This is a genomic window from Stenotrophomonas sp. DDT-1, assembly GCF_001580555.1.
Lineage (GTDB): Bacteria > Pseudomonadota > Gammaproteobacteria > Xanthomonadales > Xanthomonadaceae > Stenotrophomonas > Stenotrophomonas sepilia.
Window position 1 is genome coordinate 1 of sequence record NZ_LEKR01000039.1, and the last position, 44,950, is coordinate 44,950.

A 44,950-nucleotide genomic window follows, 5' to 3' on the forward strand; every position below is an offset into this window, starting at 1 on the left:
CAGAGCCCTTTCCGTTGGAAAGGGATCCGACCCCACGGCGGGGAGTTACCCCGCCTTTCGCCGCAACGGAGTGACGTTGCTCTTCTTCTTCGTGGCCTTCGCCGCCGGTGCCTCGGCATGCGCAGCGAAGAAGTCGCGCACCTTCGGGTACACCACTTCGCGCCAGCGACGGCCGCTGAAGATGCCGTAGTGGCCGGCGCCTTCGACGATGAAATGCTCGCGGCGGTCAGCAGCAATGCCGGTGCACAGCGCCTGCGCTGCTTCGGTCTGGCCGAGGCCGGCGATGTCGTCCAGTTCGCCCTCGATGCTCAGCAGCGCGGTATCGCGGATCGCCGACGGATCGACCTTCTCGCCATTGACCACCCACTCGCCACGCGGCAGCAGGAAGTCCTGGAACACCACGCGGATGGTATCCAGGTAGTACTTGGCCGGCATGTCCAGCACCGCGTTGTACTCGTCGTAGAAGCGACGGTGCGCGTCGGCGTCTTCCAGGTCGCCCTTGACCAGGTCGGTGTAGAAATCCCAGTGCGAACTGAAGTGGCGGCTGGGGTTCATCGACAGGAAGCCGGCGTGCTGCAGGAAGCCCGGATACACGCGGCGGCCGGCGCCGGGATAGCTGGCCGGCACGGTGTGGATGACGTTGTTCTCGAACCACGACAGCGGGTTCTGCGTGGCCAGGTTGTTCACTGCGGTCGGGCTGCAGCGTGCATCGATCGGGCCGCCCATCATCACCAGGGTGCGCGGTGTCGGCTCGCCACGGCTGGCCATCAGTGAAACCGCGGCCAGCACCGGTACCGTCGGCTGGCACACGCTGACCACGTGCAGGCGTTCGACGCCCAGATGGCGGATGAACTCCTGGATGTAGGCGATGTAATCGTCCAGGCCAAACTCGCCTTCGTTGGCCGGCACCATGCGCGCGTCCACCCAGTCGGTGACGTACACACGGTGGTCGCGCAGCAGCGTGCGCACGGTATCGCGCAGCAACGTGGCGTGGTGCCCGGACAGCGGTGCCACGACCAGCACGAACGGCTGGTTGAGCATGGTGTGCAGCTGTTCGGCTTCATTGCTGTGGCGCTTGAAGCGCAGCAGCTTGCAGAACGGCTTGCTCACTTCCTCGTGCACGACGATCGGCACGCGCTCGCCGTCGACCTCGATTTCGTTGATGCCCCACTCGGGCTTCTCGTAATCCTTGCCGATGCGGTGGAACAGCTCATTGACCGCCGCCAGGCGATCGGCGCCGGGCATCTGCGACCACCAGTGGCCCGGGTTGGCGAAAAATCTGGCGTTGGCCTGGGCCTGGTGCACCCAGGGGGCGAGCAGGTTGCGGGTCAGTTCGTGCAGTTGATAGAGCATGACGACCGAATATGTATGGTCATATGTTGCCGCGCAGCATATCCCATCCGGGTGTCCCGCAGGTTAAGTTGGCTGAAAATAATGAATCTGGATTCACATCCGTTCCAGCGCGGCGGCGTCGCCTGCCAGGGCGGGGCCGAGCCAGCAGTGCGACCCGACCGGCTGCAGGCCGTGCCGGGCCAGCGTCCGCCGATACCAGCGTGCCGGGCGGGCCTGGAAGCCCTCGTGGTCGCCGTCGAACGCGTCCTCGGCGGCGAAGGTCTCCAGGAAGGCCACGCCGCCGGTCAGCTCGGCCACGCCGGCCAGGCCGGCGCGCAGCTCGCGGTCGGGCACGTAGTGCATCACGTCCGAACACACCAGCAGGTCGACCGGCGCGCAGGGCCGCAGCCAGGCGAAGTCGCCGAAGCGGGCCAGGTGCAGGTTGCGGGTGCGGCCGTAGCGGCGCACAGCGTACTCGCTGCTGTCGAAGCCCAGGTATTCGACCTTCGGACGCAGCTTCAGCAGCGGCGCACGCCAGGCGCCTTCGCCGCAGCCGATGTCCAGCACACTGCGGATCGGTCGTTCCAGGTAGTACTCGGCGCTGGCCACGGCCAGGGCCACCTTGCGCGCCAGGCGGGCGCTGCCGCCGATGTCGGCGCGGCGGTACCAGCGTTGGAAGTAGGCGGCGTCGTAGGTCTTGTCCATGGGGCGGTGCGCGATCGGGGAAAACGGCGCCTATCGTACGGTGTTGCGCCCCCGGGTGTGGCGGACCCGCAGTAGAGCCACGCCATGCGTGGCTGTCCTGATGCGGCGATTGGACGCGGCAGCCACCCAGGAGGTGGCTCTACTGCGACAATAGGCGCCCATCTACGCCAGCCGCCGGAGCGAGCGCATGCAGAGCTACTACTGGGTCAAGACCTTCCACATCGTATTCGTGGTGGCGTGGATGGCCACGGTGTTCTACCTGCCGCGCATCCTGGTCAACCTGGCCGAGACCGCAGGCCAGCCGGCGGTGACCGAGCGCCTGCAGCTGATGGGCCTGCGCCTGTACCGTTTCGGCCACTCGATGTTCGGCCTGGCCTTTGTGCTGGGCCTGGTGCTGTGGCTGGGCTACAAGGTCATCCCGGATTTCCCGACCATGGTCGCGCCGGGCGGCGCTGGCTGGCTGCACGCCAAGCTGGGCCTGGTGGTGCTGCTGCTGGTGTACTTCGGCTGGACCGGTCGCCTGCTCAAGGGCGTGGCCAAGGGCCGGGCGCTGCCGTCGTCGCGCGCGCTGCGCTGGATCAACGAGATCCCGCTGCTGGCGTTCATTCCGATCGTGTGGCTGGTGCTGGCCAAGCCGTTCTGAACGGGGCGCGCAGCGCATCGCACAGATGCATCCACGCATGGCGTGGATCTACTGGGTGCAGCTGTGGCTTTTGATGTTCAGGTCCGCCATGAGCGAGCCGAGCATCGCAGGTGATACAGGGGCGAAGAGGCGCCGATGTCTGAGCGCAGCGAGTTCGGCGCCGTCCCCTGATTCACCGAGAAGCGCAGGGAACCGGTGCGTGGCACCGGCTCGCGTTCGGCGGCGTGTTCTTTGGTTACTTTCTTGCACGAGCAAGAAAGTAACAAGCCGATGAATCAGGCTGCTTCGTACGTGCCGTAACTGCGCAGGCGCGTGTAGCGCTGCTCCAGCAGTTGCTCGGTGGAGAGCTTTTCCAGCGCGTCCAGCTCGTTCAGCAGCACGGCCTTCAGGCGCTTGGCCATCTGGGTCGGGTTGCGGTGGGCGCCACCGGTCGGCTCGCGCACGACCTTGTCGACCAGGCCCAGGCTCTTCAGGCGCGGGGCGGTCAGGCCCAGTTGCTCGGCCGCTTCCTTGGCCTTGCCCGCGTCCTTCCACAGGATCGAGGCGCAGCCTTCCGGGGTGATGGTCGAGTACACCGCGTATTCCAGCATCACGGTGCGGTCGCCCACGCCCAGTGCCAACGCACCGCCGGAGCCGCCTTCACCGATCACGGTGCAGATGATCGGCACCTTCAGCTCGGCCATCTCGATCAGGTTGCGCGCGATGGCCTCGGACTGGCCGCGCGACTCGGCGTCGATGCCCGGCCAGGCGCCGGCGGTGTCGATCAGGGTCAGCACCGGCAGGCCGAAGCGCTCTGCCATCTTCATCAGGCGCAGCGCCTTGCGGTAACCCTCCGGCTTGGGCATGCCGAAGTTGCGCTTGATCTTTTCCTTGGTGTCGCGGCCCTTCTGGTGGCCGATCACCATTACCGCGCGGCCATTGATGCGGGCCAGGCCGCCCATGATCGCCTTGTCGTCGGCGAAGGCGCGGTCACCGGCCAGCTCCTGGAACTCATCGAACATGACGCGGATGTAGTCGGCGGTGTACGGACGCGACGGGTGCCGGGCCAGCTGCAGCACCTGCCACGAGGTCAGGTTGCGGAAGATCTGCGCGGTGCGCATGCGCAGCTTGTCCTGCAGCGCGTGCACTTCCGCCTCGACATTGACCGCCGGCCCGGCACTGGCGTTGCGCAGTTCCTGGATCTTGGCTTCCAGGTCGGCGATGGGTTGCTCGAAGTCGAGGTAGTTCGGATTCATCGGAAGCCGTCGTGTAAAGAAGGGGGCAATTCTAGCCGAATGCGTGCAAACCACCCGTACGCCTTCGTCTGGAAGGCGACGGTAGCGCAGCCGGGCAGGCGGCGCCAGTCAGCTCAGGGCACCACCAGGGCGCTGCGGCCCATCAACTGGCTGCGCCGGGAAACGAAGTCGTTGTAGGCCTCGTTGGCCTCCCGGCCCAGGCCGCTGCCCAGGGTGGCGGTGGCCGAGGTGAAGGCCATCTGCGCAGCGAAGTCCTGCTTGCGCAGGGCCTTCTGTTCATCGGCGGTGGTGGCCTTCAGCCACTGCGCGTAGACCTCGCGCAGCGGCGCGGCATGCGCCTCGAAGGCCGGTGCCAGCGCCGGCAGGCTGGCCGGTGCCGGTTCAAGGCTGTATGCCGGGGCCACGTAGCCGGCCGGCTGTTCGCGCTTGAACGCGCCCGGCTCGCCCATGCCTTCCTCGACGTAGGCGATGAAATCCGGTGCCGTGAACACCTTGGCGACGATCTGGCCACCACTGGAATCGACGTGGGCGACCACCTTTTCCTTCGGGAACGGTTCGCGCACGCCGTAGGTCCAGGTCTTGTCGATGAACAGTTCGTGGCTCTTCTCGAACGGGCCCTCGAAGTCGACGCCGCCCAGCTCGATGCCAGCCTTGCCGGTGCCGAAGTTCTTCAGCTTGCTCTCGTCGGTGACATAGACCTCGCGAGCGATCACGTACTCGCTCAGGGTCGGGTTGATCAGGCCGCCGCGGCCATCGACGTAGACGATGAAGCGCACATCGCCGAGCGTGTCGGTGTGCAGGCGATGCTCGCCAATGGCCAGGGAGACCGGGCGCGAGCCGTGCGCAGCCACTGGCAGGTCCTGGCCGTCGATGCTCAGCGCCAGCGGCGTGTCGGTCGGGTTGTCGATCTGGAACTCGATCTTCGACGGCGAGCAGGCGGCCAGCGCCAGTGTGGCAACGAACGGGAACAGCAGGGTCTTCATCGGCAATCGTCCTTGATGACTGGAACGGGAAAACAGGAACACGAAGCAGCCAGCCTCAGCTGGCCCACGGCGGGCTGTAGCGCACCTTCAGCGTGCGTACGGCCGGGTCGGCGCGCAGCGCCTCCATCAGCTTGGAATCGATGCGCACTGCGCTCTGCCCGGAGACATCCAGCATGCCGGCGACACCGCCGTGCGGGCCCTTCAGCAGCAGGTCCAGGCGCAGCGGCGTCCGCCCCGGGCGATGGCGGTCGAGCAGGGCATTGATGCGCTCCCAGACCGGGCGCTGCTGGCGCAGGTCCAGGCGCAGCGACAGCCGCGTGGCGTAGTTGGCGCAGACTTCGTCGAAGTCCCAGCACTGGCGGATGCGCAGCGCGTAGCCACCGTTGAACTCGTCCTCGCGCAGGCCGCCCTTGACCACCAGGATGCGGTCCTTGGTCATCAGGTGGCCGAACTCGGCCATTGCATCGGAGAACGCACTGCACTCGACGCGGCCGCGGCCATCCTCCAGCTGGATGAAGATCTGGCTTTCGCCCTTGCGGCGCACGCCGACCACCTGGCCTGCCAGCACGGTCTGCACCTCCGGGCGCCAGCGCTTCTCGCCGCCACCGCCGCCACCGCTGTTGGCGCTCCAGATTTTCTCCACCGAACCCAGGTCGTTGCCTACCAGATCGCGCACATCGTCGCGCCAGGGATCGAACGGGTGGCCGCTGAGGTAGAAGCCCAGCGTATCGCGCTCGCCGTTGAGGCGCTGCAGCAGCGGCCATTCTTCGGCTTCCGGCAGGTCCAGCTGGATCGAAACGGTGCTCGGATCGGGCCCGCCAAACAGCGAATTCTGCCCGGACGCACGCTCGCGTGCCATCTGGTCGGTGGCCTTGATCACTTCCGGCAGCTGCAGCATCAGCGAGGCACGGTTGCGGCCGAGTTCATCGAGCGCGCCACAGTTGATCATCGCTTCCAGCGTGCGCCGGTTGAGCTTGGCCGAGCCGACGCGGGTGCAGAAGTCCAGCAGATCCTTGAACGGTCCGCCCTTCAGTCGTTCCTCGACCACCGCTTCGCAGGCGCCCTGGCCGACGCCCTTGATCGCGCCCAGACCGTACTGGATCGTGTCCGGCGTGACCGCTTCGAACATGAAGGCCGACTGGTTCACCTTCGGCGGCAGCACGGTCAGGCCGAGGTTGCGCACCTCGTCGAGGAAGCCAACCACCTTGTCGGTGTTGTCCAGGTCCGAAGACAGCGTGGCCGCCATGAACTCGGCCGGGTAATGGCGCTTCAGCCAGGCGGTCTGGTAGCTGACCAGTGCGTATGCAGCGGCGTGCGACTTGTTGAAGCCATAGCCGGCGAACTTCTCCATCAGGTCGAAGATTTCGTCGGCCTTGGGGCCGTCGACGCCGCCCTTGGCTGCACCTTCGCGGAAGATCTCGCGATGCTTGGCCATTTCCGCCGGCACCTTCTTGCCCATCGCGCGTCGCAGCAGGTCAGCGCCGCCCAGCGAGTAGCCGCCGACGATCTGCGCCATCTGCATCACCTGCTCCTGGTACACCATGATGCCGTAGGTGTCCTTCAGGATCGCTTCGGTGCGCGGATCGGGATAGATGATCTCTTCCTGGCCGTGCTTGCGCGCGTTGAAGGAGGGAATCAGGTCCATCGGGCCGGGGCGATACAGCGACACCAGCGCGATCAGGTCTTCGAAGCGGTCGGGGCGCGCGTCCTTCAGCAGGCGGCGCATGCCCGAGGATTCGAACTGGAACACCGCGCCGGTGTTGCCGTTGGCGAAGATGTCCTTGTAGGTGGGCGCATCGTCGAGCGGGATCGCGGCAATGTCGACCGGCGGAATGCCCGCGCGTTCGTGGCGCTTGTTGATCGCCTTCACTGCCCAGTCGATGATGGTCAGCGTGCGCAGGCCGAGGAAGTCGAACTTCACCAGGCCCACTTCTTCCACGTCGTTCTTGTCGAACTGGGTGACCGGGTTCTTGCCGAGCCCATTTTCGTCGTGTTCGGCGTACAGCGGGCAGAACTCGCTCAGCGGCTCGGGCCCGATCACCACGCCACCGGCGTGCTTGCCGGCGTTGCGGGTCAGGTCTTCCAGCTGCAGCGCCAGATCGATCAGGTCGCGGACATCGTCCTCGGTCTCATAGCGCTGGATCAGTTCGGCCGAGGCCATTTCCGAGCTCGGGCCTTCCTTGCCCTTGCCCAGCGCATCCTTCAGGTGGATGCCCAGGATGTTCGGGATCAGCTTGGAAACACCGTCGACCAGGCCATACGGGAAGCCGAGCACGCGGCCGGAGTCGCGCACCACCGCCTTGGCGGCCATGGTGCCGTAGGTGATGATCTGGCTGACGCGCTCGCGCCCGTACTTGCGGGCGACGTAGTCGATCACCTCGTCGCGGCGGTCCATGCAGAAGTCGATGTCGAAGTCGGGCATCGACACGCGTTCCGGGTTCAGGAATCGCTCGAACAGCAGGTTGTACGGCAGCGGGTCCAGATCGGTGATCTTCAGCGCCCAGGCCACCAGCGAGCCGGCACCCGAGCCGCGGCCGGGACCGATCGGGATGCCCTGGTTCTTGCCCCACTGGATGAAGTCGGCCACGATGAGGAAGTAGCCGGGGAAGCCCATCTTGATGATGGTGTTGAGCTCGAACTCCAGGCGCTCGAAGTACTCCTCACGGGTTTTGCCCGGCGCCAGCGGATTCTTCTCCAGGCGCTCTTCCAGGCCGTCGCGCGACATCTTCTGGATCCAGGTGTCCAGGGTCTCGTCGTCGGGCACCGGGTAGTTGGGCAGGAAGTAGGTGCCCAGCCGCATCTCGATGTTGCAGCGCTCGGCCAGCGCCAGCGTGTTGTCGATCGCATCGGGGATGTCGGCGAACAGCGCGCACATCTCCTCGGCCGACTTCAGGTACTGCTGGTCGCTGTACTCGCGCGGACGCTTGGGATCGTCCAGCACGCGGCCGGTGGAAATGCACACGCGCGCTTCGTGCGCGCTGAAATCCGACGGCGACAGGAAGCGCACGTCATTGCTGGCGACCACCGGCAGGCCGCGCTGGCCAGCGGCCATCAGCGCGAACTGGTTGAAGGTTTCCTCGCCCTCGCGGCCGGTACGGGTCAGCTCCAGGTGCAGGCCATCGCCGAATACGCGCTGCCAGTCGGCCAGCTGCTGCTCGGCCAGTTCATGCTTGCCGTCCAGTGCCAGGCGCCCGGCCAGGCTCTGCCGGCCGGCCAGCGCGAACAGGTTGGCGTTGCCGGCCTTCAGCCAGTCCGGGTGGATGGCCACACCGCCTTCCGGGCGATGGCCTTCCATCCAGGCGCGGGTCAGCAGCCGCGACAGGCTCAGGTAGCCCTCGCGGTCGCGGCACAGCAGGGTCATCCGCCACGGGTCCTGGCCTTCCTCGGCGATCAGCACGTCGGCACCGGCGATCGGCTTGATGCCCACGCCTTCGGCGGCCTTGTAGAACTTGACCAGGGCGAACAGGTTGTTGAGGTCGGTCACCGCCAGCGCAGGCAGGCCGAGCTCGACCGAGCGCGACAGCAGGTTGGCCTGCTTGGCCTTCTTCGGGTCCGCCTGGTCCGGCTTGGCCGGCACGCGGATGGTCGAGTCCGCCAGCGAGAACTCGGTGTGGACGTGGAGATGTACGAAGCGGGAGTTGGACATGCCGGACCAGGTTGGAGCGCGCGGGCCCCGGGTGCTGACGGAGGTTCGTCGCCGGGGTCGGGAAGCGCTGGAATGCCCGGTCAGGGTAGCGAGGGCAGGGGGTTGCCACAAGGCTTGACAGGCCCCGGAGGACGACCGGGTTCAGGCGTGCGGGAGCCCGTTTCCTGTAGAGCCGAGCCCACGCTCGGCTGCTGCGGAAAGCCGAGCATGGGCTCGGCTCTACAAGGTCAACCGAGGCACTCCCGCACCGGGGCGAAGCTGCGCCGGTGCTCCACGCAGGGGCCGTGCTCGCGCAGGGCGGCCAGGTGGGCCGGAGTGCCATAGCCCTTGTGCTGCTCGAATCCATACTGAGGGTGGCGGGCGTGCACGGCCTGCATGTAGCGATCGCGCGAGACCTTGGCCAGGATCGAGGCGGCCATGATCGCGCGGTCGATGCCATCACCGCCGACCAGCGCCTGCGCCGGCAGTACCAGGCCCTTGGGCACCACGTTGCCGTCGATGCGGGCGAAGCCGGCCACATGGGCGACCGCTGCAACGACGTCACGCATGCCCTGCAGGGTGGCCTGGTAGATGTTCAGGCGGTCGATGGTGTCCACGTCCACCAGCACCACATGCCAGGCCAGGGCGCGCTCGATGATGCGGTCATGCAGCTGCTCGCGGCGGGCAGCGGTCAACTGCTTGGAATCATCCAGGCCGTTGATGCGTGGCCGTGACGGATCGAATACCACCGCCGCCACCGCCACCGGCCCAGCCAGCGGGCCACGCCCGGCCTCGTCGACACCGGCGACCAGGCGCTCCGGCTCGATCACTGCCGTACCGTCGAACAGGGTCAGGCTGGCTGCTGCGGCGTGGCGGCGGCTCATGCCTGCGCCTGGTCGCGCATCAGCAGCTCGCCGACGGCATCGGCGGCACGCGCCGAGGCGTTGCGTCGCAGTCGCTGGTGCAGGCGCACGTACGTGTCCTGCAGGTCGCTCACCCGCTGCGGGTGGTCGAACCACTGCTGGATGGCCGCGGCCAGCCTGTCCGGCGTGCAGTCGTGCTGCATCAGTTCCGGCGCCAGGTCCTGGCCGGCCAGGATGTTGGGCAGGGCGAAGCGGTCGACCTTGATCAGGCCAAGCGCCTTGACCAGTCGATAGGTCAGTTCGTTGACGCGGTAACCGACCACCATCGGCCGCTTCACCAGCATGGCTTCCAGGGTCGCGGTGCCGGAGGCCAGCACCACCACGTCGGCGGCGATCATCGCGTTGCGCGCCTGGCCGTCAAGCACGTGCGAGTAGGCCACCGGCAGCGCCGAGCGCGACAGCTGTTCTTCGATCAGCTGCCTGCAGGCCGGGTTGGCGGCAGGCACCACCACATGCAGGCCCGGAATGCGTTCGGAAACCTGCCAGGCCGCTTCGAAGAACGGCTCGCCCAGGCGCGAGATCTCGCCGAGGCGGCTGCCCGGCAACACCGCCAGCACCTTGGCCGAGGCCGGCAGGCCGAGCGCGGCGCGTGCTTCCTCGCGGTTGCCCTGCAGCGGAATGTCATCGGCCATCGGGTGGCCGACGAAGCGCGCGTCGATGCCGTGCCGGGCATAGATCGGCGGCTCCATCGGGAACAGGCACAGCACCAGGTCGGCGCTGCTGCCGATTTTCTCGGCGCGCTTTTCGCGCCAGGCCCAGACCGACGGGCTGACGTAATGCACGGTGCGCACGCCACGCTGCTTCAGCCAGCGCTCGATGCCCAGGTTGAAGTCGGGGGCGTCGATGCCGATGAAGACGTCCGGCTGCCAGTCCAGCGCACGCTGGCGGAACGCCGAGCGCAGCTTGAGCAGGCGCGGCAGGTGGCGCAGCACTTCGGTCAGGCCCATCACCGCCAGCTCGCTGGCATCGTGCCAGGTCTGGCAGCCGGCGCTGCGCATGGCATCGCCGCCGATACCGGCGAACTCGGCATTCGGGAAGCGCGCCTTCAGTTCACGCACCAGGCCCGCACCGAGCAGGTCGCCGGAGGCTTCGCCGGCAACCAGCGCGATCCGCAACGGGCGCTCGCTGAGCACCCGCTGCGCGGGAACGCTGCCGGCCATCGAGGCCAGCGGGATCACCGCGGCGCCGGCCGGCGCCTGGCCGGTCGAGCTGCTCATCGCAGCAGGGGCCTCTCGGCGTGCTCGATGAAGTCCAGCATCGCCTTCACGTCGTCGCTGTCACGCGCCTGTTCGGTCAGCTGCACCTTGGCCTCTGCCAGCGGCAGGCCCGCGACGTACAGCGTGCGGTAGGCACGCTTGATGGCCGAAATGCGGTCAGCGTCGAAGCCGCGCCGCTTCAGGCCTTCGCTGTTGATGCCACGCGGGCGTCCCAGCGAATCGGTACCGACCATGGTGAACGGCGGTACATCACCATTGGTCAGCGCGCCCATGCCGAGGAAGGCATGCGCGCCGATGCGGCAGAACTGGTGGGCACCGGCGAAGCCGCTGATGATCACGTAGTCGCCCACGGTCACGTGGCCAGCCAGAGTGGTGTTGTTGGAGAACACGCAGAAGTTGCCGACATGGCAGTCGTGCGCCACGTGCGTGTAGGCCAGCATCCAGTTGTCGTTGCCGATGGTGGTGATGCCGCCGCCGCCGCCGGTGCCACGGTTGAGCGTGACGAACTCGCGGAACACGTTGCGATCGCCGATCACCAGTTCGGTGCGCTCGCCGCCGAACTTCTTGTCCTGCGGCTCGCCACCGATCGCGGCATGGCCGACGAAGCGGTTGTCGCGGCCGATCCGGGTCGGGCCGTGGATGCTGCAATGAGGGCCCACCACCGTGCCGGCACCGATTTCAACGTCGGGGCCGATCAGGGTGAAGGCGCCCACCTGGACATCGTCGGCCAGGCGTGCGGCCGGGTCGATGACGGCGGTGGGGTGGATCCGCGGTGCGTTGTCAGTCATTGCTGCCTCCAGTGGATCAGCCCTTGGCGCCGGCACACATGACCTCGGCCGACGCGACGACTTCGCCGTTGACCTTGGCTTCGCCGTAGTACCAGCCCATGTTGCGGATCAGGCGCTTCATCTGCACGTCCAGCATCAGCACGTCACCGGGCACGACCTGCTTGTTGAAGCGGGCGTTTTCCACCTTGACCATGTAGAACAGCTTGGACTGCGCATCGCGGCCGAGCGTGAGCTGGGTCATGACACCGCCAGCCTGCGCCAGCGCTTCGATGATCAGCACGCCGGGCATGATCGGGCGGCCCGGGAAGTGGCCCTGGAAGAACGGCTCGTTGATGCTGACGTTCTTCTGCGCCAGGATCCGCTTGGCCTCGACGTCGAGTTCAAGCACCCGGTCCACCAGCAGGAACGGGTAGCGGTGCGGAAGCAGTTCCTGGATCTGGCAGACGTCGATCGGAAGCTGCAGCGAATCGTTCATTCTTTCTCCTTGCCAGCAGCCAGAACGCGGCGAGCCAATGCGTCCAGCTGCTTGAAGCGCGCGGCGTTCTTGCGCCACGTGCGGTTGTCGGTCAATGGGGTGCCGGACGAGTACTCGCCCGGCTCATGGATGGAGTTGCGGACCACCGACTTGCCGGTGATCACGACCTTGTCGCAGATCTCGAGGTGGCCGACCACGCCAACGTGGCCGCCGAGCAGGCAGTAGCGGCCGATCTTGGCGCTGCCGGCGATGCCGGTGCAGCCGGCAATGGCCGAGTGCGCGCCGATCTGCACGTTGTGCGCGATCTGCACCAGGTTGTCCAGGCGCACGTCTTCGTCCAGCACGGTGTCTTCCAGCGCACCACGGTCGACGCAGGTGTTGGCGCCGATCTCGCAGTCATCGCCGATGCGGACGCCGCCGAGCTGCGGCACCTTGATCCACTTGCCGGCGTCCATCGCCAGGCCGAAGCCGTCGGCGCCGAGCACGGCACCGGGATGCACGCGCACGCGCTTGCCCAGCCTGACCCGGGTGACCAGGGTCACGCGTGCGATCAGCTCACAGCCGGAATCCAGGCTGCAGTCCTCGCCGATCACGCTGCCGGTGCCGATGATGCAGTTCTCGCCGACGACGCTGCGCGCACCCACTGAGACGAACGGGCCGATATGGGCGCTGGCCGCGACCTGGGCGCTGGGATCGATCACTGCGCTGGGATGGATGCCGGGCGGGCGGGTCGGCGCGATGTCGAACAGTGCGGCAATCTTGGCGAATGCGGTGTACGGGTCCTTGGCGACGAGCGCGGCGCCGGGGGCGGCCTCGACGTCATCGGCACGCAGGACCACCAGCGAGGCCTGGCTGTCGGCCAGCTGGGCGCGGTAGCGCGGGTTGGCAAGGAAGGTCAGCTGGCCAGGTCCGGCATGGGCGAGGGTAGCCACGCCATGGATGGCGGTAGCGGGATCGCCATGGACCTGCAGGCCGAACTGCTCGGCGAGTTGCTGGGCGGTGTAGGTGGGAGTATTCACGGCGGGAGTTTAACGTGTGACGCCATTTCGGTCATGCGGGGGGCATATGCAGCCAACGGCAGGGCCCCTCGCGGCCGGCAGAGCCAGTGTCATGGGCTGGGTCGGACGGGGCGGGACTGCGGGGGGCGGCGCAAGTACGTCCATGTAGCCTTGGTCGCCGCATCCATGCGGCTTACACCCCCGCAGCCCCGCCCCATCCGACCTCCGACGGCTTGGCGCGAGTGCCAGCCACGGAAAAACAGAAAAGATCAAAAGCAGAGCGGGCGCTTCCGGCATCCAGGCCAAACGAAAACGCCGGGCAGAGCCCGGCGCTTCGCACCCCGTTTGGTGGAGAGCCCCCCTTTGTTAAGGGGGGGCGCGCCAGCGGCGCGGGGGATAGGTGAAATGCGCGGGCAATTCACCGGAGGTGGATCAGTTCTGAGGAACAAAGTTCCTCAGAACTGGCCACCGAACGTGAATTGCAGGCGTTCGATCTTGTCATCGTCTTCCTTCTTCAACGGGAAGGCGTAGCTGATCGAGATCGGGCCGACCGGGGCGCGCCACAGCAGGGCCACACCGGTGGATACGCGCAGCTCGTTGGCCTTGAAGTTGTCCACGCCGGTATACACGTTGCCGAAGTCGACGAAGGCCGACACGCGCGCCGACGGGCTGTCGAACAGGCGCGGGAAGTAGGCCTCCACCGAGCCGACGGTCTTCAGCGAGCCACCCAGCGGCTGGCCTTCCGGATAACCAGTGGTGACTTCGCGCGGGCCGAGGGTGTTGTCCTCGAAGCCGCGTACCGAGTTGGTACCACCGGCGTAGAAGTTCTCGAAGAACGGCAGGCCGCTGGCGGTGACGGTGCGGGTGGTGCCATCCGGATTGGTCAGCGTACGGGTGTAGTCCTTGCCGTAGGCATCGCCGTAGCCGATTTCGGCGCGGGTGTTGATCACCAGCGACGGCATGATCGGCCAGTACTTGCTGATCTGGTAGTTCAGCTTGTAGTACTCGATGGTCGAACCCGGCAGTGTGGTTTCCAGGCCTACGCGCTGGTAGGTACCGCGGGTCGGCATGAAGTAGTCGTTGCGCGAGTCGCGCGCCCAGCCCAGCTCGGTGCGCCAGGCATGGAAGGTGCGCTTACCGACGGCGTTGATGTAGTCGATGATCGACTGCGGGGTCGAGCCCTGGTAGGTGGTGATCTGGTTGCTGTCGATGCCGAACATCAGCGAGACGGTATCGGTCTCGGTCAGCGGCACACCGAACACCACCTGCGCGGCACCGTTGGTGCTGTTGTACTGCGCGGTGTTGAAGTCGGAGTAGTCCAGTTCGCGCCAGGACAGGTTGTAGCCCAGCGACACGCCGTCATCGGTGAAGTACGGGTTGGTGTAGCTGAAGCCATAGCGCTGCAGGTAGCTGCTGCGCGAGGCTTCGACCGACACGCGGTTGCCGCCACCGAGGAAGTTGTTCTGCGACAGCTGCACCGAGGTGGTCATGCCGTAGGACTGCGAGTAACCCAGGCCGAACACGAAGCTGCCCGAGGTGGTTTCCTTGACGTTGTAGACGACGTCGACCTGGTCGTTGCTGCCGCTGACGGCCGGGGTCTCCACTTCCACCGATTCGAAGTAGCCCAGGCGCTGCAGGCGGATCTTGGAGCGGTCGATCGCGGCCTGCGAGTACCAGCTGTTCTCGAACTGGCGCATTTCGCGACGCATCACTTCATCGGACGTGCGGGTGTTGCCGCGGAACAGGATGCGGCGCACCGACACGCGCGGGCCGGGCACGACCTGCATGTTGATGGCGACGGTCTGCTCGGCGCGGTTGGTGGTCGGGATCGGGTTCACCTTGGCGAACGCGTAGCCGATATTGGACAGCGAATTGGTGATGGTGTCCGAGCTGAATTCCAGCAGGGCACGCGAGAACGTGTCGCCGGACTTCTGGATCACCATGCGCTCGACGTCCTCCTGCGGGAGGATGGTGTCGCCGCTGACCTTGATCTCGGAGATCTTGTACTGCGCACCCTCGGTCACGCCCGCGGTCAGGAACATGTCGCGCTTGTCGGGGCTGATCGAGACCTGGGTGGAATCGATGCTGAAATCGACGTAGCCGCGATCCAGGTACCAGGAGTTGAGCTTTTCCAGGTCACCGGACAGCTTTTCCTTGGAGTACTGGTCGTCACGGCGGTACCACGACGCCCAGTTGTGCTCCTTGGACTCCCAGGTCTCCAGGATGTCCTTGCTCTCGAACTTTTCGGTGCCCACCAGGTTGACGTGGCGGATCTTGGCGGCCTTGCCTTCCTTGATGGCGATGGCGATGTCCACGCGGTTGCGGTCCAGCGGGCTCACCGTCGGGGTGATGTCGACGTTGTACTTGCCACGGTCGTTGTACTGGCGGCGCAGTTCCTGGGTCACGCGGTCCAGGCTCAGGCGATCGAAGGTGCCGCCCTCGGTCAGGCCGATGTCGGACAGGCCCTTGAGCAGCTGGTCGGACTTGATGTCCTTGTTGCCGGTCACGGTCAGCTTGTTGATCGCCGGGCGTTCCTTGACGGTCACCACCAGGATCGTGCCCTGGCGGTCCAGCTGCACGTCTTCGAAGAAGCCGGTCTTGTACAGGGCGCGGATCGTCTCGCCGACCTTGTTGTCGGTGATCGTCTCGCCGCGTTCCACCGGCAGGTAGGTGAACACCGTGCCCGAGCTGATGCGCTGCAGGCCATCGACGCGGATGTCGCTGACAGTGAAGGGCTCGGCTGCCTGGGCCAGGGCGGGAGCGCCGGTGACGGCGGCGAGGGCGAGGGCCAGCAGGCGGCGATTGGGGAGTCGCGTCATGTCACGTCCGGTAGGAAGGTCGATTTCATTGGTGCGGGATGCCGACGCTGTAGACGGCAACAACGTGGAAAAGTTCATCGCGGGACCAGGCCGAGGATGTCGTTGTAGAACGCCAACCCCATCAGCCCGGCCAGCAACGCCAGGCCGATGTATTGGCCGGCGGCGATGGCACGCTCGCTCAGCGGGCTGCCCTTGACCAACTCGATAAGGTAATACAGCAGGTGGCCGCCGTCCAAGATCGGGATCGGCAGCAGGTTGATGATGCACAGGCTGAGCGACAGCAGGGCAAGGAACTGCAGGAACCAGTCGAGGCCGCGCTTGGCCGAGACATTGGCCACGCGGGCGATGGTGACCGGCCCGGAAACGTTCTGCAGCGAGGCCTTGCCGGTCACGATGCGACCCATCATGCCCAGCGAGTCGGCGGCCAGGCGGCCGGTCTCGCGCACCGCCACGGTCACCGCATCCAGCGGGCCATAGCGCAGCAGGGTGTCATAGGCGGGGCTGTAGCTGGTGGGGAAGCCGACGCCGATCTGCCAGACCGGATTGCCCTTGCCGTCCTTGCCCTGGCGCGGGGTGACTTCCAGCGCCAGGCGCTCGCCGCCACGCAGGACCTCGATCATTCCCGGCCCGCCGGCACGGCCCAGGGCCTGGATCTCGCCGATCACCTGGTCGACGCTGTCGATGCGCTGGCCGTCGATGGCCACGATCAGGTCGCCTGGCTGCAGTTGCCCTGCCACCACGGAGTCCGCAGTCAGCGACTCCACTTGCGCCGGCTGCAGCCACGACTGCCAGTGCAGGCCAGCCAGGATCGGCACCCGCCGCTCATCGAAACCCGCCGGCAGCTGCGACAGCGGCAGGGTGCGCGTGCGTACCTGGTCGGCCGTATCCAGCACTTCCAGCTTCACGTCGCGGCGGTCCATCGCGGCTGCGGTCAGCGCCATGCTGGCCTCGCCGAGGGTGACCACCTGGCGGTCGTCCACGCGCAGCACGCGGTCGCCGCTGGCCAGGCCGGCACTGGCGGCGATGCCGCTGACACGGCCGATGGTGGGCGAGTAATCCTGCTTGCCGATCACGAACATCGCCCACAGCAGCAGGATGCACAGCAGCAGATTGGCGATCGGGCCGGCGGCAACGATCGCGATGCGCTGCCAGACGGTCTTGTGGTTGAAGGCCTGGCCGCGCTCGTGCGGGTGGACTTCGACCTCGCGTTCGTCGAGGAACTTCACGTAACCGCCCAGCGGGATGGCGGCGATGGCGAACTCGGTGCCGTGCCGGTCGCGGCGCGACCACAGCGGCCGGCCGAAGCCGACCGAGAAACGCAGGATCTTGACCCCGCACAGGCGCCCGACCCAGTAATGCCCGAACTCGTGAAAGGTGACCAGCAGCCCGAGGCTGACGATCATCCACCAGACCGATCCGATGAAGTCAGTCATGCAGGCTCACAGTGGTGGGCAAGGGCGGCGGCGTCATGCTGGGCGAGGCGGTCGTTCAGGCGGCGTCGATGGCGTTCAGGGTGAGCTGGCGTGCCCGCTGGTCGGCGGACAACAGGACCTCCAGTGTATCGGCTGGCTGGGTCGGCAGTGTTGAAAGAGCGTTAGCAACCAGCTCCGGGATCGTCAGGAAACCGATCCGGCCCTGAAGAAACGCTGAAACCGCCTCTTCATTGGCGGCGTTCAGCACTGCCGGCGCGGTGCCGCCGGCCTGCATCGCCTGCCAGGCCAGCGCCAGGCAGGGGAAGGCGTCGGTATCCGGGGCCTCGAAATCCAGGCGGCCCTGGGCCAGCAGGTCCAGCCCGGCCACGCCCGATTCGATGCGCTGCGGCCAGCCCAGGCCAACGGCGAGGGTGGTGCGCATGTCCGGCAGGCCCATCTGGGCCAGGGTCGAGCCATCGACGAACTCGACCAGCGAATGGACCAGGCTCTGCGGGTGCACCAGCACCTCGATGCGCTCGCCTGGCACGCCGAACAGGTGGTGGGCCTCGATGACTTCCAGGCCCTTGTTCATCAACGTCGCCGAATCGACCGAGATCTTCGGCCCCATCGACCACTTGGGGTGGGCAACGGCCTGGGCGGGGGTGACCTGGGCCAGCTCGGCGCGGCTGCGGCCACGGAACGGGCCGCCGGAGGCGGTCAGCAGGATCCGGCGCACGCCGGCGCCGTCGACACTGGCATCGCGCGAGCGCAGGCACTGGAAGATCGCGCTGTGCTCGCTGTCGATCGGGATGATTTCGGCACCGGCACGTTCGGCCGTCCGGGTCAGCAGTTCGCCGGCCAGCACCAGCGATTCCTTGTTGGCCAGCAGGATGCGCTTGCCGGCGGCGGCGGCAGCCAGGGTCGAGGACAGGCCGGCCGCGCCGACGATGGCCGCGACCACGGTATCGCAGGCATCGCTGGCGGCCAGCTGGTCCAGCGCGGCCTGCCCGGCATGGGCCTCGGTGGCCAGTCCGGCCTCGAGCAGGCCGTCACGCAGCTCGGCGAACAGCGATGCGTCGGCGATCACCGCGTGCGCGGGTCTGTGCTGGCGGCACAGCGCCAGCAGCGCCTGCACCTGGCGGCCGGCAGCGAGCACCGTGGCCTGGTAGCGGTGCGGGTGGCGGGCGATCACGTCCAGCGTGGAGGCGCCGATCGAGCCGGTAGCGCCGAACACGGCGACCCGGCGCAGGTCTGCAGCAGCATTCATGGTCAGAACCCGAAGATTTCCTTGCCCAGCGCGAACACCGGCACGGCGGCGAGGACGCCGTCGACCCGGTCGAGCACGCCACCGTGGCCCGGGATCAGGTGGCCCGAGTCCTTGGCGCCGGCATGGCGCTTGATCAGGCTCTCGAACAGGTCGCCCAGGACCGAGGCGAACACCGCCACCACCGCAGTGATCAACAGGCCGGGCAGGTGTGCGGCATCGATGCCAGCCAGCCAGCCCAGGCCGAGGGCCACGGCGACACCGGCCAGCAGGCCGCCGAACAGGCCTTCCCAGGTCTTGTTGGGGCTGATCCGCGGCGCCAGCTTGTGCTTGCCGAAATGGCGGCCAGCGAAATAGGCGCCCGAGTCGGCCGCCCACACCAGCGCCAGCGCAGCCAGCAGCCACAGGTGGCCCTGCTGGCCCGGCGGATCGCCGCCGGCATGGATCAGCACCAGCGCGGCCCACGCCGGCACGATGGCCAGGGTACCGGCCAGCATCTTCAGGATCCGCGAGGGTGCCGACGGCTGCGCACCGAAGTTGAAGAAGCGCAACCAGACCAGCGCGGCCAGCCACCAGGCAACGCCGGCCAGCGTGGTTATCTGGAACAGGACCAGGGTGCTGCCATCGGCCCAGACCAGCAGCACCATCAGCAGCAGGTTCAGCACCAGCAGCACAGTGCGCGCCAGGGTGTCTTCGATACCGGCCAGCTTCAGCCATTCCCACAGGCCGATCAGCAGCACGGCGGCGGCGGCGGCGGCCAGCCATTGCGTAGGCAGCAGCAGGATCGCCGCAATGGCTAGCGGCGCCATGATCAGCGCGGCAAGGACTCGGGTCTTGGTCATGGGCTGGAAGTCTCGGTGGCCAGTGCGGCAATCTGGGCGCTGGTCAGGCCGAAACGACGCTCGCGACCGGCATAGGCGTCGAGCGCCTGCTGCAGCTGCCCGGCGTCGAAGTCCGGCCACAGGGCCTCGGTGAACCACAGTTCGGTATAGGCGAGCTGCCACAGCAGGAAGTTGCTGATGCGGGTGTCGCCGCCGGTGCGGATGAACAGGTCCGGCGGCGGCAGGTCGGCCAGGGCCACCTGGCTGCCCAGCAGCGATTCATCGATCTGCTCGGGCAGAAGGCGACCGGCCGCCACTTCGACGGCCAGGGCGCGCGCGGCGCGGGCGATGTCCTGGCGGCCACCGTAGCTGGCGGCGATCGACAGGGTCAGGGTGGTGTTGTCGGCGGTGCGCTGCTCGGCCAGCTGCATGCGGCTGACCAGCCCGGCGCCGAAGCGCTCGCGTTCGCCGATGAAGCGCACGCGCACGCCACGCCGGTGCAGCTCGTCCACTTCGCGGTCGAGTGCACCGAGGAACAGCTTCATCAGCGCGTCCACTTCCTCCTGCGGCCGGCCCCAGTTCTCGCTGGAGAAGGCGAACAGGGTCAGCGCCGGAATGCCCAGTTCAAGGCAGCGCTCGATGGTGCGGTTGACCGCGCGCGCGCCGGCACGGTGGCCGATCACGCGGGGGCGACGGCGCTGCTGTGCCCAACGCCCATTGCCATCCATGATGATGGCAATGTGGCGGGGCAGGGAGGCAGGCAACGGAGGCGGGACTGAAGGCATCGACTTCAGACCGACAGCAGTTCTTTTTCCTTGTCGGAAACGACCTTGTCGACGTCCTTGATGTTGGCGTCGGTCAGCTTCTGGATGTCGTCTTCGCCGCGCTTCTTCTCGTCTTCGCTGATCGCCTTGTCCTTGACCAGCTTGGCGATTTCCTTGTTCGCGTCCTGACGGATGTTGCGGATCGCGATCTTGGCGCCTTCCCCTTCCTTCTGCACCTGCTTGACCAGCTCCTTGCGGCGCTCTTCGGTCGGCGGCGGCATGTTGATGCGGATCGCGGTGCCCAGCGTGTTCGGAGTGAACTCGGCGTTGTAGAGACCCTTTTCGATCTCCTTGATCATGCCTTTGTCGAACGGGGTGACCAGCAGCGAGTGGGCGTCGGCGTTGGAGATCGACGCGACCTGGTTCAGCGGGGTGCTGGCGTTGCCATAGGCGCTGACCGTCACGCGGTCCAGCAGGGCCGGGGTGGCACGGCCGGTCCGGATGGAGGTGAGGGTGTGCTTCAGAGCGTCAATGCTCTTGGCCATGCGCGTCTGCGCGTTGTTCTTGATGTCGTTGAGCATCGCCCGGTCCTGGATGTATCTGGAATCGGGCGATTATAGGCGAATACGGGACGCTGCCGGGCCTGAATCGGCCCGGTTGTCGCTTTGCGCTCAGGCTCAGGCCGGGTCGCGGCCCTGGACCAGGGTGCCGATGTTCGCGCCGTTGAGGATCTTCAGCAGTTCGCCCGGCTGGCCCATGTCGAACACGCGCATCGGCAGGTCGCTGTCGCGGGCCAGAGCGAAGGCCGCCGTGTCCATCACTTCCAGGCCGCGGCGGATCACTTCGTCGTAGCTCAGGCTGTCGAAGCGGACCGCATCGCTGTGCTTGTTCGGGTCCTTGTCGTACACGCCATCGACCTTGGTGGCCTTCAGCAGCAGGTCAGCGCCGATCTCGATCGCGCGCAGCGCGGCGCCGGAGTCGGTGGTGAAGAACGGGCTGCCGACGCCGGCAGCGAAGATCACCAGGCGGCCCTTTTCCAGGTGGCGGATGGCGCGGCGGCGGATGTAGTCCTCGCACACGTCGTTGATCTTGATTGCGCTCATCACCCGGGCCTTGGCACCCAGCTTCTCGAGGGCGTCCTGCATGGCCAGGGCGTTGATGACGGTGGCCAGCATGCCCATCTGGTCGCCGGTTACGCGGTCCATGCCGCCGGCGGCCAGACCGGCGCCGCGGAAGATGTTGCCACCTCCGATCACCAGCGCGACCTCGGCACCGGCCTGCTGGGCTTCGATGACCTCACGGGCGAGGCGATTGATGATCTTCGGGTCGATGCCGTAGTCCTCGTCTCCCATCAGCGCCTCCCCGGACAGTTTCAGAAGGATGCGGCGATAGGCGAGCTTGGACATGGGGACCTCGGGTGCGTGGAAATCGCGGGCGATTCTACGCGCATGCGGCGTTGTGCCAAAGTGTTTTGTGCACTGCGGCGCAGAATCCGGTGGTTCGCCCGGTCGGCCGGGGCGTCCCGTTCAGCCCAGTTCGGCGCTGGCCGTGGCCGACAGCTCGTCATGGCCCAGCGCCCCCGGCGAGCGGGCGATCACCCGGTTGCGGCCCAGGTTCTTGGAGCGGTACAGCACGTCGTCGGCCGCGCGCAGCAGGTCCTGGACGTCGGCGAAGCGCTCGTAGCCGCCTTGGGTGGCCACGCCGGCGGAGAAGGTGACGAACAGCGGACCACCCTCCAGCTCGGCCATCGGCGTGGCGACGATGTTGGCCAGCACCCGGCGGATCACGTCCAGGGCCACGCTTTCGCTGGTGTTGGGCAGCAGCGCGACGAACTCCTCGCCGCCGAAGCGGGCCACGGTGTCGCTGTTGCGCAACTGGCCCTGCAGCTTGCCGGCGAAGGCGCGCAGCACCTCGTCGCCGGTCAGGTGGCCGTGGGCGTCGTTGATCTTCTTGAAGTCGTCCAGGTCGATGAAGGCCACCGACAGTGGCCAGCCCTGGCGGCCGGCACGCAGGAATTCCTGCTCCAGCACCGCTTCCAGCTGGCGGCGGTTGAGCACGCCTGTCAATGCATCACGATGGGCCTGGTCGGCCAGGCGCTTGGCGCGCGCCTCGAATTCGTCGGCACGGCGGCGTGCCTGGTCGGCATCCTGCAGTTCGCGCAGGTTGCGCAGCGTGGCCAGTTCCTGCGCGTGATCGATCAGCTCGCGTACCCGCGCCGGCGAATTGAGGCTGGCATCGAACAGGCTGGCGATGTCGGGCAGGGCCTCGCTGATGCGGGCCAGCACCTGGTCGAAGCGCGCGCTGTCCAGCTCCAGGCGGTCGTGCACCTGCTGCAGGGCGCGCTCGCGCGCGGCATCGGCATCGTTATCCAGCCAGATGTCGGCCACTGCGCCGGACAGTTGCACGCAGACCTGGAATGGCGATTCGGCGGCGTCCTGGTCCTCGCTGTGGCTGATGCTCTCCACCAGGTAACGTGGCAGGCCCCATTGCTCGGCCACCCAGGCGCCGACGTCGGCGTGGCTGCAGCCCAGCGCCTCGCGCTCGCGGGAAACCAGGTCGATGTTGTCGCGTGCCTCGCGCAGCAGTGGCAGGTAGCGCTCCGACTCGGCCTGGGCCAGGCACAGCACGCCCAGGTCCTGCAGCAGTCCGGCCAGCATCAGCTCCTCCAGCCGGCGCAGGCCGCGCGCCTGGCCCAGTTGGCTGGCGGCCAGGGCACTGAGGATGCTGCGCTTCCACGCGCGCTGGCGCAGGTCATGATCGGCGCCACCGCCGGTCAGGCCCTGGGTGACGGTGAAGCCGAGGGCGAGGCTGATCGTGGCGTTCAGGCCCAGCATGGTCAGCGCCTGGCCGAGGTTCTCGATGCGGCGGCGGCTGGCATACAGCGGCGAATTGGCGATGCGCAGCATGCGAGCGCTCAGCGCCATGTCGATGGCGATGATGTCGGCGGCGGTGGCGATGTCCGCTTCCGGGTCCTGAGCCAGTTCGATGATGCGCAGGGCAATACCGGGTGGCGAAGGCAGGTTGCGGCAGAGCGCCAGGGCAGCTGTCAGCTCGGGAGGCATGTCGGGTCGTTCAATTCCATTGGGACAAGAATACCTAGGAATGCATCACAGTCCGCGATTTTCGTTCCTGCTAAGTGACTGAGGATTCCCTGCGACTGAGTATCGGCTTGATTCGAGCGCAACGCAAAGGTGCCGGTTGTGCGCACCAACGGTGCGCACTCACCGATGGGCCATGGGTTAATCCCTGGGCCCATGCATAAAAAAAGAGCCGCGGTTTCCCGCGGCTCCTTCTGGTCGCTTCACAGCCGGAGGGCTGGAATCAGACCTGCATCGCCTTGGCAACTTCGGCGGCGTAGTCTTCCACCACCTTTTCGATGCCTTCGCCGACGATCAGCAGCTTGAAGCCTGCCACGTCCGCACCAGCGGCCTTGACCACCTGCTCGACGGTGGTGTCGCCCAGCACGTAGGTCTGGCCGTACAGGGTCACGTCGCTGACGATCTTGTTGATCTTGCCGCTGATGATCTTTTCCAGGATGTCGGCCGGCTTGGCCTTGTCCTTCTCGGTCATCTTGGCCAGCTCGATTTCCTTTTCCTTTTCAACGAACTCGGCCGGAACGTCCGCAGCCTTGTTGTGCGGCGGCTTCAGCGCGGCCACGTGCATCGCCAGGCCACGGGCCAGCTCGACGTCGCCGCCGATCAGGTCGACCAGCACGCCAACCTTGCCGTTGGTGTGGACGTAGGCGCCGATGTTGCCGGTGGTGTCGACCTTGACCATGCGGCGGATCTGGATGTTCTCGCCCAGGGTCTGCACGGCGGTGGCGCGGGCTTCTTCAACGGTGCGGCCATCGGCCAGCGTGGCAGCCTTCACGGCTTCGACGTCGTTGGCGCCCGATGCCAGGGCGGCAGCGGCGACGGCGTTGACGAAGGTCTTGAAGTTGTCGTCGTTGGCGACGAAGTCGGTTTCCGAGTTGACTTCGACCAGCACGGCCTTGCCGCCATCCTGGGCCAGGCCCAGGCGGCCTTCGGCGGCCACGCGGTCAGCCTTCTTGTCGGCCTTGGCAGCGCCGGACTTGCGCATGGCTTCAGCAGCGGCGTTGATGTCGCCGTTGGCTTCGGTAAGCGCCTTCTTGCATTCCATCATGCCGGCGCCGGTGCGCTCGCGCAGTTCCTTGACCAGGGAAGCAGTGATTTCCACGGGATTACCTCACGAAAGAAAGGGGTTGGGCCGGCATGGTGGCCGGCCCGTGTGACACGGTCCTGTCACGCGCCAGGGGCTGCGTGCAGGGAGGGTGGACGCCGGGCGTCCACCCTGTGGCCTGGATCAGGCCTGGGCGTCGTCGCCCTTCTTGGCAGCCTTCTTGGCCGGAGCGCGGCGGGCCGGCTTCTCTTCGCCTTCGGCAGCGGCTTCAGCGAACTCTTCCTCGCGCACCGAAGCGGCGTGCGGCGCAGCGGCCTTGCCTTCCAGCACGGCGTCGGCAGCGGCGCGGGCGTACAGCTGCACAGCGCGGATGGCGTCGTCGTTGCCCGGGATGGCGTAGTCCACCAGTTCCGGGTTGTAGTTGGTGTCGACCACGGCGATGACCGGAATGCCCAGCTTCTTGGCTTCCTTGATCGCGATGTCTTCGTGGCCGATGTCGATCACGAAGATGGCGTCCGGCAGACGGTTCATGTCCTTGATGCCGCCCAGCGACGCTTCCAGCTTGTCGCGCTCGCGACGCAGGCCCAGCACTTCGTGCTTGACCAGCTTCTCGAAGGTGCCGTCGGTTTCACCGGCTTCCAGTTCCTTCAGGCGGGCAACCGACTGCTTGACGGTACGGAAGTTGGTCAGGGTGCCGCCCAGCCAACGCTGGTTCATGAACGGCATGCCGCAACGCTCGGCTTCTTCCTTGATGGTTTCGCGGGCGCTGCGCTTGGTGCCCAGGAACAGGACGGTGCCGCGCTTCTGGGCAACCGACGAGATGAAGTTCATCGCATCGTTGAACAGCGGGACGGTCTTTTCCAGGTTGATGATGTGGATCTTGCCGCGGGCGCCGAAGATGTACGGAGCCATCTTCGGGTTCCAGTAGCGGGTCTGGTGGCCGAAGTGGACGCCGGCTTCCAGCATCTGACGCATGGTGACCTGGGGCATTGCAATACTCCTGATATGGAACCAGCGATTCCGCCCGCGGGATAGGTATGCGGGACGCGTGGAAGCGCGATCGGTTCCGGGGTTGGGCTTCCCTGTTGCCTCCGTGGCCGAACTCCTTGCGGAGCACCCCGGCACGGATGGGGGCAGCAGGTGTGGATTCACCGGTGACGTCCGGTGTGGACGGGCTCCCGCGCACGCAGGCGGCAGGAATCCGGTCGATTATAGCCCGCTGGGGGCGTCCGTTGCAATTGCAGGGTCAGTTGCGGCCAGATCGACCTCGCGGCCGTCCTGCAGGCGGGCCCGGAAGTGGCCGCCCACATAACCATCGGGGCGGGCAGGCAGGGGCCAGCGGCGTTCATGGCCTGCGAGGATGTAGCCGGCCAGCCCGGCCACCAGCAGCGACGATTGGCCGTCGGCCGCTGTGAACCGCAGATCGTGCAGGCGGCCATGCAGCGTACTGGAATTGCTGAGTCGCAGCATGGCCTGAGGCCCATGTGCCTCGACGCGGGCCTGCAGCCGGGCATGCAGCGCTGGCGCCGCTGGGCCGCGGAACAACGGCAGCGAGTAGCGGGGCAATCCCGGCAAGGCCGGCGCCAGTACGATCCGATAGGCCTGTTCACCCACCGATGCTGGCGGACCGCCTGGCAGCAGCCAGACGCGCTGGGTGCTGCCAGGGGCCAGGTCCAGCCGCGCGGGGCTGACCCGGATCCGGTCGCTGGGCTGCAGTCGTTCGGCGTCCAGTTGCTGCTCCCAGGCCAGCACCTGCACCTGGCCCTGCCAGCGGCCGGGCCCCGGATTGCGCAGCCGTAGTTCGGCGCGGCCGCCTTCGGCGGGTAGCTGCAGGGTGGTCGGCAACAGCTCCAGCGCCGCCGAGGGCTGCGCCAGCAGCAGTCCAAGCAGGATCAGCAGCGCGCGCATCAGTAGATGAGGGTCACGGAGGGCATTGCGCTGTCGTCTGTCGCCGGTGGTGCGAGGTCGCGGACCTGGGGCGGCACCTTGGGGGCGTCACTGCGCTGGTGTGGCGCCGCGCAACGGGGAGCGCCGGCATCGTCGCTGCAGGATTCGACCACGGTCAGCCGGATCTGCAGCGTGCTGCTGCGCGGTTCGGCGCGGGCCGGCGTGCTGGCGACCAGCATCGCCCCGATCAGAAATGCGCGAATCACCTGCCAACCACCGTGCTGAAAGACCTTGCTGCGCGGTATCGGCCGGATGCGCCGCAACTGTAGCGCCGAGCCCGCGCTCGGCACGGCCTTCGTCCGGTGGGTGCCGACCGTTGGTCGGTACGCAGGTCAGTAGGTGATCGTCACCGTCACCAGGTCGTTGTAGGTGCCGGCCGGGGGCTGGCCGGTGACCGGCGGTACCCGGCCGTAGATGGTCAGCTGCTGTGCGCTTCCGGTGCCGGTGCTGCTGGCCGTGTCGACCGTCAGGGTGTTGCCCCAGCGCTGGCTTCGTGCCGGATCCCGGTACAGCTCGTAGGGCAGGTAGTAGGTGCCGCTGCCGATGGTGGTGGCCATGCGCCGGGTGGTGGTGGCGGCGGGATTGTTCTGGCCGTTGTTCAGGCCGACCTGGAAGGCGGTGTTCTTCAGGCAGGTCAGGGTCAGGGTGGCGGTCTGGTCGATGTTGGCCGGGATGCCGCCGGTGACGTTGCCGAAATTCATGTTGGTGGTGACGTAGCTGCCGCATTGCGGCAGCACGTTGGCGGTGGCGGTGAAACTGAAGGCCGCGCTCGCGCTGTTGGTACCGGTGGCGCCGCCGTTGCAGGTGGCGGGAACGGTGGCGGTGCCGAGCAGGACTTCGTTCCAGGCCCAGGTCAGCACCACGCTGGCGCCGCTGAAGGTGCTGCTGTACGCGCCGGAGGCCAGGACCTGGTTGGCCGGAATCTGACCGAACAGCTGCACAGTCTGCGCACCACTGCCGCCGGTCAGCAGCGGTACGTTGTAGCTCATGGTCAGCTCCTGCGCTGGCGGCGTGCCGCGCGGGACCAGGCCAGTGACCTGGCCGAAGCTGGCGTTGTTATATAGCTGGAAATTCATCGTGTCGCCGGTGGAGGTGGCCATCGTGCGGAACGTGGAACTGCTGCCGCCGCCACTGCCTGCGCCGATGCCCACGCAGACGCGCACGCCGGTGGTGGCCAGCAGGCTCAGCGCGGCGGTGGTGCAGGTCACCGTGATGTTGAGGTTGGCCGTGCTCGGGCCGGGTGCATTGCTGTTGATGTTGCCGAACGGCAGGGTCGGATTGGCGACCGCCGTGCAGACCGCGGTGGCACCGGCCGGCGCCGCTGCCAGCAGGCCGGCCCACAGCAGCAGGACGAGCAGCGGCACCCTCATGGCGCCACCTCCGGAATGCACTGCTGCGGTGCCGGCTTCGGGCGGGCACCGGACGCCACCACCTTGGGCGGGTCCGGTACCTTCACCCGGCACGGGCCATGGCTGGTGGTGACGTACAGCACGCTGCCGGCGGCGACGTCTTCCAGATAGAGCAGGCCGTCGTAGCCGACCGTGGCCTGGCGACCGTCAGGCAGCTGCACCTCGCTGCCCACCTCCAGAGGCTGGCCGTCCATGGCCAGCAGGGTCAGGCTCAGTGACGACCGCGAACGCAGCTGGAAGGTCACGCGGGTGCCGGCGCGCTGGCGCGGCGTGATCCAGTCCTCGATGCGGTCGGCACGCATGTCTTCGGGCAGGTCCAGGGTGTCGATCGAGACCCGGTTGCGCTGCCAGGACAGCAACGGACTGACCAGCAGCAGGCCGCGATCGTCGGTGACACCGATCAGGCGGTTCTCCAGCCGCACCGGGACGCCGCCGACGCCATTGGTGCTGATCACCGCGAACGCATCGGATACCTCGCGCGTGGCGAAGGCGTGCCCGCCCATCCACACCAGGCTGCCGCTGGCACTGGCGTAGGCATGGTTGAGCCCGCCCGGGCGCGAGGCACCGAAAGAATAGCGGCCGACATCGTTGAGGATGCCGACCTCGGCCAGGCCGCCGTTGCCGTCCTCGCCGTGGCGCAGCTGCGCGCGCCAGCCGACGCCGCCGGCGCTGCCATCGCCGGGCACCGGCTGGGTCACGTCCGCGACCCAGCTCTGGCTGTCGCCGTTGCGCTGGCTGGAGAGGCTGGCCTGGCGATTGTTGCCCAGGCTGGCAGTCATCGACAGGTAGATGCTGCGGTCATCGCTGCGGTCGAGGTTCTGGTTCACTGACAGGTAGGCCGACCAGCGTTGGCTCCAGGTGCGCGACCAGAACAGGCTGGCATAGCGATTGTCGTCGCCGTCGGGGTAGCGCAGGCGCAGATAGCTGGTGCTGAGCGTGCCCAGCCGCAGCAGGTCCAGGCCGACCGTGGCCTGCTCGCTGATGCTTGGTGGCAGGTTGCCCTGCAGCGCGCCCAGGTCGCGGTAGTCGCCGTGGCTGCGCACGCTGCGCAGATTGACGTTGAAGCGACGGTTGTTCCAGCTGTAGCCCAGCGCCCATTGCCCACCCTGCAGGCCGTGGTAGTCACTGTGCGCATAGGCGGCATTGAACACACCGGCGGCGCCGAGCAACCACCAGCCGCCAATGCCGCCCTGGGCCAGGCCGCCGCCGCCTTCGGCATGCGCCTCGCCGGTGAACGTGTCGGTGACACCGCCGCGCCAGCTGGCGCTGGCCACCGTGCGATCGTCATAGGCGAAGGAGCGCTCGCCGAAGTCCCGGCGCAGGTGGCCGACGCCGACCGACCAGTCCGACAGGCCCTTGGCCAGCAGCTGCTGGGTGCCGTAGAAGCTGAAGTCCAGCGTCTGCATGCGGCCGAATGCGTCGGTCACCACCACCTGCGCGTTGCCGGTGCCGCTGATGCCGGGCTGTGCTGCGAGCTGGAAGGGACCGACCGGCACCTGCCCGCTGTACTGGCGCAGGCCATCGACATACAGCTCGACCGTGGAGGGCACCACGGCCTGGCCGAGGAAACTCGGCGTGGGTGTCAGCACGCGGTAGGGCTGCAGGCCATAGTTGCGGCCGATCTGCAGGCCACCCAGGCGCACGGGGCGGGTCCAGTCGACGAACCCGCTGTAGAGATCGCCGATCTCCAGGGTCGTTGCGTTATCGGGGAAATCCAGGCTCCAGCGCGTGTCCAGGCGCACGCTCTCGCCGCGCCAATGGCGGTCGCCGGGTTGCCGGTAGCGGCGGCTGATGGCGGTGTTCTCGAAAGTGCCATTGCCGATGCCGAATACGCGCAGCTCCGAGCTCAGGCTGAGGTTGCCGAGCGTGTCCACCCGGCTGCCGTAGACGTTGTAGTTGAGCAGCACGCCGGGCGAGGCGCTGCCGGTGGGGGCGCGCGTCTGCGGGCGGCTGAGCACGGTGGTCGGCAGTGTCAGCTGGTCCAGCGGCACGTCAAGCGCCAGGGTCTGCATGTGGGCGTCGTAGCGCACCACTGCACCGCTGATCTGGTCCAGGTAGACCGGTGCATCGCCGCTGGCGTTGAAGCCGAGCTGGCGCAGCACTTCGGGGCTGGCCTGCAGCCGGCCACGGTTCTCGGTGAACGGCAGCAGGCCGCGCGGCGTGCTGTTGAGCGACACATCCAGGTACAGCGTCTGGCTGGCGGTCAGTGGGGTGGGGGCGGGCAGGATCGCATCGGCCGACACGCCGGATACATCAGCCGCCGTGGCCACGCCGGACACATCGGCGGCCTCGGTCGCCGCGGGAGCCAGGGCAGCCAGCAACGCGCCCATCAACGCCTCAGCGAGCCGGTGGGGGCGACAGTGGCGTCTGTTCCGACTCGCCATTGAGCTTGGCCGTGATCTGGTCGTTGTCGCGGTCGATCGCCGTGCGTTCGATCGGCCAGCGCATCACCTGACCGGGCAGTACGTAGCCCAGCAGTCCAGGATGGACGATGCGTGGGCGCGTGGCGCTGCCCAGCGCGAGATCGGCGATCTGAGCGTAACTGTTGCCCGAATTGGCTACTTCGACGCCGTTGCGGCCGTCCGCCAGCTTTACCAGCCGGGCCTGCAGCTGCGGCGCCAGCGTGCCGGCCGAGGGCTGCACGAACACCGGGATCGAATAGCGCAGGACGAACTGCATGCCACCCGCGCGGATGGCCAGGTCGGGCACCTCGTCAACGATCAGGCGGTAATGTTGCTGTGCCGCTGGCGGTTCCTTGTCCGCACGCATGATCCGCACCAGCTGCTGCTGTCCGGCGGCCAGTTCCTGCATCGGCGGAGTGGCCATCAACGCATCGGTGGGCAGCAGCTGTTCCTGGCCGTCCTGCTGCACCCAGCGGAACACGCGTACCTGCAGCTTCACCGGTGAGGTGCCGCTGTTGGTCAGCCACAATTCGCCGGCACGCTGGCGGGCTTCCAGCTGCAGGCTGGTCGGGGCCACCTGCAGGCTGGTGGCGCCGGCGGCCGCGATGGCAAGCAGGTACAGGGCGAGCAGCGCCACGCCGGTGGCGCGCCACGGGCGGGATCCGGCCATGCGGGCGTGCTCCATCAATAGGTGATCGTGGCGGTAACCGTATCCAGGTAGCTACCGGCGGCCGGGTTGTTGGTGCTCAGGTTCAGGATCTGGCCGTAGACGATGTAGGGCACGGCCAGGCCTGTGCCGATGCCGGCCTGGGTGTTGGTGCCGGTTGTGGCGCCCCAGACCAGGGTATGTGCGGCATCCTGGTAGAGCTGGTAGCCGACATAGTTGTTGGCGGTCACCGCCGCATTGGTGTTCTTCATCCGCCGGGTGGTGACGTCGTTGGCGGTGCCGGCATTGGCGCCCGCATTCAGCGAAATCGTGTACGGGGTCAGTGCCGAGCACTGCGCGGTCACCGTGCCCTGGCCCAGGGTGGGCGTGGCGGTGGTCGAGGCCGCGGTGCCGAAGTCCACGTTGGTGGCCGCCGCCGCGGTGATGGTGCAGGCCTTGGTGACCACCAGGGTGACATTGAAGGTGGTGGTATCGGCGGCCAGTGCCGGGCTGGACAGCAGGAACCCGGCCACGGCCCATGCCAGCGGGGATCGAACTGGGGATCGCATGAACAACCTCCCTGACCCGAAGGTCCGTTGAACAAGGCGAAGACGGCACGTTCGGTGCCGCTTTGGCGACGGTGGATCCAGCTTAGGAGGCGTAAGTGTCTGTAATCCGTGATAATTAGGCAGACGAAAGAGCGGAGACCATCACGCTTTCACTTTCCTTGCCGGAACCGTGCATGACCCGGATCGGCAGTTGGGTGGCGTTCGTTCAGATTGCGGCCGGATCGGCGATAATGGGTGCCATGAGCGTGAATCTGAAAACCCCGCAGGAAATCGAGATGATGCGCATCGCCGGCCGCCTGGCCAGCGAAGTGCTCGACATCGTCACCCCCCACGTCAAGCCCGGTGTCACCACCGAGGAACTGGACCGCATCTGCCACGACCACATCGTGAACGTGCAGGGCGCGATTCCGGCCAACGTCGGCTACCGCGGCTTCCCCAAGACCGTGTGCACCTCGGTCAACAATGTCATCTGCCACGGCATCCCCAGTGAAGGGAAGGTGCTCAAGGATGGCGACATCATCAACATCGACGTCACCGTCATCAAGGACGGCTGGCACGGCGACACCAGCCGCATGTACTTCGTCGGCACCCCGTCGGTGATGGCCCGCCGCCTGGTGGAAACCACGTACGAAGCCATGTGGCGCGGCATCCGCGCGGTGCGCCCGGGCGCCACCCTGGGCGACATCGGCCATGCCATCCAGAGCTATGCCGAAGGCGAGCGTTTCAGCGTGGTGCGCGAGTACTGCGGCCACGGCATCGGCAAGGTCTACCACGACGAGCCGCAGGTGGTGCATTACGGCCGCCCGGGCCAGGGCCTGGTGCTGCAGCCGGGCATGACCTTCACCATCGAGCCGATGATCAACGAGGGTACCCGCTACAACAAGGTGCTGCCGGATGGCTGGACCGTGGTGACCAAGGACCGCAAGCTGTCGGCACAGTGGGAGCACATGGTCGCGGTCACCGAGACCGGCGTCGACGTGCTGACGCTGTCGCCGGGCGAGTCGCAGGTTTCCTGACGATGCTGCCGGCGAGTTCGCTGCTGGACACGCCGGCCGCGTCGCTCAACGACCCGGACTGGGCTGCTGCCGCGCGCCAGGCGCTGCAGCAGGCCGACGCGCGCCTGTATCGCCGCTTCGACCAGGGCGACAACATCGAGCGCCTGCTGGCGCTGCGGGCGCGCGCGGCCGACCATCTGATCCGCCTGGCCTGGCAGCGTTGCCTGCCGGCCGACAGCGGCCTGTCGCTGTTCGCGGTCGGTGGCTATGGCCGGGGTGAACTGTTTCCGCGTTCGGACATCGACCTGCTGGTGTTCGGCGACCCGCCCGCACAACGGGCGCATGAAGCGGCATTGGCACGCCTGTTCGCGCTGCTGTGGGACTGCGGATTGGCGGTCAGCCATGCGGTGCGTTCTGCATTGCAGTGCCGCGAGGCGGCGGCTGACCAGACCGTGCTGACCGCGCTGATCGAGGCGCGTCCGATCCTGGCTGATGATGCAGCGCGCCGTGCGCTGCGCGAGGCCATCGACGACCGCGAGCTGTGGCCGGCGCGTGCCTTCTTCCTGGCCAAGCTGGAAGAGCTGCGCAACCGCCACCAGCGCTTCGGCGACACTGCCGACAACCTGGAACCGGATCTCAAGGATGGTCCCGGCGGCCTGCGCGATCTCAACACGCTGGGCTGGATGGCGCTGCGCGCCTTCGGCGTACGCGACCTGGAAGCGCTGGTCGGCCTGGGCCACCTGGGCGCCGACGAAGCGGCTGCGCTGAAGCGCGAGCGTGCGGTGCTGGCGCGGCTGCGCTTCGGCCTGCACCTGGTCGCGCGCCGACCGGAAGAACGGTTGCGCTTCGATTACCAGAAGACCCTGGCCGCGCGCCTGGGCTTCGAAGACGATGCCGAGAATCTCGGTGTCGAGAAAATGATGCAGGGCTTCTACCGCGCCGCACTGGTGGTGCGCCGGATCAGCGACCGCCTGCTGCAGCGCTTCGAGGAGCAGTTCGATGGCGAGGCGCAGCCGGAACCGCTGACCGTAGGCTTCTCCCTGCGCCGCGGCTACCTGGCTGCCAACGAGGCCGACTGGCCGCGCGGTGACATCGGCCAGGTGTTCGCCCTGTTTTCCAGCTGGGCCAACAATCCACAGGTGCGAGGCCTGCATTCGCTGACTGCGCGCGCGCTGGCCGAAGCACTGCCGTTGTTGCCGGCCTACGACCAGGCCGATGCCGATGCACGCGAGCAGTTCCTGTCCCTGCTGCGCGGCCAGCGCCCGGTCGACACGCTTTCGCGCATGGCGCGGCTGGGTGTGCTTGGCCAGTGGATCCCCGCGTTTGCCCAAGTCAGCGGGCGCATGCAGTTCGACCTGTTCCATGTCTATACGGTCGACCAGCACACGCTGATGGTCCTGCGCAACATCGGCCAGTTCGCCAGCAGCCGTGCCGACGAACGCTTCTCGATCGCGCACGAAGTGTGGCCCCGCCTGCGCAAGCCGGAACTGCTGCTGCTGGCCGGCCTGTTCCATGACATCGCCAAGGGCCGCGGCGGCGACCACTCGGAGCTGGGTGCGGTGGACGCGCGTGCGTTCTGCCAGGCGCATGCGCTCAGTGGCACCGATACCGAGCTGGTGGCATGGCTGGTCGAACAGCATCTGCGCATGTCGGTGACCGCGCAGAAGCAGGACATCGCCGATCCGGTGGTGATCCATCGCTTCGCCACCCTGGTCGGCAGCCGCGACCGCCTGGACTACCTGTACCTGCTGACCTGTGCCGACATCGCCGGCACCAGCCCGAAGCTGTGGAATGCCTGGAAGGACCGCCTGCTGGCCGACCTGTACTTCGCCACCCGGCGCGCGCTGCGCGAGGGGCTGGAGCATCCGGTACCGGCCGCCGAACGCGTGGCCGAGGCACGTGACAGCGTGCGCGCACTGGTGCGCGAGCAGGGTTACGACGACGCCACCATCGATCGCCAGTTCGCGGTGATGCCGGATGAGGGCTTCATTCGTCTGCGCCCCGAGCAGCTGGCCTGGCAGGCAGCCGCGCTGGTACCGGTGAAGCAGGGCCAGGCGCTGGTGAAGGTGCGCCGGATCAGTGTGGATGACCCGGCGCTGGAAGTGTTCGTGCACTCGCCCGACCGCGACGGCCTGTTCGCCGCGATCGTGATGACCCTGGACCGCAAGGGCTATGGCATTCACCGCGCACGCGTGCTGGACGGTCCGGCCGATACCATCTTCGATACCTTCGAAGTGAACCCGGCCGACACGTTTGCCGATGGCAGCAGTGCCAACCTGGAGGCGGCGCTGCGCGAGGCACTCAGTGGTGACCTGTCGCGCCTGCGGCCGTCGCGCCGTGTGGTACCTCGGCAACTGCGGCACTTCCGCTTCGCCCCGCGCATCGAGTTCCGCGATGAACCGGGCGCAACCCGTTTTGCCCTGGTCGCTCCCGACCGTCCCGGCCTGCTGGCCGATGTGGCGTTCGTGCTGCGCAACCAGGGCCTGCGCGTGCATGATGCGCGCATTGCCACGTTCGGCGAGCGCGCCGAAGACACCTTCGTGATCAGTGACGAACACGACCTCCCCCTGACTGAACCTGCCCGGCAGCAGCTGCATGACGCAATGCTGGCCTGCCTGGACCCTGATCGAAACGCCGGAGACCCCGCCTGATGGCCACCAAGCCCGCCAAGAAGACCGCCGCGACCCCGAAGAGCGCAGCGGCCCGGAAACCTGCTGCAGCCGCACCGGCCGCAAAGAAGGCCACTGCGCCGAAGAAGGCCGCTGCGGTGAAGGCCCCGGCGAAGAAAACGGCTGCGGTCAAGCGTGCTGTGAAGAAGCCGGCCCCGGCCAAGAGCGCCGAAGCCGTCCGCGCCGAAACCATCGCCCGCAAGTCGCTGCGCAAGCCGTCGGCACCCGGCGTGGAAGAACTCAGGTTCGGCATCGAGAGCGCCTTCGAGCGCCGCGCCACCTTGACCCTGCATGAGCTGGAAGGCTCGACCAGGCCGCTGGTCAACCGCGTGATCGACGGTCTCGAGAGCGGTGAATTCCGCGTCGCCGAGCCGGACGGCCAGGGCGGCTGGAAGGTCAACGAGTGGCTGAAGAAGGCCGTGCTGCTGTATTTCCGTGTCAACGACATGGCGGTGGTCGATGCACGACCGGCACCGTTCTGGGACAAGGTCGAATCGCGCTTCGCCGGCTATGACGAAGCGAAGTTCCGCCGTGGCGGCGTGCGCGTGGTGCCCGGTGCGATCGCCCGCCGCGGCACGTACTTCGGCAAGGACGTAGTGCTGATGCCGAGCTTCACCAACATCGGCGCCTACGTCGGCGAAGGCACCATGGTCGACACCTGGGCCACCGTCGGTTCCTGCGCGCAGATCGGCCAGCACTGCCACCTGTCCGGCGGCGCCGGCATCGGCGGCGTACTGGAGCCGCTGCAGGCCAGCCCGACCATCATCGAGGACCACTGTTTCATTGGTGCGCGTTCGGAAGTGGTGGAAGGCGTGGTGGTCGGCCACCACAGCGTGATCGGCATGGGCGTGTTCCTCAGCCAGAGCACCCGCATCTACAACCGCGCCACCGGCGAGATCAGCTACGGCTACATCCCGCCGTACAGCGTGGTGGTGTCCGGCTCGCTGCCGAGCAAGGACGGCACCCACTCGCTGTACTGCGCGGTGATCGTCAAGCAGGTTGATGCCAAGACCCGCAGCAAGACCAGCGTCAACGACCTGCTGCGCGGCCTGGCCGACTGAAGGTGAGTGCGCCGGAGGACCTGGCGCAGTCCGCGATCTACCTGCATCCGTCCGACAACGCGCTCGGACGGATGCTGCCGCGCCTGCTGCACGCTCCGCGCTGGACCCGGTTGCGCCGGGCACTGTCGCGGCGCTGGCCGATGCCGGTGCTGGCCAGCGACGTGCGCGACGTGATCTACGCGAGCTGGTGGGTCGATGTGCGCCATGCCCCGCCAGTGCCACCTGGCCATCACTACGTGGTCCATGCTGGACGCACGCCTTATACCGTTCTCAGCTATCGCCATGGCCACTTCGGGCCGGCGCTGGCGGGACCGCTGCGCTGCTTGATACCGTCGCCAAGGCAGAGCAACTGGCGCTGGTACCTGCGCCGTGACGATGATCCGGGCGGGACCCCGGTGGTGCTGTTCGATCGCAACGTGATGGATCAGCTGGCCTTCGTCGCCGGCGCGCGCGCTTTCAGCGATGCCATGCAGCCCCACCTGTCCGCGCGCTTCGAGCATGTGGTGCGCGCCGATGGCGATGGGTACACCCTGATCGAAGGCGGGCAGGGGAGTGCGCCTGCGCTGCACCTGCAGTGGCGGGCCGCTGCGGGCTGGGAGGACGGGGCGTGGCGGGGGGCCTTCGGTGGCCATCAGGCCCTGCTGCGCTTCCTGACCTGCCAGGATGAGGCCGTTGCGCGCACCTGTGACCGGCGCTGGGCCAGCACCCGCATCGCGCTGCCGGTGGATGTCGACAGCCTGCAGCCGCTGCAGCTGGAAGGCGAACTGCAGTGCCCGCGCCTGCAGGCGATGGACGTGGCGCTGCACGAGGGGATGGCCTTCCGGCTGCCAAGGGTACCGTTCCGGGTCGTGTCCGAGCGCCTGTTGTGAGATTCTGGGCCTCTGTTTTCCAGCATCACAGATGGCCATGAGCACCACTGTCTACGGTTTGAAGAACTGCGATACCTGCAAGAAGGCGACCAAGTGGCTGGACCGCTTCGGCGTGCCGTACACCTTCGTTGACTACCGCGACAACAAGCCGAGCCCGGAAACACTGCTGGCGTGGGCTGAGCAGCTGGGTGGCCTGGCCGCGATGGTCAACAGGTCCTCCACCACCTGGCGGCAGCTGCCGGACAACCGCAAGGCCGCCGATTCCGAGGCCGAATGGAAGCTGCTGCTGCGCGAGTACCCGCAGCTGATCAAGCGCCCGCTGGTGGTCACCGCCGACGGCACGGTCAGCCAGGGTTTCAGTGACAATGGCTTCAAGGCCCGCTTCGGCGTGGGTGACGCGTGAGCGCGGTCCTCGACCTGACCTGCGAGCTGATCGCACGGCCCTCGGTGACGCCCGATGATGCCGGCTGCCAGGCACTGCTGGCGGCACGCTTGAAGCAGGCCGGGTTCCAGTGCGATCACCTGCGGCTGGGCGAGGTCGACAACCTGTGGGCGACCCATGGCCAGGGCGCGCCGGTACTGGTGTTGCTGGGCCATACCGATGTGGTGCCGACGGGGCCGCGCGAGGCCTGGACCAGCGATCCTTTCACGCCGACGATCCGTGATGGCGTGCTGTATGGTCGCGGCACCGCCGACATGAAGGGCAGCGTGGCGGCGTTCGTGGTGGCGGCCGAGCAGTTCGTTGCCGCGCATCCCGATCACCCCGGCACGCTGGCGGTGCTGCTGACCAGCGACGAGGAGGGCGATGCCATCGATGGCGTGCGCCACGTCGCACGGCTGTTCGCCGAGCGCGGCCAACGCATCGACTGGTGCATCACCGGCGAGCCGTCGTCGACCGCGACGCTCGGTGACCTGCTGCGCGTGGGTCGTCGTGGCAGCCTGTCGGCCAAGCTGCGGGTGCAGGGCGTACAGGGCCATGTGGCGTACCCGGAGAAGGCACGCAACCCGATCCACCAGGCGGCGCCCGCCCTGGCCGAGTTGAGCGCACGGCGCTGGGATGGCGGCTACGAGAGTTTCCCGCCGACCAGCCTGCAGGTCTCCAACATCCATGCCGGTACGGGCGCCAACAATGTGATTCCCGGCGAGCTCGAAGTGGATTTCAACATCCGCTACAACCCGCATTGGGATGCGCCGAAACTGGAAGCGGAGATCACCGCGCTGCTGGATCGGCATGCCCTGCAGTACACGCTGAAGTGGCATCGCAGCGGCGAACCGTTCTACACCCCGGAAGGCACCCTGCGCGCCACTGCGCGTGCGGTACTGGCCGAGCACATCGGCCGCGCACCGGAGGAAAGCACTGGCGGCGGCACGTCCGATGCCCGCTTCATCGCGCCATTGGGCGCGCAGTGCATCGAAGTGGGGCCGGTCAACGCCAGCATCCATCAGGTGGATGAGAACGTGCGCCTGGACGATCTGGAAGCGTTGCCGGGGCTGTACCAGAACCTGGTGGAACGGCTGCTGGTGTGAGGACGGTGGGGTGAGAATGGTGGGTGCCGACCGTTGGTCGGCACGCATCCCGCCGGGGCTGCATCCCTGTAGAGCCGAGCCATGCTCGGCTGGTTTTGCCCGGCAGAAGCAGCCGAGCATGGCTCGGCTCTACTATTCCGAAAAGAGGAAGAACGGCGGCTCGACCACCTTCTTCCAGTAACTCGGCGCGGCCATGTAGAAGTGCTGCGCTTCGGCCCTGGCGAACCAGTGCGCCGCCGCGTCGGTGTCCTTCTCCATGCCCGGCGCACCGCGGCCCAGCAGCAGCCCGGCGAAGTACTGGCCGAACACATTGCCCTTCGCACCGGCGCGCTGGTACAGCTGCAGCGCACGCGCAGGATCGCGTGGCAGGCCTACGCCCTTTTCCAGCAGCGCGCCCAGATCGACCTGTGCGTCGGCATCGCCACGCTCGGCGCGACGCTGGATCTGCGCAACCCGTGGATGCACGGTGTCACCCTGTGCGGCGACCGCATCCGGCCGTCGTGAAGATGAACCCGGATAGCGCTCGTAGATCATTCCGCGCAGGTCCCAGCGCAGTGCCTGTTGCGCGTCGCCTTGCTGGCGATAGGCCTTGGCGAGTTCGTGGAACGCATGGGGATGCCGTGGTCGGCGGCCGCCAGATAGGCACGTTCACCGCGTCGCCAGGACGCGCGCAGCACCGGTGCCGGGTTGATGTAGGGGCTGTCGGCATGGCGCAGCGTGCCGGAGATCCAGATCCTGCCCAGTGCTTCTTCCGCCCTGGTGTTGTGGAAGGTCCAGGGCGTGACCGCTGCGGCGCGCTCGTAGTAGTCGATGGCGCGCGGATCGTTGAAGTGCTCGAAGGTCTGCGCGGTATCAAAGGCACCCTCGAAGCTGCCGTCGGTGCCGCGTTGTTCCAGGCCCCGCAGCTGAGCCGGCGGCAGGGGCGACGGCCGGGGCAGGGTCTGGCAGGCGGCCAGGCCCAGGCAGGGCAGGGCGGCCAGCGCGGTGTTGCATTTCCATTACTTGTTTCACGGCGGGCCATTATGCGCGCCGGGGAGTGGTTGCCAACGCAACGGTTGCGCCGTGCCGGAAACCGGGGTAGGGTCGATGCCATGTCGATCCGCCTGGCCACCGCCGTCAATAACAACAACCGCAATAATCTGCGCGCGAATAATCGTGCGCGGCCGATGCGGGACTGCGCCCTGGGTAGATAGACAGCAACACACGCCCGGACACCAGAAAACCCGCATCGGTCGATGCGGGTTTTTTTGTGCCCGGGCGCAGCCCCACCCGGGCCTGGATGGCCGGTCGAACACCCTCCCACCCGTGAAATTCCCCCAACAGGAGCTCCCCCATGTGTTCGATCTTCGGAATCTTCGGCCTGCAGGCCGGTGACGATCTTCCGGCCCTGCGCCGCCATGCGCTGGAACTGTCGCAGCGCCAGCGCCACCGCGGCCCGGACTGGAGCGGCGTGTATCTTGACGAAGGTGCGCTGCTGGTCCACGAGCGGCTGGCCATCGTCGACCCGGCCGGCGGCTCGCAACCGCTGCTGTCGGCCGACGGCCAGCTGGCGCTGGCGGTCAACGGCGAGATCTACAACCACCAGCAACTGAAGGCCGCACTGACCACCGCCTATGACTTCCAGACCGGTTCGGACTGTGAAGTGATCAATGCGCTGTACCGCCAGGGCGCTTCGCCGGCGCAGTGGCTGGAGCAGCTCAATGGCATCTTCGCGTTCGCGCTGTGGGACCGTGGTGCCGGTCGTGTGCTGGTGGCGCGCGACCCGGTCGGCGTGGTGCCGCTGTACTGGGGCCACGATGCCCAGGGACGTCTGCGAGTGGCCTCGGAAATGAAGGCACTGGTCGATACCTGTGCCGACGTCGCCCAGTTCCCGCCGGGCCACTATTTCGACAGTGCCAGCGGTGAGCTGGTGCGCTACTACCAGCAGCCGTGGCGCGACTACGCTGACGTGCAGGGTCGCCAGGCCGATCTGGCCGAGCTGCGCATGGCCTTCGAGCATGCGGTGGAACGCCAGCTGATGAGCGATGTGCCGTACGGCGTGCTGCTGTCTGGTGGCCTGGACTCGTCGCTGGTGGCGGCGGTGGCCGCGCGCTATGCGCGCCGTCGCATCGAGGATGGGGGGCAGACCGAAGCCTGGTGGCCGCGCCTGCACTCGTTAGCGATCGGCTTGAAGGGCTCTCCCGATCTGGCCGCCGCTGCAATCGCCGCCGAAGCGCTGGGCACCGTGCATCACGGCTTCGAGTACACGTTTGAGGAAGGCCTCGACGCGCTGCCGGAGGTGATCCGCCATATCGAAACCTACGACGTCACCACCATCCGCGCATCGACGCCGATGTTCCTGCTGGCACGGCGGATCAAGGCAATGGGGGTGAAGATGGTGCTTTCCGGCGAGGGCAGCGACGAGATCTTTGGTGGCTACCTGTATTTCCACAAGGCGCCGGATGCGCGTGAATTCCACGACGAACTGGTACGCAAGCTCGACGCGCTGCACAACTACGACTGCCTGCGCGCCAACAAGTCGATGATGGCCTGGGGCGTGGAGCCGCGTGTGCCGTTCCTGGATCGCGAATTTCTCGATGTGGCGATGCGCTTCGACGCCGCGCACAAGATGGTCGGTGCGGGCTTTGGTGGCCGCCGCATCGAGAAGGCGGTGCTGCGCGAGGCGTTCGAAGGCTACCTGCCGGACAGCATCCTGTGGCGGCAGAAGGAGCAGTTCAGCGATGGCGTTGGCTATGGCTGGATCGACGGGCTGAAGGCGCATGCCGAAGCTCAGGTGAGCGACCGTGTGCTGGCAGCGGCCGACAAGCGCTTCCCGCACAACCCGCCGCAGACCAAGGAGGCCTACTACTACCGTCATCTGTTCGAGCAGTTCTTCCCGAGCCGTGCGGCCGCCGAGACCGTGCCGGGTGGCAAGTCCATCGCCTGCTCGTCGCCGGCGGCGATCGCGTGGGATGCCAGCTTCGCCGCAGCTGCAGATCCGTCGGGGCGCGCGATCGCTGGCGTGCACGAGCAGGCACTGGCGTAAGCCCCGAAAAAGGGACGGAGGGGGGCCGGGGCGCTTGTGCCACTAACGACTTAATCCCCTCCGTCCCCTTTTTGTATGATCGCCCCCCTGCACATTGGGGAATGTTCATGGACGTACACAGCGGGGGCCCGGCGCCACCGACGAAGTGGGGATGGCGCTACCTGGCCTGGGCCGGGGTCCCGCTGCTGGCTGGCGTGCTGCTGGCCCGTTATGCCGGGCCGGCGGCGCCCGAGGCTGTTGCCCGCGCTACGGCCACGGCCGAAGCCACCTGGGTGCAGCATCTGGCGTCGCCGCTGGGCCTGTTCCTGCTGCAGCTGCTGGTACTGCTGCTGGTGGCCAAGGGCGCGGGGGCGCTGCTCAAGCGCATGGGACAGCCGGCGGTGATCGGCGAAATGGCCGCCGGCCTGATGATGGGCCCATTGATGCTCGGCAGCCTGTTGCCGCCGCTGCATGGAGCCCTGTTCCCGCCCAGCTCGCTGGGCCCGCTGGGCATGCTCAGCCAGTTGGGTGTGCTGATGTTCCTGCTGGTGGCCGGTGCCGAGCTGGACCTGGCGGCGCTGCGTGGACGCCGGCGTTTTGCCTTTACGGTCAGCCATGCCGGCATCGCGGTGCCGTTCGTGCTTGGCGTCGCCCTGGCGATCTGGCTGTACCCGCAGCACGGTCCGCAGGGCGTGGGCTTCACCGCATTCGCACTTTTCGTTGGCATATCGATGAGCATCACGGCCTTCCCTGTGTTGCTGCGCATCCTTGCCGACCGCGGTATCACGCAGGCGCCACTGGGGCAGACCGCGATTGCCTGCGCTGCATTGGGTGATGCCACCGCGTGGTGCCTGCTGGCGCTGATCGTGGCGGCTGCACAGGCCAGCGGATGGCTGCCGGCCAGCCTCAACCTGCTGTGCGTAGTCGCCTTCGTGGCGCTGATGCTGGGGCTGGTGAAGCCGTGGTTCGCCCGCCAGCAGATCGCGCCGGGTGGTGAGGGACGCTGGCTGCTCGGCATCCTGCTGCTGTCGCTGGCCAGTGCCCTGGTCACCGAGATGCTCGGCATCCATGCGCTGTTCGGTGCGTTCGCGGCTGGCGTGGCGGTGTCGTCAAATGTGCAGTTGCGCGAGCTGCTGATGGCGCGCGTCGAACCGTTCGCGGTGACGCTGCTGCTGCCGCTGTTCTTCGCCATGACCGGGCTGCGCATGCGCGCCGATACGCTGCAGGCCAGCGATGCCCTGTTGTGCGTGGTGGTGATCGCGGTAGCCACGACCGGCAAGCTGCTGGGCACCTTCAGTGCCGCACGCAGTGCCGGCATGCCCACCCGTGAGGCATGGCGGCTGGGTGCACTGATGAACACCCGTGGCCTGATGGAGCTGATCGTGCTCAACCTGGGTTACGAACTTGGCCTGCTCGGTGACCGCCTGTTCGCGGTGCTGGTGATCATGGCGCTGGTGACAACGGCGATGACCGGGCCAGTGCTGAACCTGATCGAGCGGCGTAGAAGCTGACCCGGTAGCGCCGCGCGGGCATTCTGTAGAGCCGAGCCCATGCTCGGCTCCGCGCCAGAAGCAGCCGAGCATGGGCTCGGCTCTACAGCGTGCAGCGCACCCTCGGGCATGTGGGTGCCGCCGTCAGCGCGCCGGCACCAGCGTCATGGTGTGCTGCGCCTTGCCCGGCAGGAACGGCGTCGGCCGGCCATGCACCCAGTCTTCGTGGCCGGCACCCCAGTAGGGCGACAGTGGATGCCCACTCTGGCCGCCGGGCATGTGCACGATGCCGTCCGCCTCGTGGCCCGGTGAAACCACCATGCGCTCGGAAGCGCCGAAGTTCGGCGTCTGCACGCGCGGCATGTCGCGGTCGCCGGGCAGGCGGTTGGCCGGCATGCACAGCCAGCGTTTGGCGATGTCCGGAAGCGCCCGTGCGATGGGATGGCAGATCGCCGCGGTATTGCGTTCGCCCCAGCTGCGTTTGGCCAGCGGTCCCTGCCTGGTCAGCTCACTTTCGGTACGGCGTGCGGCGTCGATCAGCAGTGCATCCCAGCTGTCGAAGGCCGGTGGCAGCAGATTGGCCGGCCGCTGCTGCAGCATCGGCCAGGCCACGCCTTCCAGCTGCGCCAGTCGCGGCTCCAGATAGTCATCGCCCAGCTGCGCATTGGCCGGTGCCAGCAGTGCATCGGACAGTGTTGCCATCACCTGCGTACGGAACTCGCGCACCACCCGGTAGCTGACCGAGCTAGCCGAGGCACGGCCGTCCCATTGATGGCTGACTTCCTTCAAACGCTTCAGTACAGGGTCGTCACTGCGCTCGATGACGTCGTGCAGCAGGGCCCACCAGCGCTGCAGGAACACCGCGCGATCGTCGAGCTGGATCGCCAGCAGGTCGTGCTCGTCGAAGCGCTCCTGGATCGCCAGCAGGTCACGGATCTGCCGCGCCCGCGCACCCAGGTCATAGCCGCCGTTGCCGACGCTGGCCAGTGCCTCGCCGTCGAGGACGCGTCCATTGGCGGTCCACAGGCGATGGTTGGGGGGGTCAATCAATGCCGGCGAGGCATCGCTGCGGATCGGCCACGGCGCGCAGCCCTGGTTGCTGGCGGCATTGAAGCCGGCCGGTGCACAGCCGGGGCCGCGGTCCGGGCGAGCGCCGATCAGGCGCCAGGCAATGCGCCCGCTGCGATCACCGACCACCAGGTTCTGTGCGGGGATGCCGGCACGGTCGGCGAAGTGCAGTGCACCGTCGAGGTCACCGGCGCGGGCCAGGTCAGCGAAATCCAGGCGTACGGCACCGGGCAGGTGTGCGACCCAGCGTAGGGCGTCGCCACTGCCATCGGCATGGGTATGCAGGATCGGCCCCCAGTCGGTTTCGCGCACCGCGAACAGCACGTCGGCCTGGCCGGCCACGGCGATGCGCTCTTCGTGCACGGTCACGGCGGCGCTGGCCGGTTCCGTGCGATAGTCCGCCGTGTCGATGTAGCTGTTGGTGAAACCCCAGGCGACGTGCCCGTTGCTGCCGACGATCACGGCCGGAAGGCCCGGCAGCGAGAAGCCGGTGACGTCGACCTGGCCGCCAGCGGCCTGCGGGTCGGGATAGCGCAGGCGCACGCGGAACCACAGGCTGGGTGCGCGCAGGCCAAGGTGCATGTCGTCGGCAACAATGGCGCGGCCGTCGGCGGTGAGCGCACCGCCTACCGCGAAGTTGTTGCTGCCGACGGCGTCGGCTTCTTCCTGCCCGGTGCCCGGCGTTCCCTTCAGCGTGCGCAGGTCCAGCTGGCTGGCATCGGGCAGCGTGGCGTTGCCGGTCGGTTCGCCGAACAGCGGTGCATCCCATTCAGTGCCGTCGTGGGCGATCAGTGCGTACAGCGCCGACGGCACCACCGCGCGGATGCGGCTCAGCGCAAGCTCGGTCTGGTTGCCGGGATCCTGCAGGTCGGCGTACATGGCCAGCCCGGTCAGCACGCTGTCGCTGGCCTGCCAGGGCTGCGGTGACTGCCGCAGCAGCAGATAGGCCCACGGGCGCACGGAGAGATCGGCCAGGCCCTTGTTGACGCCATCCACGTAGGCGCGCATGGACGCGCCGTTGTCGCCCAGTGCGGCCTGCAGATTCGCCTCGGTGCGTGCTCGCAGCCGGTGCACGCGCATGCGCTTGTCGGCGTCGATGGCCTTCGGCCCGAACAGCGCCGACAGCTCGCCAGCGGCACTGCGGCGCATC

The 44,950-nt window shown here is 67.4% G+C and carries 37 protein-coding genes and 1 pseudogene; 10 read left to right on the top strand and 28 right to left on the bottom strand.

The genetic code is table 11. The features are described from left to right. Positions 1-45: 45 nt before the first annotated feature. Positions 46-1,353 (bottom strand): polyhydroxyalkanoate depolymerase, encoded by a 1,308-nt coding sequence (phaZ, locus tag AB839_RS16350; protein WP_061480170.1) that lies wholly within the window; start codon positions 1,351-1,353, stop codon positions 46-48. A 93-nt stretch (positions 1,354-1,446) separates the two neighbouring features. Next, positions 1,447-2,037 carry a class I SAM-dependent methyltransferase gene (locus AB839_RS16355; RefSeq protein ID WP_061480171.1) on the bottom strand — a complete coding sequence of 197 codons (591 nt, stop codon included), beginning with the start codon at positions 2,035-2,037 and terminating at the stop codon, positions 1,447-1,449. 187 nt (positions 2,038-2,224) lie between these two features. Here AB839_RS16355 and AB839_RS16360 point away from each other — a divergent pair, with 187 nt between their 5' ends. Beyond that, complete coding sequence (locus AB839_RS16360) at positions 2,225-2,680, top strand: CopD family protein (RefSeq protein ID WP_061480172.1); 456 nt, start codon at positions 2,225-2,227, stop codon at positions 2,678-2,680. A gap of 275 nt (positions 2,681-2,955) precedes the next feature. Here AB839_RS16360 and AB839_RS16365 read toward each other — a convergent pair whose 3' ends face one another. From AB839_RS16365 to AB839_RS16480, 24 genes and pseudogenes are all read right to left on the bottom strand, one after another. After that, positions 2,956-3,915, bottom strand: coding sequence for an acetyl-CoA carboxylase carboxyltransferase subunit alpha (locus tag AB839_RS16365; protein ID WP_005415839.1), 960 nt, complete (start codon positions 3,913-3,915; stop codon positions 2,956-2,958). 113 nt (positions 3,916-4,028) lie between these two features. Next, positions 4,029-4,898 (bottom strand): hypothetical protein, encoded by an 870-nt coding sequence (locus tag AB839_RS16370; protein WP_061480173.1) that lies wholly within the window; start codon positions 4,896-4,898, stop codon positions 4,029-4,031. A gap of 55 nt (positions 4,899-4,953) precedes the next feature. Beyond that, complete coding sequence (gene dnaE / locus AB839_RS16375) at positions 4,954-8,544, bottom strand: DNA polymerase III subunit alpha (RefSeq protein ID WP_049416729.1); 3,591 nt, start codon at positions 8,542-8,544, stop codon at positions 4,954-4,956. A 227-nt stretch (positions 8,545-8,771) separates the two neighbouring features. Further along, positions 8,772-9,407, bottom strand: a complete 636-nt coding sequence (locus AB839_RS16380; protein ID WP_061480174.1) for a ribonuclease HII — start codon at positions 9,405-9,407, stop codon at positions 8,772-8,774. Next, a pseudogene (gene lpxB, locus AB839_RS16385) lies at positions 9,404-10,567 on the bottom strand (lipid-A-disaccharide synthase); the annotation flags it as partial. The pseudogene lpxB and the gene AB839_RS16380, both read right to left, overlap by 4 nt. 92 nt (positions 10,568-10,659) lie before the next feature. Beyond that, entirely contained in the window at positions 10,660-11,451 is a 792-nt protein-coding gene (gene lpxA, locus AB839_RS16390; RefSeq protein ID WP_005415844.1) for an acyl-ACP--UDP-N-acetylglucosamine O-acyltransferase, read from the bottom strand. A gap of 16 nt (positions 11,452-11,467) precedes the next feature. Next, positions 11,468-11,926, bottom strand: coding sequence for a 3-hydroxyacyl-ACP dehydratase FabZ (gene fabZ / locus AB839_RS16395; RefSeq protein WP_005415845.1), 459 nt, complete (start codon positions 11,924-11,926; stop codon positions 11,468-11,470). Further along, a complete protein-coding gene (lpxD, locus tag AB839_RS16400; protein WP_061480176.1) occupies positions 11,923-12,945 on the bottom strand; it encodes a UDP-3-O-(3-hydroxymyristoyl)glucosamine N-acyltransferase in 1,023 nt (340 codons plus the stop codon). The genes fabZ and lpxD overlap by 4 nt, the downstream gene beginning before the upstream one ends. Positions 12,946-13,379: 434 nt before the next feature. Further along, positions 13,380-15,743, bottom strand: coding sequence for an outer membrane protein assembly factor BamA (gene bamA, locus AB839_RS16405; protein WP_053497093.1), 2,364 nt, complete (start codon positions 15,741-15,743; stop codon positions 13,380-13,382). Positions 15,744-15,817: 74 nt separating this feature from the next. Beyond that, complete coding sequence (rseP, locus tag AB839_RS16410; RefSeq protein WP_061480177.1) at positions 15,818-17,176, bottom strand: RIP metalloprotease RseP; 1,359 nt, start codon at positions 17,174-17,176, stop codon at positions 15,818-15,820. Positions 17,177-17,231: 55 nt separating this feature from the next. Continuing rightward, positions 17,232-18,422 carry a 1-deoxy-D-xylulose-5-phosphate reductoisomerase gene (locus AB839_RS16415; RefSeq protein ID WP_061480178.1) on the bottom strand — a complete coding sequence of 397 codons (1,191 nt, stop codon included), beginning with the start codon at positions 18,420-18,422 and terminating at the stop codon, positions 17,232-17,234. A gap of 2 nt (positions 18,423-18,424) precedes the next feature. Beyond that, entirely contained in the window at positions 18,425-19,261 is an 837-nt protein-coding gene (locus tag AB839_RS16420) for a phosphatidate cytidylyltransferase (protein ID WP_061480179.1), read from the bottom strand. Then, positions 19,258-20,025: a polyprenyl diphosphate synthase gene (gene uppS / locus AB839_RS16425; RefSeq protein ID WP_049412139.1), complete on the bottom strand. Its 768-nt coding sequence runs from the start codon at positions 20,023-20,025 to the stop codon at positions 19,258-19,260. Before uppS ends, AB839_RS16420 begins: the two co-directional genes overlap by 4 nt. A 5-nt stretch (positions 20,026-20,030) precedes the next feature. After that, positions 20,031-20,585 (bottom strand): ribosome recycling factor, encoded by a 555-nt coding sequence (frr, locus tag AB839_RS16430; RefSeq protein WP_061480180.1) that lies wholly within the window; start codon positions 20,583-20,585, stop codon positions 20,031-20,033. A 96-nt stretch (positions 20,586-20,681) separates the two neighbouring features. After that, positions 20,682-21,410, bottom strand: a complete 729-nt coding sequence (pyrH, locus tag AB839_RS16435; protein ID WP_005415854.1) for a UMP kinase — start codon at positions 21,408-21,410, stop codon at positions 20,682-20,684. A gap of 120 nt (positions 21,411-21,530) precedes the next feature. Further along, positions 21,531-23,066, bottom strand: a complete 1,536-nt coding sequence (locus AB839_RS16440) for a GGDEF domain-containing protein (protein WP_061480181.1) — start codon at positions 23,064-23,066, stop codon at positions 21,531-21,533. A gap of 259 nt (positions 23,067-23,325) precedes the next feature. Continuing rightward, the gene (gene tsf / locus AB839_RS16445) at positions 23,326-24,201 is read right to left on the bottom strand and encodes a translation elongation factor Ts (RefSeq protein ID WP_061480182.1); all 876 of its coding nucleotides are present in this window, start codon (positions 24,199-24,201) and stop codon (positions 23,326-23,328) included. 126 nt (positions 24,202-24,327) lie between these two features. Then, entirely contained in the window at positions 24,328-25,134 is an 807-nt protein-coding gene (gene rpsB, locus AB839_RS16450; RefSeq protein ID WP_005408748.1) for a 30S ribosomal protein S2, read from the bottom strand. A 219-nt stretch (positions 25,135-25,353) separates the two neighbouring features. Beyond that, positions 25,354-26,052, bottom strand: a complete 699-nt coding sequence (locus AB839_RS16455; protein WP_061480183.1) for a molecular chaperone — start codon at positions 26,050-26,052, stop codon at positions 25,354-25,356. Next, the gene (locus tag AB839_RS16460) at positions 26,052-26,270 is read right to left on the bottom strand and encodes a hypothetical protein (RefSeq protein ID WP_061480195.1); all 219 of its coding nucleotides are present in this window, start codon (positions 26,268-26,270) and stop codon (positions 26,052-26,054) included. Before AB839_RS16460 ends, AB839_RS16455 begins: the two co-directional genes overlap by 1 nt. A 153-nt stretch (positions 26,271-26,423) precedes the next feature. Further along, positions 26,424-27,461 carry a spore coat U domain-containing protein gene (locus tag AB839_RS16465; RefSeq protein ID WP_061480184.1) on the bottom strand — a complete coding sequence of 346 codons (1,038 nt, stop codon included), beginning with the start codon at positions 27,459-27,461 and terminating at the stop codon, positions 26,424-26,426. Next, complete coding sequence (locus AB839_RS16470) at positions 27,458-29,830, bottom strand: fimbria/pilus outer membrane usher protein (RefSeq protein WP_061480185.1); 2,373 nt, start codon at positions 29,828-29,830, stop codon at positions 27,458-27,460. The genes AB839_RS16465 and AB839_RS16470 overlap by 4 nt, the downstream gene beginning before the upstream one ends. A gap of 7 nt (positions 29,831-29,837) precedes the next feature. Further along, the gene (locus tag AB839_RS16475) at positions 29,838-30,587 is read right to left on the bottom strand and encodes a molecular chaperone (protein WP_061480186.1); all 750 of its coding nucleotides are present in this window, start codon (positions 30,585-30,587) and stop codon (positions 29,838-29,840) included. Continuing rightward, complete coding sequence (locus AB839_RS16480; protein WP_061480187.1) at positions 30,587-31,117, bottom strand: spore coat U domain-containing protein; 531 nt, start codon at positions 31,115-31,117, stop codon at positions 30,587-30,589. Before AB839_RS16480 ends, AB839_RS16475 begins: the two co-directional genes overlap by 1 nt. Before the next feature lie 230 nt (positions 31,118-31,347). Here AB839_RS16480 and map point away from each other — a divergent pair, with 230 nt between their 5' ends. The 6 genes from map to dapE are packed head-to-tail and all read left to right on the top strand — an operon-like array spanning position 31,348 to position 38,238. After that, positions 31,348-32,133, top strand: a complete 786-nt coding sequence (gene map / locus AB839_RS16485; protein ID WP_032955117.1) for a type I methionyl aminopeptidase — start codon at positions 31,348-31,350, stop codon at positions 32,131-32,133. A 2-nt stretch (positions 32,134-32,135) separates the two neighbouring features. Next, positions 32,136-34,763, top strand: a complete 2,628-nt coding sequence (locus AB839_RS16490) for a [protein-PII] uridylyltransferase (protein ID WP_061480188.1) — start codon at positions 32,136-32,138, stop codon at positions 34,761-34,763. After that, positions 34,763-35,842 carry a 2,3,4,5-tetrahydropyridine-2,6-dicarboxylate N-succinyltransferase gene (gene dapD, locus AB839_RS16495; RefSeq protein WP_061480189.1) on the top strand — a complete coding sequence of 360 codons (1,080 nt, stop codon included), beginning with the start codon at positions 34,763-34,765 and terminating at the stop codon, positions 35,840-35,842. Before AB839_RS16490 ends, dapD begins: the two co-directional genes overlap by 1 nt. Before the next feature lie 2 nt (positions 35,843-35,844). Beyond that, positions 35,845-36,711 (top strand): hypothetical protein, encoded by an 867-nt coding sequence (locus AB839_RS16500; protein ID WP_061480190.1) that lies wholly within the window; start codon positions 35,845-35,847, stop codon positions 36,709-36,711. A 31-nt stretch (positions 36,712-36,742) separates the two neighbouring features. Further along, positions 36,743-37,114, top strand: coding sequence for an arsenate reductase (locus AB839_RS16505; protein ID WP_172412123.1), 372 nt, complete (start codon positions 36,743-36,745; stop codon positions 37,112-37,114). Continuing rightward, positions 37,111-38,238 (top strand): succinyl-diaminopimelate desuccinylase, encoded by a 1,128-nt coding sequence (gene dapE / locus AB839_RS16510; protein WP_061480191.1) that lies wholly within the window; start codon positions 37,111-37,113, stop codon positions 38,236-38,238. The genes AB839_RS16505 and dapE overlap by 4 nt, the downstream gene beginning before the upstream one ends. A gap of 132 nt (positions 38,239-38,370) precedes the next feature. Here dapE and AB839_RS21970 read toward each other — a convergent pair whose 3' ends face one another. Continuing rightward, positions 38,371-38,772 (bottom strand): hypothetical protein, encoded by a 402-nt coding sequence (locus AB839_RS21970; protein WP_241776796.1) that lies wholly within the window; start codon positions 38,770-38,772, stop codon positions 38,371-38,373. A gap of 296 nt (positions 38,773-39,068) precedes the next feature. On the opposite strand from AB839_RS21970, the gene AB839_RS21975 reads away from it, so the two are divergent. The 3 genes from AB839_RS21975 to AB839_RS16525 all read left to right on the top strand — a co-directional run bounded on the left by AB839_RS21975 (position 39,069) and on the right by AB839_RS16525 (position 42,753). Further along, entirely contained in the window at positions 39,069-39,431 is a 363-nt protein-coding gene (locus tag AB839_RS21975) for a hypothetical protein (RefSeq protein ID WP_241776797.1), read from the top strand. Positions 39,432-39,571: 140 nt separating this feature from the next. After that, entirely contained in the window at positions 39,572-41,263 is a 1,692-nt protein-coding gene (gene asnB / locus AB839_RS16520; protein WP_061480192.1) for an asparagine synthase B, read from the top strand. 101 nt (positions 41,264-41,364) lie between these two features. After that, on the top strand, positions 41,365-42,753 hold the full coding sequence (locus AB839_RS16525; RefSeq protein ID WP_061480193.1) for a cation:proton antiporter: 1,389 nt from the start codon (positions 41,365-41,367) through the stop codon (positions 42,751-42,753). A 123-nt stretch (positions 42,754-42,876) separates the two neighbouring features. Here AB839_RS16525 and AB839_RS16530 read toward each other — a convergent pair. After that, positions 42,877-44,950 (bottom strand): penicillin acylase family protein (locus tag AB839_RS16530; RefSeq protein ID WP_061480194.1); only part of this gene is annotated, 2,074 nt, incomplete at its 5' end.

Excerpts from the sequence above, each read along its gene's own strand:
- phaZ (WP_061480170.1), bottom strand. The coding sequence starts at position 1,353 with ATGCTCTATCAACTGCACGAACTGACCCGCAACCTGCTCGCCCCCTGG.
- AB839_RS16355 (WP_061480171.1), bottom strand. The coding sequence starts at position 2,037 with ATGGACAAGACCTACGACGCCGCCTACTTCCAACGCTGGTACCGCCGC.
- AB839_RS16360 (WP_061480172.1), top strand. The coding sequence starts at position 2,225 with ATGCAGAGCTACTACTGGGTCAAGACCTTCCACATCGTATTCGTGGTG.
- AB839_RS16365 (WP_005415839.1), bottom strand. The coding sequence starts at position 3,915 with ATGAATCCGAACTACCTCGACTTCGAGCAACCCATCGCCGACCTGGAA.
- AB839_RS16370 (WP_061480173.1), bottom strand. The coding sequence starts at position 4,898 with ATGAAGACCCTGCTGTTCCCGTTCGTTGCCACACTGGCGCTGGCCGCC.
- dnaE (WP_049416729.1), bottom strand. The coding sequence starts at position 8,544 with ATGTCCAACTCCCGCTTCGTACATCTCCACGTCCACACCGAGTTCTCG.
- AB839_RS16380 (WP_061480174.1), bottom strand. The coding sequence starts at position 9,407 with ATGAGCCGCCGCCACGCCGCAGCAGCCAGCCTGACCCTGTTCGACGGT.
- lpxA (WP_005415844.1), bottom strand. The coding sequence starts at position 11,451 with ATGACTGACAACGCACCGCGGATCCACCCCACCGCCGTCATCGACCCG.
- fabZ (WP_005415845.1), bottom strand. The coding sequence starts at position 11,926 with ATGAACGATTCGCTGCAGCTTCCGATCGACGTCTGCCAGATCCAGGAA.
- bamA (WP_053497093.1), bottom strand. The coding sequence starts at position 15,743 with ATGACGCGACTCCCCAATCGCCGCCTGCTGGCCCTCGCCCTCGCCGCC.
- rseP (WP_061480177.1), bottom strand. The coding sequence starts at position 17,176 with ATGACTGACTTCATCGGATCGGTCTGGTGGATGATCGTCAGCCTCGGG.
- AB839_RS16415 (WP_061480178.1), bottom strand. The coding sequence starts at position 18,422 with ATGAATGCTGCTGCAGACCTGCGCCGGGTCGCCGTGTTCGGCGCTACC.
- AB839_RS16420 (WP_061480179.1), bottom strand. The coding sequence starts at position 19,261 with ATGACCAAGACCCGAGTCCTTGCCGCGCTGATCATGGCGCCGCTAGCC.
- uppS (WP_049412139.1), bottom strand. The coding sequence starts at position 20,025 with ATGCCTTCAGTCCCGCCTCCGTTGCCTGCCTCCCTGCCCCGCCACATT.
- frr (WP_061480180.1), bottom strand. The coding sequence starts at position 20,585 with ATGCTCAACGACATCAAGAACAACGCGCAGACGCGCATGGCCAAGAGC.
- pyrH (WP_005415854.1), bottom strand. The coding sequence starts at position 21,410 with ATGTCCAAGCTCGCCTATCGCCGCATCCTTCTGAAACTGTCCGGGGAG.
- AB839_RS16440 (WP_061480181.1), bottom strand. The coding sequence starts at position 23,066 with ATGCCTCCCGAGCTGACAGCTGCCCTGGCGCTCTGCCGCAACCTGCCT.
- rpsB (WP_005408748.1), bottom strand. The coding sequence starts at position 25,134 with ATGCCCCAGGTCACCATGCGTCAGATGCTGGAAGCCGGCGTCCACTTC.
- AB839_RS16455 (WP_061480183.1), bottom strand. The coding sequence starts at position 26,052 with ATGCGCGCGCTGCTGATCCTGCTTGGACTGCTGCTGGCGCAGCCCTCG.
- AB839_RS16460 (WP_061480195.1), bottom strand. The coding sequence starts at position 26,270 with ATGCTGGTCGCCAGCACGCCGGCCCGCGCCGAACCGCGCAGCAGCACG.
- AB839_RS16465 (WP_061480184.1), bottom strand. The coding sequence starts at position 27,461 with ATGAGGGTGCCGCTGCTCGTCCTGCTGCTGTGGGCCGGCCTGCTGGCA.
- AB839_RS16470 (WP_061480185.1), bottom strand. The coding sequence starts at position 29,830 with ATGGGCGCGTTGCTGGCTGCCCTGGCTCCCGCGGCGACCGAGGCCGCC.
- AB839_RS16475 (WP_061480186.1), bottom strand. The coding sequence starts at position 30,587 with ATGGAGCACGCCCGCATGGCCGGATCCCGCCCGTGGCGCGCCACCGGC.
- AB839_RS16480 (WP_061480187.1), bottom strand. The coding sequence starts at position 31,117 with ATGCGATCCCCAGTTCGATCCCCGCTGGCATGGGCCGTGGCCGGGTTC.
- map (WP_032955117.1), top strand. The coding sequence starts at position 31,348 with ATGGGTGCCATGAGCGTGAATCTGAAAACCCCGCAGGAAATCGAGATG.
- AB839_RS16490 (WP_061480188.1), top strand. The coding sequence starts at position 32,136 with ATGCTGCCGGCGAGTTCGCTGCTGGACACGCCGGCCGCGTCGCTCAAC.
- dapD (WP_061480189.1), top strand. The coding sequence starts at position 34,763 with ATGGCCACCAAGCCCGCCAAGAAGACCGCCGCGACCCCGAAGAGCGCA.
- AB839_RS16505 (WP_172412123.1), top strand. The coding sequence starts at position 36,743 with ATGGCCATGAGCACCACTGTCTACGGTTTGAAGAACTGCGATACCTGC.
- AB839_RS21970 (WP_241776796.1), bottom strand. The coding sequence starts at position 38,772 with ATGATCTACGAGCGCTATCCGGGTTCATCTTCACGACGGCCGGATGCG.
- asnB (WP_061480192.1), top strand. The coding sequence starts at position 39,572 with ATGTGTTCGATCTTCGGAATCTTCGGCCTGCAGGCCGGTGACGATCTT.
- AB839_RS16525 (WP_061480193.1), top strand. The coding sequence starts at position 41,365 with ATGTTCATGGACGTACACAGCGGGGGCCCGGCGCCACCGACGAAGTGG.